The organism is Saccharothrix luteola, from assembly GCF_020859565.1.
GTDB classification, from domain to species: domain Bacteria; phylum Actinomycetota; class Actinomycetes; order Mycobacteriales; family Pseudonocardiaceae; genus Actinosynnema; species Actinosynnema luteola.
The window spans coordinates 1-57671 of record NZ_JAJHUO010000017.1 but is presented as its reverse complement, the minus strand read 5'-3'; the positions used below and the strand labels follow the sequence as shown (position 1 = coordinate 57671).

Annotated in this window: 52 protein-coding genes (1 of these 52 running past the window's edge); 27 read left to right on the top strand and 25 right to left on the bottom strand. The window is 71.4% G+C overall.

Features of this window, described 5'->3' with window-relative positions; genetic code table 11:
* From gap to LNK82_RS23515, 5 genes are all read left to right on the top strand, one after another.
* On the top strand, positions 1-389 hold the end of the coding sequence (gene gap, locus LNK82_RS23535) for a type I glyceraldehyde-3-phosphate dehydrogenase (RefSeq protein WP_230569162.1). The gene continues 616 nt to the left of window position 1, outside the view; 389 of the gene's 1005 nt are visible here — the last part of the coding sequence; the start codon falls outside the window, past its left edge; its stop codon occupies positions 387-389.
* Between the two features lie 22 nt (positions 390-411).
* Positions 412-1575 (top strand): phosphoglycerate kinase, encoded by a 1164-nt coding sequence (locus LNK82_RS23530; RefSeq protein WP_230569161.1) that lies wholly within the window; start codon positions 412-414, stop codon positions 1573-1575.
* On the top strand, positions 1575-2363 hold the full coding sequence (gene tpiA, locus LNK82_RS23525) for a triose-phosphate isomerase (protein WP_230569160.1): 789 nt from the start codon (positions 1575-1577) through the stop codon (positions 2361-2363). Before LNK82_RS23530 ends, tpiA begins: the two co-directional genes overlap by 1 nt.
* A 90-nt stretch (positions 2364-2453) precedes the next feature.
* On the top strand, positions 2454-2687 hold the full coding sequence (secG, locus tag LNK82_RS23520) for a preprotein translocase subunit SecG (protein WP_230569159.1): 234 nt from the start codon (positions 2454-2456) through the stop codon (positions 2685-2687).
* 74 nt (positions 2688-2761) lie between these two features.
* On the top strand, positions 2762-3106 hold the full coding sequence (locus tag LNK82_RS23515; RefSeq protein WP_015103628.1) for an RNA polymerase-binding protein RbpA: 345 nt from the start codon (positions 2762-2764) through the stop codon (positions 3104-3106).
* 108 nt (positions 3107-3214) lie between these two features.
* Here LNK82_RS23515 and LNK82_RS23510 read toward each other — a convergent pair whose 3' ends face one another.
* On the bottom strand, positions 3215-4093 hold the full coding sequence (locus LNK82_RS23510) for a hypothetical protein (RefSeq protein ID WP_230569158.1): 879 nt from the start codon (positions 4091-4093) through the stop codon (positions 3215-3217).
* Positions 4094-4173: 80 nt separating this feature from the next.
* Here LNK82_RS23510 and LNK82_RS23505 point away from each other — a divergent pair, with 80 nt between their 5' ends.
* Together LNK82_RS23505 and LNK82_RS23500 are read left to right on the top strand one after the other, a co-directional pair.
* Positions 4174-4971, top strand: a complete 798-nt coding sequence (locus LNK82_RS23505) for a hypothetical protein (RefSeq protein ID WP_230569157.1) — start codon at positions 4174-4176, stop codon at positions 4969-4971.
* The gene (locus LNK82_RS23500) at positions 4968-6647 is read left to right on the top strand and encodes a serine/threonine-protein kinase (protein WP_230569156.1); all 1680 of its coding nucleotides are present in this window, start codon (positions 4968-4970) and stop codon (positions 6645-6647) included. The genes LNK82_RS23505 and LNK82_RS23500 overlap by 4 nt, the downstream gene beginning before the upstream one ends.
* A 221-nt stretch (positions 6648-6868) precedes the next feature.
* Here LNK82_RS23500 and LNK82_RS23495 read toward each other — a convergent pair whose 3' ends face one another.
* From LNK82_RS23495 to tkt, 7 genes are all read right to left on the bottom strand, one after another.
* The gene (locus LNK82_RS23495; protein WP_443706262.1) at positions 6869-8038 is read right to left on the bottom strand and encodes a sensor histidine kinase; all 1170 of its coding nucleotides are present in this window, start codon (positions 8036-8038) and stop codon (positions 6869-6871) included.
* 350 nt (positions 8039-8388) lie between these two features.
* Positions 8389-9156: a 6-phosphogluconolactonase gene (gene pgl / locus LNK82_RS23490; RefSeq protein WP_230569154.1), complete on the bottom strand. Its 768-nt coding sequence runs from the start codon at positions 9154-9156 to the stop codon at positions 8389-8391.
* Positions 9153-10370, bottom strand: a complete 1218-nt coding sequence (opcA, locus tag LNK82_RS23485; RefSeq protein WP_230569153.1) for a glucose-6-phosphate dehydrogenase assembly protein OpcA — start codon at positions 10368-10370, stop codon at positions 9153-9155. Before opcA ends, pgl begins: the two co-directional genes overlap by 4 nt.
* Entirely contained in the window at positions 10367-11908 is a 1542-nt protein-coding gene (gene zwf, locus LNK82_RS23480) for a glucose-6-phosphate dehydrogenase (protein ID WP_230569152.1), read from the bottom strand. The genes opcA and zwf overlap by 4 nt, the downstream gene beginning before the upstream one ends.
* Positions 11905-13521 (bottom strand): phosphoglucose isomerase-related protein, encoded by a 1617-nt coding sequence (locus LNK82_RS23475; RefSeq protein WP_230569151.1) that lies wholly within the window; start codon positions 13519-13521, stop codon positions 11905-11907. The genes zwf and LNK82_RS23475 overlap by 4 nt, the downstream gene beginning before the upstream one ends.
* A 41-nt stretch (positions 13522-13562) precedes the next feature.
* Positions 13563-14675: a transaldolase gene (gene tal, locus LNK82_RS23470; RefSeq protein WP_230569150.1), complete on the bottom strand. Its 1113-nt coding sequence runs from the start codon at positions 14673-14675 to the stop codon at positions 13563-13565.
* A gap of 23 nt (positions 14676-14698) precedes the next feature.
* Complete coding sequence (tkt, locus tag LNK82_RS23465; protein WP_230569149.1) at positions 14699-16792, bottom strand: transketolase; 2094 nt, start codon at positions 16790-16792, stop codon at positions 14699-14701.
* Positions 16793-17047: 255 nt separating this feature from the next.
* Here tkt and LNK82_RS23460 point away from each other — a divergent pair, with 255 nt between their 5' ends.
* Together LNK82_RS23460 and LNK82_RS23455 are read left to right on the top strand one after the other, a co-directional pair.
* Complete coding sequence (locus LNK82_RS23460; protein WP_230569148.1) at positions 17048-17971, top strand: heme o synthase; 924 nt, start codon at positions 17048-17050, stop codon at positions 17969-17971.
* Positions 17972-18017: 46 nt separating this feature from the next.
* Positions 18018-18713: a hypothetical protein gene (locus LNK82_RS23455; RefSeq protein WP_230569147.1), complete on the top strand. Its 696-nt coding sequence runs from the start codon at positions 18018-18020 to the stop codon at positions 18711-18713.
* Positions 18714-18720: 7 nt separating this feature from the next.
* Here the strand turns inward: LNK82_RS23455 and LNK82_RS23450 are convergent, their stop codons facing one another.
* The 3 genes from LNK82_RS23450 to LNK82_RS23440 are packed head-to-tail and all read right to left on the bottom strand — an operon-like array spanning position 18721 to position 21092.
* Positions 18721-19371, bottom strand: coding sequence for an HD domain-containing protein (locus LNK82_RS23450; RefSeq protein WP_230569146.1), 651 nt, complete (start codon positions 19369-19371; stop codon positions 18721-18723).
* A 59-nt stretch (positions 19372-19430) separates the two neighbouring features.
* Entirely contained in the window at positions 19431-20078 is a 648-nt protein-coding gene (locus LNK82_RS23445) for a hypothetical protein (RefSeq protein ID WP_230569145.1), read from the bottom strand.
* Positions 20079-20084: 6 nt separating this feature from the next.
* Positions 20085-21092 (bottom strand): hypothetical protein, encoded by a 1008-nt coding sequence (locus LNK82_RS23440; protein ID WP_230569144.1) that lies wholly within the window; start codon positions 21090-21092, stop codon positions 20085-20087.
* Between the two features lie 221 nt (positions 21093-21313).
* On the opposite strand from LNK82_RS23440, the gene LNK82_RS23435 reads away from it, so the two are divergent.
* Complete coding sequence (locus LNK82_RS23435) at positions 21314-21901, top strand: FKBP-type peptidyl-prolyl cis-trans isomerase (protein WP_230569143.1); 588 nt, start codon at positions 21314-21316, stop codon at positions 21899-21901.
* Positions 21902-21962: 61 nt separating this feature from the next.
* Here the strand turns inward: LNK82_RS23435 and LNK82_RS23430 are convergent, their stop codons facing one another.
* The gene (locus LNK82_RS23430; protein WP_230569142.1) at positions 21963-22934 is read right to left on the bottom strand and encodes a quinone oxidoreductase family protein; all 972 of its coding nucleotides are present in this window, start codon (positions 22932-22934) and stop codon (positions 21963-21965) included.
* Positions 22935-23030: 96 nt separating this feature from the next.
* Positions 23031-24653: a DUF885 domain-containing protein gene (locus LNK82_RS23425; RefSeq protein WP_230569141.1), complete on the bottom strand. Its 1623-nt coding sequence runs from the start codon at positions 24651-24653 to the stop codon at positions 23031-23033.
* An 89-nt stretch (positions 24654-24742) separates the two neighbouring features.
* Between LNK82_RS23425 and LNK82_RS23420 the strand changes: the two genes are divergently transcribed.
* Genes LNK82_RS23420 through LNK82_RS23410 form a run of 3 tightly spaced genes read left to right on the top strand, consistent with a single transcriptional unit; the run spans position 24743 to position 26820 of the window.
* On the top strand, positions 24743-25636 hold the full coding sequence (locus LNK82_RS23420) for a Hint domain-containing protein (RefSeq protein ID WP_230569140.1): 894 nt from the start codon (positions 24743-24745) through the stop codon (positions 25634-25636).
* Between the two features lie 48 nt (positions 25637-25684).
* Complete coding sequence (locus LNK82_RS23415; RefSeq protein WP_230569139.1) at positions 25685-25972, top strand: hypothetical protein; 288 nt, start codon at positions 25685-25687, stop codon at positions 25970-25972.
* Positions 25969-26820 (top strand): ATP-grasp domain-containing protein, encoded by an 852-nt coding sequence (locus tag LNK82_RS23410; protein WP_230569138.1) that lies wholly within the window; start codon positions 25969-25971, stop codon positions 26818-26820. The genes LNK82_RS23415 and LNK82_RS23410 overlap by 4 nt, the downstream gene beginning before the upstream one ends.
* 72 nt (positions 26821-26892) lie before the next feature.
* Here LNK82_RS23410 and LNK82_RS23405 read toward each other — a convergent pair whose 3' ends face one another.
* Both LNK82_RS23405 and LNK82_RS23400 read right to left on the bottom strand, forming a co-directional pair.
* A complete protein-coding gene (locus LNK82_RS23405) occupies positions 26893-28467 on the bottom strand; it encodes a monocarboxylic acid transporter (protein WP_230569137.1) in 1575 nt (524 codons plus the stop codon).
* Positions 28467-28883, bottom strand: coding sequence for a DUF485 domain-containing protein (locus LNK82_RS23400; RefSeq protein ID WP_230569136.1), 417 nt, complete (start codon positions 28881-28883; stop codon positions 28467-28469). The genes LNK82_RS23405 and LNK82_RS23400 overlap by 1 nt, the downstream gene beginning before the upstream one ends.
* A 330-nt stretch (positions 28884-29213) precedes the next feature.
* Here LNK82_RS23400 and LNK82_RS23395 point away from each other — a divergent pair, with 330 nt between their 5' ends.
* The 4 genes from LNK82_RS23395 (at position 29214) to LNK82_RS23380 (ending at position 33424) form a co-directional block, all read left to right on the top strand.
* Complete coding sequence (locus LNK82_RS23395; protein ID WP_230569135.1) at positions 29214-31826, top strand: sensor histidine kinase; 2613 nt, start codon at positions 29214-29216, stop codon at positions 31824-31826.
* Positions 31823-32266 (top strand): roadblock/LC7 domain-containing protein, encoded by a 444-nt coding sequence (locus LNK82_RS23390; protein WP_230569134.1) that lies wholly within the window; start codon positions 31823-31825, stop codon positions 32264-32266. The genes LNK82_RS23395 and LNK82_RS23390 overlap by 4 nt, the downstream gene beginning before the upstream one ends.
* A 7-nt stretch (positions 32267-32273) precedes the next feature.
* A complete protein-coding gene (locus LNK82_RS23385; protein ID WP_230569133.1) occupies positions 32274-32801 on the top strand; it encodes a DUF742 domain-containing protein in 528 nt (175 codons plus the stop codon).
* Between the two features lie 158 nt (positions 32802-32959).
* On the top strand, positions 32960-33424 hold the full coding sequence (locus tag LNK82_RS23380) for a GbsR/MarR family transcriptional regulator (RefSeq protein ID WP_230569132.1): 465 nt from the start codon (positions 32960-32962) through the stop codon (positions 33422-33424).
* On the opposite strand, the gene LNK82_RS23375 is transcribed toward LNK82_RS23380, so the two are convergent.
* From LNK82_RS23375 to LNK82_RS23365, 3 genes are read right to left on the bottom strand one after another with little or no spacing between them, the layout of a single operon-like run.
* Positions 33361-34314: a COX15/CtaA family protein gene (locus LNK82_RS23375; protein WP_230569131.1), complete on the bottom strand. Its 954-nt coding sequence runs from the start codon at positions 34312-34314 to the stop codon at positions 33361-33363. The two genes, LNK82_RS23380 and LNK82_RS23375, sit on opposite strands and share 64 nt — an antisense overlap.
* 46 nt (positions 34315-34360) lie before the next feature.
* Positions 34361-35158: an ABC transporter permease gene (locus tag LNK82_RS23370; protein WP_372470601.1), complete on the bottom strand. Its 798-nt coding sequence runs from the start codon at positions 35156-35158 to the stop codon at positions 34361-34363.
* Positions 35155-36093, bottom strand: coding sequence for an ABC transporter ATP-binding protein (locus tag LNK82_RS23365; RefSeq protein WP_230569130.1), 939 nt, complete (start codon positions 36091-36093; stop codon positions 35155-35157). Before LNK82_RS23365 ends, LNK82_RS23370 begins: the two co-directional genes overlap by 4 nt.
* A gap of 91 nt (positions 36094-36184) precedes the next feature.
* Here LNK82_RS23365 and LNK82_RS23360 point away from each other — a divergent pair, with 91 nt between their 5' ends.
* Both LNK82_RS23360 and LNK82_RS23355 read left to right on the top strand, forming a co-directional pair.
* A complete protein-coding gene (locus tag LNK82_RS23360; RefSeq protein WP_230569129.1) occupies positions 36185-36856 on the top strand; it encodes a DUF998 domain-containing protein in 672 nt (223 codons plus the stop codon).
* Positions 36853-38880: a glycosyltransferase gene (locus tag LNK82_RS23355; RefSeq protein ID WP_230569128.1), complete on the top strand. Its 2028-nt coding sequence runs from the start codon at positions 36853-36855 to the stop codon at positions 38878-38880. The genes LNK82_RS23360 and LNK82_RS23355 overlap by 4 nt, the downstream gene beginning before the upstream one ends.
* Before the next feature lie 173 nt (positions 38881-39053).
* On the opposite strand, the gene LNK82_RS23350 is transcribed toward LNK82_RS23355, so the two are convergent.
* On the bottom strand, positions 39054-42698 hold the full coding sequence (locus LNK82_RS23350; protein ID WP_230569127.1) for a patatin-like protein: 3645 nt from the start codon (positions 42696-42698) through the stop codon (positions 39054-39056).
* A 269-nt stretch (positions 42699-42967) separates the two neighbouring features.
* On the bottom strand, positions 42968-44536 hold the full coding sequence (gene mptB, locus LNK82_RS23345) for a polyprenol phosphomannose-dependent alpha 1,6 mannosyltransferase MptB (protein ID WP_372470620.1): 1569 nt from the start codon (positions 44534-44536) through the stop codon (positions 42968-42970).
* Between the two features lie 110 nt (positions 44537-44646).
* Here mptB and LNK82_RS23340 point away from each other — a divergent pair, with 110 nt between their 5' ends.
* The 8 genes from LNK82_RS23340 to LNK82_RS23305 are packed head-to-tail and all read left to right on the top strand — an operon-like array spanning position 44647 to position 51273.
* Positions 44647-45348: a helix-turn-helix transcriptional regulator gene (locus tag LNK82_RS23340; RefSeq protein WP_230569125.1), complete on the top strand. Its 702-nt coding sequence runs from the start codon at positions 44647-44649 to the stop codon at positions 45346-45348.
* The gene (gene sufB / locus LNK82_RS23335) at positions 45345-46790 is read left to right on the top strand and encodes a Fe-S cluster assembly protein SufB (protein WP_230569124.1); all 1446 of its coding nucleotides are present in this window, start codon (positions 45345-45347) and stop codon (positions 46788-46790) included. Before LNK82_RS23340 ends, sufB begins: the two co-directional genes overlap by 4 nt.
* A gap of 1 nt (position 46791) precedes the next feature.
* Complete coding sequence (sufD, locus tag LNK82_RS23330) at positions 46792-47967, top strand: Fe-S cluster assembly protein SufD (protein ID WP_230569123.1); 1176 nt, start codon at positions 46792-46794, stop codon at positions 47965-47967.
* Entirely contained in the window at positions 47964-48284 is a 321-nt protein-coding gene (locus tag LNK82_RS23325; RefSeq protein WP_230569122.1) for a non-heme iron oxygenase ferredoxin subunit, read from the top strand. The genes sufD and LNK82_RS23325 overlap by 4 nt, the downstream gene beginning before the upstream one ends.
* A 51-nt stretch (positions 48285-48335) precedes the next feature.
* Complete coding sequence (sufC, locus tag LNK82_RS23320; RefSeq protein ID WP_230569121.1) at positions 48336-49109, top strand: Fe-S cluster assembly ATPase SufC; 774 nt, start codon at positions 48336-48338, stop codon at positions 49107-49109.
* Positions 49110-49154: 45 nt separating this feature from the next.
* Complete coding sequence (locus LNK82_RS23315; RefSeq protein ID WP_230569120.1) at positions 49155-50432, top strand: cysteine desulfurase; 1278 nt, start codon at positions 49155-49157, stop codon at positions 50430-50432.
* Positions 50433-50434: 2 nt separating this feature from the next.
* Positions 50435-50878 (top strand): Fe-S cluster assembly sulfur transfer protein SufU, encoded by a 444-nt coding sequence (gene sufU, locus LNK82_RS23310; RefSeq protein WP_230569119.1) that lies wholly within the window; start codon positions 50435-50437, stop codon positions 50876-50878.
* Entirely contained in the window at positions 50875-51273 is a 399-nt protein-coding gene (locus LNK82_RS23305) for a metal-sulfur cluster assembly factor (protein ID WP_230569118.1), read from the top strand. Before sufU ends, LNK82_RS23305 begins: the two co-directional genes overlap by 4 nt.
* A 403-nt stretch (positions 51274-51676) precedes the next feature.
* On the opposite strand, the gene LNK82_RS23300 is transcribed toward LNK82_RS23305, so the two are convergent.
* From LNK82_RS23300 to LNK82_RS23280, 5 genes are all read right to left on the bottom strand, one after another.
* Positions 51677-52090 carry a CBS domain-containing protein gene (locus LNK82_RS23300; RefSeq protein WP_230569117.1) on the bottom strand — a complete coding sequence of 138 codons (414 nt, stop codon included), beginning with the start codon at positions 52088-52090 and terminating at the stop codon, positions 51677-51679.
* A 93-nt stretch (positions 52091-52183) separates the two neighbouring features.
* Positions 52184-53299 (bottom strand): carboxylate-amine ligase, encoded by a 1116-nt coding sequence (locus LNK82_RS23295; protein WP_230569116.1) that lies wholly within the window; start codon positions 53297-53299, stop codon positions 52184-52186.
* 82 nt (positions 53300-53381) lie between these two features.
* The gene (locus LNK82_RS23290) at positions 53382-55085 is read right to left on the bottom strand and encodes a GGDEF domain-containing protein (RefSeq protein WP_230569115.1); all 1704 of its coding nucleotides are present in this window, start codon (positions 55083-55085) and stop codon (positions 53382-53384) included.
* A 41-nt stretch (positions 55086-55126) separates the two neighbouring features.
* Complete coding sequence (locus LNK82_RS23285) at positions 55127-56200, bottom strand: lycopene cyclase family protein (protein WP_230569114.1); 1074 nt, start codon at positions 56198-56200, stop codon at positions 55127-55129.
* Positions 56200-57168: an MASE1 domain-containing protein gene (locus LNK82_RS23280; RefSeq protein ID WP_230569113.1), complete on the bottom strand. Its 969-nt coding sequence runs from the start codon at positions 57166-57168 to the stop codon at positions 56200-56202. The genes LNK82_RS23285 and LNK82_RS23280 overlap by 1 nt, the downstream gene beginning before the upstream one ends.
* Positions 57169-57671: the final 503 nt, after the last annotated feature.

Here is a 57671-nt window from a genome sequence, read left to right as displayed (position 1 = left end):
TCGTGCCCACCAGCACCGGTGCCGCGAAGGCGATCGGCCTGGTCCTGCCGGAGCTGAAGGGCAAGCTCGACGGCTACGCCCTGCGCGTGCCCGTGCCCACCGGCTCGGCCACCGACCTGACCGTCACCGTCGGCCGCGACGTCACCGTGGACGAGGTCAACGCCGCCTACAAGGCCGCCGCGGACGGTGCGCTCAAGGGCTACCTGCGCTACAACACCGACCCGATCGTGTCGGCCGACATCGTCACCGACCCGGCGTCGTGCATCTACGACGCGCCGCTGACCAAGGTCATCGGCAACCAGGTCAAGGTCGTCGGCTGGTACGACAACGAGTGGGGCTACTCCAACCGCCTCGCCGACCTGGTCAACCTCGTCGCCAGCAAGCTCTGAGCGAAGAGACGGATCACTCGCTGTGAAGACTCTCGACGATCTGCTCAGCGAGGGTGTCTCGGGTCGGCGCGTCCTCGTGCGCGCCGACCTGAACGTCCCCCTCGACGGCGACCGGATCACCGACGACGGCCGCGTCCGCGCGTCGGTGCCCACCATCAAGGCGCTCGTGGACGCGGGCGCCCGCGTGCTGGTCGCCGCGCACCTGGGCCGCCCCAAGGGCGAGCCCGACCCCAAGTTCTCCCTCGCGCCCGTCGCCGTCCGGCTCGGCGAGCTGCTCGGCCAGGCGGTCGAGATCGGCACCGAGGCCGCCGGTGACGGCACCGTGGTGCTCCTGGAGAACATCCGCTTCGACGCCCGCGAGACCAGCAAGGACGACGCCGAGCGCGCCGCCCTCGCCGACGAGCTGGCCGCCAAGGCCGACGCGTTCGTCTCCGACGGCTTCGGCGTCGTGCACCGCAAGCAGGCGTCGGTCTACGACGTGGCCAAGAAGCTCCCGCACTACGCGGGCGGCCTCGTGCTGGCCGAGGTCGAGGTGCTGCGCAAGCTCACCGACGACCTCCAGCGCCCCTACGTCGTCGTGCTCGGCGGCGCGAAGGTGTCCGACAAGCTCGGCGTCATCGCGAACCTGCTCACCAAGGTCGACCGGCTCCTCGTGGGCGGCGGCATGGCCTACACCTTCCTCAAGGCCCAGGGCCACGAGGTCGGCGGCTCGCTGCTCCAGGAAGACCAGCTCGACCAGGTCCGCGGCTTCCTCGCGGAGGCCGAGAAGCGCGGCGTGGAGCTCGTGCTCCCGGTCGACGTGCTGGCCGCCGTCGACTTCGCGCCCGACGCGCAGTTCGAGGTCGTCGCCACCGACGCCATCCCCGCCGACCGGCAGGGCCTGGACATCGGCCCGGCCACCCGCGAGCTGTTCGCCTCGAAGCTCGCCGACGCGCAGACCGTGTTCTGGAACGGCCCGATGGGCGTGTTCGAGTTCGAGGCCTTCTCCGGCGGCACCCGCGCGGTGGCCGAGGCGCTGGTCAAGAGCGACGCGTTCACCGTGGTCGGCGGCGGCGACTCGGCCGCGGCCGTGCGCGCGCTCGGCCTGCCCGAGGACGGGTTCTCGCACATCTCCACCGGTGGTGGGGCGTCCCTGGAGTACCTGGAGGGCAAGGAACTGCCCGGCGTGTCTGTGTTGGAGGCGTGATGGCTCAGCGTCAGCCCCTCATCGCGGGCAACTGGAAGATGAACCTCAACCACCTCGAGGCCATCGCCCTGGTTCAGAAGATCGCCTTCTCGCTCCCGGAGAAGTACTTCGCCAAGGTCGAGGTCGCGGTGCTGCCCCCGTTCGTCGACATCCGGTCGATCCAGACCCTCGTCGACGGCGACAAGCTGCTGCTCAAGTACGGCGCGCAGGACCTGTCGCCGCACGACTCGGGCGCCTACACCGGCGACGTGTCCGGCCCGATGCTGGCCAAGCTCGGCTGCTCCTTCGTCACCGTGGGCCACTCCGAGCGGCGTGAGTACCACAACGAGGACGACGTCACCGTCAACAAGAAGGTCAAGGCGGCGCTCAAGCACGGCGTCACGCCCATCTTCTGCCTCGGTGAGCAGCTGGACGTCCGCGAGGCCGGCGGGCACGTCGAGCACTGCACCGAGCAGCTCGTCGCGGGCCTGAAGGGCCTCACCGCCGAGCAGGTGCGCGACGTCGTCGTCGCCTACGAGCCGGTGTGGGCCATCGGCACCGGCAAGGTCGCCTCGTCGGCCGACGCGCAGGAGGTGTGCGCCGCCATTCGGGTCAAGCTCGCCGAGCTCTACGGCGAGGACGTCGCTTCGGCCGTTCGAGTGCTTTACGGCGGCTCGGTCAAGTCCGGCAACATCGCCGAGTTGATCGCTCAGAAGGACGTCGACGGCGCCCTTGTCGGTGGTGCGAGCCTGGATGCGGACGAGTTCGCGAAGCTGTGCGCACTCGCCGCGGGCGGCCCTCTACCCTGATGTGATTGACACACTCTCCACCCGCGGTGGTCCACGGTCGGCAGTCGACCGGGTACTCTGTGGCGTCACCTGCCTGACAGCGAGGAAGAAATGATCCTGTTCCTGCAGATCCTGCTGCTCGTCTCCAGCCTGCTGCTGATCCTGCTCGTGCTGCTGCACCGCGGGCGTGGTGGCGGTCTGTCCTCGTTGTTCGGCGGCGGCATGCAGTCGAGCCTGTCCGGTTCCAGCGTGGTGGAGAAGAACCTCGACCGCCTGACGTTGTTCGTCGGCGCGATCTGGGTCATCGCCATCGTGGGCATCGGGCTGCTGATGAAGGTCAACTGACACAGGTCGGTGGACGCCGACGACGTCGGCCGACGCGGACACAGGGAAACCACGTGGTGGGGGTGTGAGGGTCGATGGCTGGTGGTAACGCGATTCGCGGTACCCGCGTCGGCGCAGGCCCGATGGGCGAATCGGAGCGCGGCGAGTCCGCGCCCCGACGTCGGGTGTCGTACTGGTGCGCGAACGCGCACGAGTCTCGGCCGTCGTTCGCGGTCGAAGCCGAGATCCCGGAGAACTGGGACTGCCCCCGGTGCGGTCTGCCGGCCGGGCGTGACGAGCAGGCGCCACCTGCTCCGCCGCGCAACGAGCCGTACAAGACGCACCTGGCGTACGTGAAGGAGCGCCGCTCCGACGCGGACGGTGAGGCGATCCTCGAAGAGGCGCTCACCAAGCTGCGCAAGCAGCGCGAAGAGCCCTAGCCAGGCTCAGGCGAGAACGGCACGACGGCCCCGGTGGGACTTCCCGCCGGGGCCGTCGTCGTCTTCGGGCTCGCTCGCTTCGGGCCCGGTCGCGTCAGCCCGGTCGCTTCAGGTCCGCTTGGTGAACAGGCCGGCGAACTGGCGTCGGACCATGATCGCGCCCACCAGCAGGAAGAACACCAGGATCACCAGGGTGGACGTCGTGCCGCCGGTCGAGCTGGTCAGCGCCACGTCCACGCTCCCGACCAGCACCACACCGCAGTCGGCGCGGATCACGTGGCGACCAGGCTGGATCGTGGTGAACTCGACCCTGGTGCTGAACGTGCCCGAGCCGTCCGCCTTCGCCGCGCCGACGGCCTCGCCCAGCGAACTGAGCCGCACCGGCGAACCCGGGTCACACCCCGTGCCGGTAGCGGTCAACGGGTCACCCGGCTGGATGTTGTCCTTGTCCAACGTCAGCGCGCCGTCACCGTCGAACGGTGTCGTGGTGCCGGTCGTGGTCGGCGCGGAGCTGTCCGTCGTCGTCGTGGTAGTCGTCGTGGTAGTGGTCGTCGTCGGCCGGGTGGTCGTGGTCGTCGGACGCGTGGCGGTCGTCGTGGTCACCGGGGGAGCGGTCGTCGTCGTGACCGGCGGTGGGGTGGTGGTCGTGGTCGGTCGCGCGGTCACGGTGAAGTTGTCCGTCGGGTTCGACGTCGCCGCGCACTGCGGGCGTGCGGTGACCCGGTGCACCCCGACGCCCGCGTCCGACGGCACGGTCGCCGTGCCCGAACCCGTGCCGCGCCCCGCGTGCTTGCCGCTGCCGATCACCCTCCCGCCGTCCCACAGGATCTGCACGGTGGAGTTCGAGCAGTCCGGATCGAGGTACACGCCGGTCCAGCTGACCGTGAACGTGCTGCCCGCCGGACCGGAGTCCGGGCTCGCGGTCGCGACGCCCTGCGGCTGCGCCGATACCGGTGCCGCTACGAGCGCCGTAACGCCATATGCCAAGGCACCGAGTAGAGCTAGTGTTCCTGCCGATCGCATGCCGACTCCCGGACCAGTCCGCTACCCCCCGATGAGGTGCCCTTGTGAGACGCATTATGAGCAGCGTCGGTTTACTGCTCCTGTGCGGGATCTTCCTCGGCGTCGCCCCGGCCCACGCCGCCGGGGACGCGGTCACCATCGACGCCACGGTGGACGGCTCCCCGGTCGGCGAGGACGAGCTGCTGCTCGACCCGTCCCGCGCCTCCCTCATCTCCGTGACCGTCCACAACGCGACGGACACGGTGCGGCACGTCAAGACGATCCGGCTGTCCGGCACGGCGTTGGCGTTGACGTTCTTCTCCTACGACACGACCGTGCCGTTCGACGTGCCCGCCAGGGAGAGCGTCACGCGCGGGTTCGTGCTCGACCTCGGGCAGCTCGGCGCCCAGGCGACCGGCCTGCTGCCGACCGAGCTGGAAGTGCTCGACACCAACCGCGACGTGCTCGCGTCGATCGGCATGACCGGTGACGTGCGCGGGTCGATGTGGTCGGTGTACGGGGTGTTCGGGTTGGCGGTGTTCGGGTTGACCTCGCTGGCGTGGGTGGGCGCGTTGGTCGCGCTGGCCCGTCGGCGGCTGCCCGCGAACCGGTGGCAGCGGGCGATGCGGTTCCTGCCCGCCGGCGTCGGCACCGGGCTGGTGGCGGTGATCTCGCTGTCCGTGCTGCGGGTCATGGCGCCGTCGCCGGCGGCGGAGATCCCGTTCGTGCTGGGCGCGGCGGCGGTCGCGTTCGCCTTGGGCTACCTGACACCGCACCCGGACGCGGACGACCTCCGCCCGCCCCCGACCGACCCGGAGAGCACGCAGCGCATCACGCGGCCGTTGCCGGGCGGTGTGGCGTGACGGTGTCGGCGAACGTCGTCGCGGCGCTGCCGCAGTACGAGCTCGGCGCGGAGGTCGGGCGCGGCGGGATGGGGGTCGTGTACGCGGCCGTGCACCGGCCGTTGGGGCGGGCGGTGGCGGTGAAGCGGCTGCCCGGCGTGCTCGCGTCGGATGAGCGGATGAGCGCGCGGTTCGCGCACGAGGCGCGGCTGCTGGCGCGGCTCGACCACCCGCACATCGTGCCCGTGTACGACTACGTCCAGGACCGCGGCGAGCACCTGCTGGTGATGGAGAAGCTCGACGGTGGCACGGTGTGGTCGAAGTTCACCGGTTCGGGTGTCACGCCCGCCTCGTCGTGTGCCATCGGTCTGGCGATGCTGTCCGGTCTGCACGCGGCGCACGGGGCCGGGGTGCTGCACCTGGACGTGAAGCCGAAGAACCTGCTGTTCACCGCCGGTGGGGTGCTCAAGGTCGCCGATTTCGGGATCTCCCAGGTGGTGAGTGAGGGCGCGACGCTCGTGACGCACGGTGGGCAGGTGCTCGGCACGCCCGCGTACCTGTCACCCGAGCAGGCGCTGGGCAACCCGCTCACCCCGGCGGCCGACGTCTACGGCGCGGCGACGGTGCTGTACGAGCTGCTGAGCGGTCGGCTGCCGTTCGACAGCGGCGGTGGGGCATTGGCGATGATCCAGCGTCACGTCTACCAGCAGCCCCGCCCCCTGATCGAGGTACCTGATCCACTCGCCCGGGTGATCATGCGGGGGATCGAACGCGACCCCCAGGCCCGGTACCGCAACGCGGAGACGTTCGCGGTGGACCTGGCGGCCGCGGCGGCGGAGGTCTTCGGCCGGGACTGGCTGCTGCGCCTCGGCGCCCCGGTCCACCTGAGCCCGCACGTCGCCGCCGCCGGTACTCGCCCCGCGTCCGGCCCCTCCGTGCCGCGGGAAACCCTCGACATCCCCGTTCGGGCGACGCTCGTGGACGCTCCGCCGACGCCCGTGCGGCTGGGCGCGGAGACCCTCGTGCCGGCGGCGCAGCTGCTGGCCGCCGCCGCCCCGAAACCGGCCCGGTGGTTCGCGCTGGCCGCGGCCCTCGCCGCGGTCGTGATGATCACCATCCCGTTCACCGTGCCGGGCCGCGACCTGCCGACCCTCGACGTCGACCTGAGCAAGCCGGTCTCCGTGGGCCAGGGCGACCCGGCGACCGCACGCCTCGCCGTGACGGCGGCCGGCATCACCCTGGCCGACGTCCCCGCCTCTCCCGCCTCTCCCGCCGCTTCCCGGCTCACCTCCACCGCCCCGCCGCTGGCGTTCGAGCTGCCGGGCGCGAGCCGGTGGATCGTGGGCGGCGCGGCGGTGGCGACGGTGACGGCCGACGGCCGGTCCACCGACTACTCCCTCCGACCGGTCACGCACCCGATGATCAGCATCATGGGCGCGGGGAGCGCGGTGCTGCTGCTGTTCGCGCTCGCGTACCTGGAGTCGATCCTGCGGTCCCTGCGGCGGCGTCGGGCGGGGACGGCGGCGGTGGTCGCGGCGGCTCCGTTGGGCTTCGCGCTCGGCGTGGCCGTGTGGCTCCTGCCGTCCGTGCTGCTGCGTCACACGCCCGACTTGTGGCCGGCGCTGGTGTGCGGCGGGCTGGGCGTGGCGGCGGCGGTCTGCACGGCCGTGGCCACCCGGCGGTCAGCTCTCCGCTGACGGTGGGCGCGTTCCGTTCTGCACGCTCCTTCCAGTGCTCCCCCCTGTGCTCTCGCTTCCCGTGGGTCCTCCCTGCCCGCTCCTCACCTGCACCCCGTGAGGTCCGGACAGGCCGGGGTCGGTCGGCGGTCCTCGTTGTTTCAACCGACGTTCGAGATCGACGATAACAGCGTTTCGGTTGATGATTCCGCAATGATCACCCATTAGTGTGACCGAGTGAATCAGGGCTTCAGGGTCCTGAACAGGGGAAACGTCACCCTCACCGCGAAGCCGCCGCTGTCCGTCGGGCCCGCTTCCAGCTCACCGTCCAACAACGCCGCACGCTCCCGCAGCCCCACCAGCCCATGACCACCGCTGGGCAACGCCGCCCCGTCCACCGACCCGATCGCACCCTCCGGCGCCTCGTTGCGCACCTCCACGCGCAGCTGATCGGCATCGGCGACCACCACCACGGCCGTCGCCGCACCGCACGCGTGCTTCCGCACGTTGGTCAACGCCTCCTGCACCGTCCGGTACGCCGCGCCCGACACCGGAGCCGGCAGGTCGGCCACCGGCCCCTGCACGGTCAGCGTCGCCGGGATCCCCGCCGTGGCCACGAGCTGCGCCAGGTCCTCGACCCGGGGTTGCGGCGAGTCGTCGCCGCTCGTCGTCCGCAGCACGCTCACCAGCTGCCGCAGCTCGTCCAACGTCCTCGTGCTCAACATCCGGATCGTCCCGGCGACCTGCTTCGCGTTCGGATCGGCCGCCGCCACCCGCAGGGCACCCGCCTGCATCGCGATCAAGCTCACCTGGTGCGACACGACGTCGTGCATCTCCCGCGCCAACCTGGCCCGCTCGTCCGCCCGCACCGCGTGCGCGTGCAGCATCCGCTCCCGCTCCCGGCTCGCGGCCAGCTCGCCGATCCGCGCCGACAACTCCTCCCGCGCGTGCGCCAGCAACCCGATCGCGATCGGCATCCCCGCGACGATGCACCCGTAGATGGCGTTGTGGACGTGCGTCTTCCAGTCCAACGCCGCGAACTCCGCCGGCGGCCACACGAAGAACCGGCTCAGCCACACCAACGCCGCGCCGATGTAGGTCTGCGTCGACAGCAACTGCTCCCGCGCCAACGTCCCCAGCGCGATCATCGCCGCCAACTGCGCCCACCCCGCCAGGAACCCGGGCACGGTGATCAGCACCACCAGGAACGGGAACCGCCGGCGCAGCGCCACCGCCGCCACCGACACGACCGACAGCACGTAGTTGTACGGCTCGGCCTCGGGCACGACCCGCAGCCACACGTCCAGCGCCGCGATGCCGACGGCCGCCGCGTCGAACGCCACCTGCCGGTGCCGGCCGAGCACGCGACCGAGGAACCGCCCCAGCGCCCCGAGGAAGGCAGCACGCCGCACCCGCTCGGTCGCGACGCCGTTGACCCGACCGCTCGGCAGCCTTTCGACAGCGTTGCCGGCCAGGGTTCGACCTCCTGTGTCAGCTGTCCGCCGGTCCTCACCGTACTGCGCTGTCATCACGCTTGGCATGACCCGCCTTTCCGCCCCCGACCCGCTCGAACGACCCGCTCACCCTTCGAGATGCTGTGATTACCCGAACGGGACGCCGTGCGCCGCACAAAATTGCGAGCGCGAACGTCCGGTGAGCGGACAACGTGCGTGAAAGCGGCCTGCGAGTGCGCCAAATCACCCCCGGGAACGCCGCTGCCGCCGTGCCCGGAACGGACGACGGCGGCAGCGGAACGGCGGGTTCAGGTCGACGGCGGGGTGACCGGCGCCTTCGCGGCGGCGGCCGTGTCGAGCAGCCACAGCGTGCGCTCCCGGCCACGGGCGCCCGCGGCCGGCAGCTGGACCTCGTCCGCGTCGGTCAGGCCCAGCGCCACGGCCTCGCCCTTCGCCGCACCCGTCGTCATCAGCCACACCTCGCGCGCCGCGCGGATGGCGGGCAGGGTGAGGCTCACGCGGGTCGGCGGCGGCTTGGGGCAGTCGCGCACCGCGACGACAGCGCGCTCCCGCTCCGCCACGGCGGGCGACTCCGGGAAGATCGAGGCCACGTGCCCCTCCTCGCCGACGCCGAGCAGGCACACGTCGAACGACGGCACGGCACCGTCCGGGCCCGCGGCGGCGGCGAGCACGGCGGCGTACGCCTCGGCGGCGGCCTCCGGGTCGTCGCCGAACCGCCCGTCGGACGGCTCCATCACGTGCACGCGCGAAGCCGGCACCGGCACGTGGTCCAGCAACGCCTCCCGCGCCTGCGTCTCGTTGCGGTCGGGGTGCCCGGCGGGCAGGAACCGCTCGTCGCCCCAGTACAGGTCGACCCGGGTCCAGTCCACCGCGTCGCGGGCGGGCGTGGCGCGCAGCTGCTCCAGCACCGCGATGCCCGTCCGGCCGCCGGTCAGCACCAACGACACCGACCCGCGCGCGGTCTGCGCGTCCACCAGGCTGGTGACCAGGCGGGCGGCGACGGCGGCGGCCAGCAGCTCGCCGTCGCGGTGCACCACCACCTCCGGCCGGCTCACGAGCCCGCCTTCGCCTTCGCCGCCTTGGGCGCGGCCTTCCCGGCAGCCTTGGGCGCGGCCTTGGCGCCGGAGGACTTCGGCGCGGCGGTCTTGGCGGCGGCGGTCTTCGCCGACGCCTTCGCGGGCCTGCCGTCCACCTTGCCGTCCACCTTCGAGTCCGCCGAAGCCGTGACCTCCGCCGAAGCGTTCGCCGGCTTGCTGTCCGCGCCCGGACCGCCGTCCGACTTCGCCTTGGCGGCCCCGGACGCGGCCCGCGCGGGCTTGCGCGTCACGGCGGCGGCCTTGGGCGCGGTCCGGCCGCGCACGACCTTGCCCAGCGACCGCAACGCCGCCTCGTACACCTCGTCCGGGTCGAGCCGGCGCAGCTCCTCGGCCAGGCAGTCCCGCACCTGGCGGCGCTGCAACGCGACCCGCCGCTCCGGCTGGCCGGGCTGGGTCAGCGTGCCGACCTTGCCGTCCGGGCGCGACAGCTCGACCAGCCCGGACCGGCGCTCCAGCCGCACGTCGACGATGCCCTCGCCCCGGCTGGCCTTCGCGCGCCGCACCGGCACCTTCAGGCACCCGGCGAGCCACGCGGCCAGCAGGTCGGTCGACGGCGAGTCGCTCTCGCCGCTCACCTCGGCCTCGGTGACCTTCTCGTACGGCGGCAGGTCGAACGCCGAGGCGAGCATCGCCCGCCACAGCGTCAGCCGCGTCCACGCCAGGTCCGTGTCGCCGGGCCGGTAGCCCGACTTGCGCTGCTCCAACGCCCGGATCGGGTTCTTCTCCGCCGCCGCGTCGGTGATCCGGCGCTGCGCGAGCTGCCCGATGGGGTCCTCGGCGGGCACGGCGGGCGCCTCGTTGGGCCACCACGCCACCACCGGGGTGTCCGGCAGCAGCAGTGGCACGACGCACGAAGCGCCCTCGTTGGCCAGCTCGCCGTACAGGCGCAGCACGATGACCTCGGACGCGCCCGCGTCGCCGCCGACGCGGATCTGCGCGTCGAGCCGGGGCGCGGCCTTGCGCGCGCCGCGCGCCACCACGATCACCCGGCAGGGGTGCTCGCGGCTGGCGTCGTTGGCCGCGTCGATGGCGTCCTCGGTCTTGGTGCCGTCGTCGGTCACGATGACCAGCGTCAGGACGCGCCCGAGGGTGACCGCGCCGCCTTCCTCGCGCAGCCGCACGAGCTTGCTGTTGACCTGCGACGTGGTGGTCGAGGGCAGGTCGATGATCACGGACGCCTCCAGTGCCTGCCGGTGCGGGCCAGCATCTCGTCCGCCGACGCCGGCCCCCAGGTGCCTGCCTTGTACTTCTCCGGCGCGCCGGTGGCGCTCCAGTGCCTCAGGACGGGGTCCAGGATCTCCCAGGACAGCTCGACCTCGTCGTTCTTCGGGAACAGCGACGGCTCGCCGAGCAGCACGTCCAGCAGCAGCCGCTCGTAGGCCTCGGGCGAGGACTCGGTGAACGCGTGGCCGTAGCCGAAGTCCATCGTGACGTCGCGGACCTCCATCGAGTTGCCCGGCACCTTGGACCCGAACCGGATGGTCACGCCCTCGTCCGGCTGCACGCGCACCACCAGGGCGTTCTGCCCCAGCTCCTCGGTGGCGGTGTCGTCGAACGGCAGGTGCGGCGCGCGCTTGAACACCACGGCCACCTCGGTGACGCGGCGGCCGAGGCGCTTGCCGGTGCGCAGGTAGAACGGCACGCCCGCCCAGCGGCGGGTGTTCACCTCGCAGGTGATGGCCGCGTAGGTCTCGGTGACCGAGTCCTTCGCGAACCCGCCCTCCTCCAGCAGCCCGAGCACCTTCTGCCCGCCCTGCCAGCCGCCGGTGTACTGGCCGCGGGCGGTGGTCTCGTCGTACGGCCCGATCGACCGGGTCGCCGAGAGCACCTTGACCTTCTCCGCGCGCAGGTCGCTCGGCCGGAACGAGACCGGCTCCTCCATCGCGGTCAGCGCGAGCAGCTGGAGCAGGTGGTTCTGGATCACGTCACGGGCCGCGCCGATGCCGTCGTAGTAGCCCGCGCGCCCGCCGAGGCCGATGTCCTCGGCCATGGTGATCTGCACGTGGTCGACGTAGTTGGCGTTCCAGATGGGCTCGTAGAGCTGGTTGGCGAAGCGCAGCGCCAGGATGTTCTGCACCGTCTCCTTGCCGAGGTAGTGGTCGATGCGGAACACCGACTCCTCGGGGAAGACGTCGTTGACGGTCTTGTTGAGCTGCCTGGCGCTGGCCAGGTCGTGGCCGAACGGCTTCTCGATGACCACCCGGCGCCACTGGTCGGGGCTGTCGGTCGGCGGCGTGGCGAGCCCGGCGCGCTTGAGCTGGTTGACCACCGTGGTGAACGCGCTGGGCGGCACCGACAGGTAGAACGCGTGGTTGCCGCCGGTGCCGCGCTCGCGGTCCAGGTCGGCGAGCGTCGCGGCGAGCGAGTCGAACGCGGCGTCGTCGTCGAAGGTGCCCTGCACGAACCGGATGCCCTCGGCGAGCTGGTTCCAGACCTCCTGCCGGAACGGCGTGCGCGCGTGCTCCTTGACGGCGTCGTGCACGACCTGCATGAAGTCCTGGTCGGCCCAGTCGCGGCGGGCGAAGCCGACGAGCGCGAAGCCCGGCGGCAGCAGGCCGCGGTTGGCCAGGTCGTAGATGGCGGGCATGAGCTTCTTGCGCGACAGGTCGCCCGTCACGCCGAAGATCACCAGGCCGGACGGCCCGGCGATGCGCGGGAGCCGCTTGTCCCGCGGGTCGCGCAGGGGATTGCGCTTGGTGGGGGCCGTCACGAACCGTCCTCCTGGATGGCCTCGACGAGCTGCGCGAGCCCGGCGACGCGGTCGGTCAGGTGCAGCCGCAGCACCGGGCGACCGCGCTCGGCGAGCACCTGGCCGTCGCCCAGCGCCTGGGCCAGCTGCAACGTGCTGAGGTCGTACGGCCGGTCCGGCACGTCCAGTCGCGTCCCGGACTCGCCGGTCAGCTGCAGGAACACGCCGTTCTGGTGACCGCCCTTGTGGTACTGGCCGGTCGAGTGCAGGAACCGAGGTCCCCACCCGAAGGTGGTCTGCAGGTGTGAACGCTGCGCCAACTCCGGGCGAACGAGGGCGAACGACGCGTCGTCGACCCGGTCGAGGTAGGCCTGCACGGACAGGTAACCGTGCTCGGGCGCGGCGGCGACCAGTGCCTTCAGGGCCTCGGCGACCGTCTTCACGTCCGCCGGCAGCCAGCCCTCGCTGGGGTAGGCCTCGATCGGACCGTCCACGAAGGCCGGTTCGGCCGACGACGCGGCGGGGGAGTCCAACAGGGACCGGGCCGCCTTCTTCGCGGCCTCCACGTCGGGCTGGTCGAACGGGTTGATCTCCAGCACCCGGCCCACCAGCGCGGTCGCGTACTCCCACACCAGGAACTGCGCGCCGAGAGAGCCCTCGACCGAGAGCGTGGACGAGCCGGTGGCCGGTCCGATCGCGACGGTCGTGGCGTCGGAGCGGGCGTCCACGAAACCGGGCGCGCCCGGACCCTCGACCACCACGGGCAGCAGGCCGGTGCCGTTCTTGCCGGTCGACTCGGCGATCAGCTGCTCCGCCCAGTCGCCGAACCCGGCGATGCCCGAGCCGGTGTCGGCGAGCACCACCTTCTCCGCGCCGTGCGCGTGCGCCACCGCGAACGTCGCCGCCAGCACCACCGCCGGGTTGTCCGGCGAGTCGGCCGACACCAGCGGCGCGGCCGACGCGGCCTCGTCGAGCAGCTTGCCGACGTCCGCGCCCGCCAGCCCGGACGGCACCAGGCCGAACGCGGTCAGCGCCGAGTACCGGCCGCCGACGTGCGGGTCGGCCAGGAACACCTTGCGGTAGCCCGCTTCCCGCGACGCCGCCTCCAGCGGCGAGCCCGGGTCGGTCACCACGACGATGCGCGACGCCGCGTCGATGCCCGCCGCGGTGAACGCGGCCTCGAAGATCCGCCGGTGGCTGTCGGTCTCGACGGTCCCGCCCGACTTGGACGACACCACCACGACCGTGCGCTCCAGGTCGCCCGCCAGCGCCTCGGCCACCTGGCCGGGGTCGGTGGTGTCGAGCACCACCAGCGGCACGCCTGCCGTGCCCGTGATCACCTCGGGCGCGAGCGACGAGCCACCCATGCCGGCGAGGACCACGCGGTCCACGCCGTCGGCGAGCAGCTCGTCGCGCAGCGCGGTGATCTCCGCGACCAGCGGGCGGGACGTCTCGTGCAGCGTCGTCCACGCCAGGCGGATCGACGCCTCGGGCTCCGCGTCGGCGCCCCACAGGGTGGCGTCCCCCGCGGTGAGCCTGCTCGGAGCCGAATCCCGGACCAGGTCGCCCACGACGGTGTCGACCTGGTTCTGGTTCGGCGTGCGGACGATCTCCACGGAGATCACCTCGGTCATGTCAGTCCTGTCCCATTCTCGGCTCTGTCCGTTCTCGGCTCTCAGGCCTTGGCCTGGTCCAGCTGTCCGGTCACCGTGTCGAGCAGTTCGGCCCACGACTTCTCGAACTTGTCGACGCCCTCGGTCTCCAGCACGACGAACACGTCGTCCAGGTCGATGCCGACCTCGACCAGCCCGTCGAAGACCTCCTGCGCCTCGGCCGCGCGGCCGGTGACCGCGTCGCCCTCGATCTTGCCGTGATCGGCGACCGCGTGCAGGGTCTTCTCCGGCATCGTGTTGACCGTGTCGGCCACCACGAGCTGGTCCACGTACCGGGTGTCGGAGTACTGCGGGTCCTTCACGCCGGTGGACGCCCACAGTGGACGCTGCGCGCGGGCGCCCTCGGCGGCCAGCGCCTCCCAGCGCTCGCCGGCGAACGTCTCCTGGTACGCCGCGTAGGCCAGCACCGCGTTCGCGATGGCCGCCTTGCCGCGCAGCGCGGTCGCCGCCGGGGTGTCCAGCGCGTCGAGCCGCTTGTCGATCTCGCTGTCCACCCGGGACACGAAGAACGACGCCACGGAGTGGATGCCGCGCAGGTCGTGCCCGTTGGCCTTGGCCTGCTCCAGGCCCGCGACGAACGCCTCCATCACGTGCCGGTAGCGCTCGACGGAGAAGATCAGCGTCACGTTCACGCTGATGCCCTCGGCGAGCACCCGGGTGATCGCGGGCAGGCCCTCGACCGTGGCCGGGATCTTCACCAGCAGGTTCGGCCGGTCGACGGCCTTGGCCAGGTCGAGCGCCTCGGCGACGGTGGCCTCGGTGTCGTTGGCCAGCCGCGGGTCGACCTCGATCGACACCCGGCCGTCCACGCCGTCGGTGGCGGTGTAGATGTCGCGGAACAGGTCGCACGCGTTGCGCACGTCCGTGGTGGTGATCTCGCGGACGGCGGCGTCGGTGTCGGCGCCGCGCGCGGCCAGCTCGCGCACCTGCTCGTCGTAGGCCGAGCCCTTGGCGAGGGCCGCGGCGAAGATCGTCGGGTTCGTGGTCACGCCCACCACGTGCTGGTCGGCGATCAGGCCGGCCAGGTTGCCGGTGTTCAGCCGCTCGCGGGACAGGTCGTCCAGCCAGATCGACACGCCCGCGTCGCTGAGCGCGGCCAGCGGATTGGTGCTCATCTCGTCAACTCCCCTGAAGTCTCTTACTTGGTCCGGGCCAGCGAGCGGCGGGCCGCCGCGACGACGTTCTCCGTCGTGAACCCGAACTCGCGGAACAGCGTCTGGTAGTCCGCCGAGGCGCCGAAGTGCTCGATGGACACGATCTCGCCGGTGTCGCCCGCGAACCGGTGCCACGGCTGGGCGATGCCCGCCTCGACCACCACGCGCGCCTTCACCGACGACGGCAGCACCTGCTCCTGGTAGCTCTTGTCCTGCGCGTCGAACCACTCGACGCTCGGCATGGACACCACCCGGGCGGCGACGCCCTCGGCCTCGAAGACCTTGCGGGCCTCGACCGCGATCTGCAGCTCCGAGCCGGTCGCGATGAGGATCAGCTCCGGCTCGCCCTCGCCCTCCAGCACGTAGCCGCCGCGCGCGACGCCCTCGGCGGCCTTCTCCTTGGTGCCGACGAGCACCGGCAGGTTCTGCCTGGTCAGCGCGATGCCAGCGGGACCGGTCGGGTTCTCGACCACGGCACGCCACGCGGCAGCGGTCTCGTTCGCGTCACCGGGGCGCAGCACGGTCAGGCCCGGGATGGCGCGCAGCGCGGCCAGGTGCTCGATCGGCTGGTGCGTCGGGCCGTCCTCGCCGAGGCCGATGGAGTCGTGCGTCCACACGTAGGTGACCGCGGACTTCATCAGCGCCGCCAGCCGGACCGCCGGGCGCATGTAGTCGCTGAACACGAGGAACGTGCCGCCGTACGGGCGGGTGGGGCCGTGCAGCGCGATGCCGTTGAGGATCGAGCCCATGGCGTGCTCGCGGACGCCGAAGTGCAGCGTGCGGCCGTACGGGTTGGCGTTCCACATCTTCGTGGAGATCGACTCGGGGCCGAACGAGTCCGCGCCCTTCATCGTGGTGTTGTTGCTCTCCGCGAGGTCGGCCGAGCCGCCCCACAGCTCCGGCAGCACGTCGCGCAGCGCGTTGAGCACCTCGCCGGACGCCTTGCGGGTGGCCACGCCCTTCGGGTCCGGCTCCCACGACGGCAGCGCGTCGGTCCAGCCCTCGGGCAGGCCGCGCACGAGCAGGCGGTCCAGCAGCGCCTTGCGCTCCGGGTTCGCCTGGGCCCACGCGTCGAACGACTTCTGCCACTCGGACTTGGCCGCCTCGCCGCGCTTGATCACCGAACGCGCGTGCTCCAGCACCTCGTCGGAGACCTCGAACGTCTGCTCCGGGTCGAAGCCCAGGATGCGCTTGACCTCGGCGACCTCGTCCGCGCCCAGCGCCGCGCCGTGCGCCGCGCCGGTGTTCTGCTTGTTCGGCGCGGGGAAGCCGATGATCGTGCGCAGCAGGATGAACGACGGCCGCTCGGTCTCCGCCTTGGCGTTCTCCAGGGCCTCGAGGATGCCCGCGACGTTCTCGCCGCCCTCGACGACCTGCACGTGCCAGCCGTAGGCCTCGTAGCGCTTCGCGGTGTCCTCGGACAGCGCGATCGTCGTGTCGTCCTCGATGGAGATCTTGTTGTCGTCGTAGATCACGGTCAGGTTGCCCAGCTTCTGGGTGCCCGCCAGCGACGACGCCTCGGACGTCACGCCCTCCTCGATGTCGCCGTCGGAGGCGATCACGAAGATGTGGTGGTCGAACGGGCTCTGCCCGACCGGCGCGTCCGGGTCGAACAGGCCGCGCTCGCGGCGCGCGCCCATCGCCATGCCGACGGCGGAGGCCAGGCCCTGGCCCAGCGGGCCCGTGGTGATCTCCACGCCGTTGGTGTGCCGGTGCTCGGGGTGGCCGGGGGTCTTGGAACCCCACGTGCGCAGCGCCTTGAGGTCGTCCAGCTCCAGGCCGTAGCCGTTGAGGAACAGCTGGACGTACAGCGTCAGGCTGGAGTGGCCCGCGCTGAGCACGAACCGGTCGCGGCCGATCCAGTCGGCGTCGGCCGGGTCGTGCCGCATGACCCGCTGGAACAGCGTGTACGCGAGCGGCGCGAGGCTCATGGCGGTGCCGGGGTGGCCGTTGCCGACCTTCTGCACGGCGTCCGCGGCCAGGATGCGGGCGGTGTCCACCGCGCGCTTGTCGAGGTCGGTCCAATCTTCGGGCAGGTGGGCTTCGGTCAACCGGGCGATGTCATCGGTGACGGACACTGACTTCCAGCTCCAAACTCACTAGGCGGCGGTTGTGACGGCCGGCGTGAACTTAATCGATCCCGTCAGGCCCGATCCGCGGCTACCAAGGTCCGCCGGCCAGCCTAGTCCGACGAGCGGACGCCCGTGGCACTCACGCTCTGTGGGTGTACGCACAGGCAGGGCTGGTGCGTTCAGGGAGTACCCGAAGGGGCTGCTCGGGCAACACGCGGTTACCATCGGTCCACCCCCTGACCTGACGAGGAGCGCGACGCCATGAGTGCCGTCACCGAGGCTCCGGCGCGGTCGCCCCGGCAGGTCGTCGGCGCGTACGTCGCGCTGACCAAGCCACGGGTGATCGAGCTGCTGCTGATCACCACCATCCCGGCGATGCTCCTGGCCGCCCGCGGTCTGCCGCCGCTGTGGCTGATCGCGTGCACCCTGGCGGGCGGCACCCTGGCCGCGGGCTCGGCGAACGCGCTGAACTGCTACATCGACGCCGACATCGACTCGGTGATGAAGCGCACCAGCACCCGGCCGTTGGCGAAGGACAGCATCCCGCCGCGCAACGCGCTGATCTTCGGCATCGTGCTCGGCGTCGTGTCGTTCGGGTTCCTGTGGCTGACCACCAACCTCATGTCGGCCGTGTTCGCGGTGGCCACGATCCTGTTCTACATCTTCGTCTACACCCTCGTGCTCAAGCGCCGGACCTCGCAGAACGTCATCTGGGGCGGCATGGCCGGCTGCATGCCGGTGATCATCGGCTGGTCCGCGGTGACCGGCACGGTGGCGTGGCCCGCGGTGGTGATGTTCGGCGTGATCTTCTTCTGGACGCCGCCGCACACGTGGGCGCTCGCGATGAAGTTCAAGGAGGACTACGCGCGTGCCGGCGTGCCGATGCTGCCGGTGGTGGCGACGGCGCAGCAGGTCACGCGGCAGATCGTCATCTACTCCTGGATCACGGTCGCGTGCACGTTGCTGCTGGCCCCGGTGACGTCGTGGATCTACGTCGCTATCGCGGCCGCCTCGGGCATCTGGTTCGCCGTGTTCGCCCACCGGCTGCACGGCGTCGTGCGGCGCGGCGGGTCGACGAACACCATGAAGTTCTTCCACCTGTCGAACCTGTACCTGATGCTCGTGTTCTGCGGCCTGGCCGTGGACGCGGTGATCGGGCTGCCGGTCCTGGGCTGGCCGTTCTGAGCTTGATGCACTTTCCGCATATTTGCGGATAGCTAGCCTGATCCCCATGTCCGTGCAGGGGGATGGGACACCGCCCGACCGGGGGTCCTTCGACAAGGCGACCGTGGACCGCTGGCAGGTGTTCGGCGGCGTCGCGAGCGTGGCCGCCCTGCTCCTGTCGCTGGTCGGTGGCCTCCGGAACCTCGCTCCGCTGGGGCTGATCGCGGCCGGTGTCGTCGCGCTGCTGGGTGTCGGGCTGCTCTACCGGTGGAGCCGCCGCCCGCGGCGCACGGCCAAGGGGCTCGTGCCGGCCGTCGTGGTCACGGTGGCGGGCGTCGTCATGGCCGGTGTGCTCGGCTGGCTGGAACTCCGTCCCGCCGCACCGCGGGACGGGGCGGCCCAGGACGGGGCGACCCCGGCCGCGTTCCGCACGGAGTCGATCAGGCTGACCGCGGGCACCTCGATCGACTTCGACCTCACCACCGAGAACGGCGGCCTGTCCGACTACCGGACGCCGCAGACCGACCTCACCTTCGACAAAGGACTCCAGGCGGGGCACCTCGTCGTCCTCGAAGAGCCGCCGTCGTACCGGAGCTGCACGACCGCCGCGAAATCGGTCACCACCGTCGGACTGGACGACGTCGCGCACGGCTCCGCCTTGTGCGTGGAGACGTCGGAGGGGCGGTGGGCCCGACTGGTGGTGGTCATGATCGACGGGGCCGTGTTCGAGTTCGACCTGGTGGTCTGGGACAAGGCGGCCTAGGGCAGCCCTAGGACACCGCCGACAGCAGTTCGTTCACGGTGGGGTCGTCCAGTGACTCCACGATGCACGACCACAGCTCCAGGTTGGCCGTGGCCCACCGCGAGTAGGTGGCCGCCGCCTCCGGGTCGTAGAAGTAGTACCCCTCGTCGTGCTTGCCCTGCTGCTCGCCGACGATCTTGTGCGCCAGCTCCTTGAGTGTGATCCCGTTCTCTTCGAGGTACTTGGGCGCGAGCACCACCGGAGTCACCGGCAGCGCTTTGAACAGCGTGTCCGCGTCGGACAGCGCCTGCGCCTCGAGCGAGATGTCGCGGTGGCGGGTGCGCATCTCGGCCTCCTCGACCACCGCGTCGACCCGCGCCGCGACCTCGTCCGGCACGCCCGCGCGCGCCAGGATGTCCAGCCGCAGCTTCCGGCCGTCCACCGGCAGCGAGTTGCGCCGGACCATGTAGTTCACGTCGTGGACCAGGGCGGCCACCTCGACCAGCGACACGTCCGAACCGTTGCGCCGGGCGAAGTGGACGGCCTTGTCCCGCACGAAGCTGACGTGGTGCCAGCCGTGGAACTGCAGTTTCGCGGCGAGGTCGCGGCACAGTCGCCACACCTCGCCCTCCACCTCGGAGATCGCCCGCGCCGTGACTGCCTTCGTGACCGTACTCATTGGACCCTCCCGTGCCGGGTGGGCCGATGGTAGGGGCGCGCGAAGATCCTTGGCGCGGGTTAGAGGTTGTTCGTCAGGTCCTCCAACCTCGCCTCGACCGGCACGTGCCGGTGGCTGGTCCGGGTGTCGGGGTCGTAGCTGAGGCTCCACGGGCTGACCGCGCGCGACTTGACCAGGAACGTCATGGTGTCGTCGGCGGCCTTCGGGATGCGGTGGAACTCGTGCGCGAGCATCGTGCCCGAGGAGCCCTCGTGGGCCTCGGCGCTGCGCAGCAGGGTGGTGGACACGATCTGCCGGCCGTCGTCGGCCACGTCCGCGGTGAAGCGCTCGTGCAGGTAGGAGCCCGACACGATGGTGGTGCAGAAGTGGTAGCGGTGGTTGTGGATCGAGTCGGCGTAGCCCGGTCGCCAGTCCTGCTGCGGCTTGTACTCGTGCAGCCAGAACGTGAACGGCTCGGCCGGCTCGTCCCGCAGGCACCACGCGAAGTGGGTCGTCGTCTCGCGGGATCTGGCCGCCACGCGCATCTCGTCCTGCGGTGAGAGGGCGCGCAGGTGCCCGCGCAGCCTCTCCCGCAGGCCGGGTCGGCCCGCCCACTCCTGGAAACGCCTCTCGACGTGTCCCCAGTGGTCGACGACAGGGGGGTCGGCCACGGCGATGAGCGTGGCGAGCTCCGCGAGGGCGGAGAACCCGGTGAACTCGGTGAGCACGACTTATCAGCTCCCCAGCTGAGCGGAGGCGGAGAATTCTTTGCGGAATCGGTGGAACTTCTCCTCGAGCGATCGGAACCCGTCCTCGGTGAGCGGGTTGCCGGTGATCTTCTCGAACAGGGCGAGGAAGTCCGCCCGACTGGTGCCCGGTGTGATGACGATGTGGAGCCCTGCCTTGGAATTGCTGATGCGCAGGAACTCGGCGCGTTCCATCCCGTAGATGAACGAGCCCTCCGAGAACCGCACCGTGCGCGGGTAGAGCCGGATCACGCCCGCGCTGGTGTTGCTGTAGAGGGTGAGCCAGACGCTGTCGTCGAAGAGCTCCAATCGGTCCAACGGCGGGTCGGACACGATCGTCAGGTCGATCCGCGAGCACCGGCCGCGGGCCAGGAACAGGCCCACCAGGCCGATGGAGATCTGCTCGCGCAACCGCGCCGCGATCGCGTCGTAGTCGCCGTCCACGCCCTCGTTGCGCAGCAGGTACCGGGCCCGCCCGCTGATCGCGTCGTCGTCCCGTGGATCGGCCAGGACGGCTCTGAGCTCGCACTCCGTCTGCGACAGCAGCAGTCGGCCCGCCGCGTAACGACCCGCGAAGCCGCGGAACACGTACAGCCGGGTGCGTTCGAGGTCCTGCATCATGACCTGGTTGAAGGCCGGGTCGGGCCGTGCGGTCGGCTCGAACACGTGAGTGGGGAAGAACTCGCGGTCCAGGGCCCGGTACTCGGTGGTGAGGTCGCGCAGCGCCCGGCGGCTCTCCTCCACGACCGGCGTGATCAGCGCCCGTTGCGCGGCCGAACTGGTGATCAACGTCTGCCCGAAACCGACCACGGCGGAGATCAACGTGCCGGTGCCGACCGACGTGAGGAACGTGCGCAGCGCTCCTTGATCCATTCCGCTGGAAATGGCCAGAGCGCTGCCGGAAGTGACGACTAGGCTGAGCAGGAGCAGCCCTGTTCTGGTCCAGAACAATTCCTGTAACAGGTTGCTGCGGATGCCCTTCGGCTCCGCGGACACGGTGTCACCTCCTTGGTGGGCACTCGAACGGCCGAATGCTCTCGGTATGCGATCAAGTGCGCGGAGTTACTGTACGCGCGAGTACGCAACTGCGGAAGCGGTAATTAGTGGCACATTTGCGGATTGTTTCGAAGATCGACGACAGCGCACCGTGATCGGCGTTGGGCCTGCCGGTGGGGCCCCGGCGCGCCCAGCGGGCGTGAACCCTAAGCTCGGCAACCATGCGTACTGTCGGCCGTACGGCCCTGGCTCTCGTCTCCTTGTTGTCCGCCGGTCTGGCGCTGACCGCGTGCACCGCTAGCGACCGGCCGTCCACCCTCACCAACACCCCGTCCGCGACCGCCGCGCAGCCCGAGGCGCAGCCCACCGAGGCCGACCTGCCCGAGCCGAGCGGCCCGCCGTGCGAGGTGGCGCAGTACCAGGTGACCGGCGCGGCGGGGGAGAAGCCGACGATCACCGTCCCGACCGGCTGCACGCCGCAGGACGGCCTGCTGGTCGAGGACCTGACGGAGGGCACCGGCGCGGAGATCAAGCCCGGCTCCACCGCCGAGCTGCACTACGTGCTGGCGACGTTCCGCGACCAGCGGACCCGTGAGTCGTCGTGGGACAACGGCGAGCCGTTCCAGCTGGCGAACATCGGCCAGGCCAACGTGATCCAGGGCTGGAACGAGGGCCTGATCGGGCTCAAGGAGGGCGGTCGCCGGCTGCTCGTCGTGCCGTCGGACAAGGGTTACCCGGAGGGCAAGGACGACATCCAGCCCGGCGAGACGCTGATCTTCGTGGTCGACGCGGTCAAGGTCGCGGGCTGAGCCGCGCCCGGACGTGACGAAGGGCGGTCCCGCACCGGGACCGCCCTTCCGCGTGTCGGGCTCAGGGCACGAGCAGCAGCTTGCCGGTGGTCCGGCGGGCTTCCAGGTCCTCGTGCGCCCGCCGTGCCTCGGCCAGCGGGTAGCGCCCGCCGATCCGCACGGTCAGCGAACCGTCCACGACGGCGGCGAACAGCTCACCGGCCCGCCACTCCAACTCCTCGCGGGTGGCCACGTGCGCGCCCAGCGACGGCCGGGTCAGGAACACCGAGCCCGCCTGGTTGAGCCGCTGGGGGTCGAACGGCGGCACCGCGCCGCTGGACGCGCCGAACAGCGCCAGCATGCCCCGCGGCTTCAGGCTCGCCAGGCTCCCGTCGAACGTGGTCTTGCCGACGCCGTCGTACACCGCCTCGACGCCCACGCCGTCGGTCAGCGCCCGCACCTCGGGCGCGAAGTCCACCTGGTCGTACCTGATCACCTCGTCGGCGCCGGCCTCGCGCGCCAACGCCTCCTTGGCCTCGGTGGACACCGTGCCGATCACGCGCGCGCCCCGCGCCTTGGCCAACTGCACCAGCAGCAGCCCCACACCACCCGCGGCGGCGTGCACGAGCACCGTGTCGCCCTTCTGCACGGGGTACGTGGACGCGATGAGGTAGTGCGCGGTCAAGCCCTGGAGCAGCAGCGCGCCCGCCGTGTCGTCGTCCACGCCCTCGGGCACCGGCACCGCGTCCTTGACCGGCACCACGGCCTGCTCCGCGTAGCTGCCGAGGGCCTGCGCCCAGGCCACGCGGTCTCCCACCGCGAACCCGGCGACGTCCGGGCCGACCGCGCTCACCCGGCCCGCGCCCTCCAGCCCCGGCGCGAACGGCAGCGACAGCGGGTAGCGGCCCTCGCGGTGGTAGCAGTCGATGAAGTTCACCCCGGCGGCGGCCACGTCCACGAGCAGCTCGCCCGGGCCGGGCGAGGGCGCCTCCACGTCGGCGATCTCCAGCGCTTCCGGCCCACCGGTCGCGCGCACCACCACTGCCTTGGGCATCGTGCGTCCTCCTGATTGCTCTGTTCGTACGTCAGTACGCCAACCGCCGCGGCGGCCGGTCTGTTCCACGACCGATCGCCGTCCCCCGCGTCCGTCTCACCTGCCGAGAGCGACCTTGCGCGCCAGGCCGAGCGGCAACGCGCCCGCGCCCGCGATGGTGTCGTGGAACTCGCGCAACGAGCCGGTGAACTCCGACCGGATGCGCTCGATCTCCAACGCGCCGGTCAGGTACGACGGGGCCTGCGTCGGCCACGCGCAGTACCGGCTGACCTCGCCGGTGGCCGTGCCGGGCGTCAGCGACGCCTTCGTGGTCATGAACTCCTCGGCCTCCTCGACGGTCATGTCGCCGCAGTGCAGCGCGGTGTCCACGATCATCCGCGCGGCGCGGAACAGCCGCGCCTCGACGTGCGCCAACTCCTGCGCCCGCGCCTTGGCCGCGTCGCCGACCACCTCGGCGGTGAAGTAGCCGTGCTCGCGCAGCAGCTTCTCCGCGTACAGCGCCCAGCCCTCGGAGAAGTACGGCGTGCGGAACACCTTGCGCACCGGCCGGTCCTGCGCGGCCAGCCACGACAGGTGCCAGTGGTGACCGGGGTACGCCTCGTGCACCGCGATGGTGGCCAGCTGGGCGCGGGAGTTGGTGCGCAGCCGCTGGGTGGTCTGCTCGGCGGTGAACCCGTCCGGCGGGAACGGCACGAAGAAGTGGCCCGTCCGCTGGTCGGTCAGCGGCGGCGGCGACATGTAGGACGCCACGGACAGGACCGGGCGCTGGAACGTGGGCGACGGCACCACCCGGCACTCCTCGCCCTCGGCGAACGTCACCAGGCCGTGCTCGACCAGGAACGCCCGCGCCCGCCGCGTCTCCGCCTCGTACTCCGCGCGCATCGCCTCCGGCGTCGGCGGGTGGTCGTCCTGGAACGACGCCATCACCGCGTGCCAGTCGTCCGACCCGGCCAGCTCGCGCATCTCGGCGTCCAGCTCGGCGTAGGCGGCCCGGCCCCGCTCGTGCAGCTCCGCCGCGCCGTAGCCCAGCACCTCCTGCTCGCGCAGCAGCGTCGAGTAGAGCCCCTCGCCCATCCGCCAGTCGCCCTCGGTGCGGTCGGCGAACCCGGTCAGGAACTCCGCCAGCTCGTCGAACGCCCGCGCGGCCGGTTCGGCGGCCTCCGCCAGCTCCGCGCGCAGCGCCGGGTCGGAGACCTCGGCGGGCAGCGTGGCGGTGAGGAACGCCCGGCCGGTGCGCGCCTGGTCGGCGGCGCGCTTGACGATCTTCGGCGAGGCCAGCCCCGGGTCCAGGTTCGCCCGGCACGCGGCCAGCACGGCGGGCACCTCGGCCAGCCGCTTCACCACGCTCGTCACCAGCTCCGGCTCCGGTCGCAGCCGGTTGAGGAACGCGCTGAACAACGGGTACAGCACCGCGCTGGTGTAGACGGACGGGTCGCGCCGCCACGAGGGCCACGTCGCCTTCGCCCGCACGCCGCGCAGCACGGAGATGACGAGGTCGCGGTCCACCGAGCCCTGGAGGTCGTCGGTGCGGACCGCGGCGAACCGGTCGAGCCACGCGTCCGCGCCGCGTTCGTATTCGGCGAACGCGCTCGCGCTGAAATCGCCGAGGGTGTGGTCGTGGGCGAGTGAGCCGAACATCGCGGCGGTGCCCGGGTTGCGGTCGAAGTGCCACGCGAGGAACTGTTCGACCAGGTGGGTGAGGTTCGGGGTATCGGTCACGACCCGCAAGCTACCCCGCGAGCGAGCGGTCCGGGAGGCGGTGGAAATGCCGTGGGGAATTGCCCGTTGACGCTTGGAGTCACCCGAAGGTGATCTTGCGTGCGCTCGAACGGCAGTTCGATGATTCACCCATGTCGGAAACGTCGGACATGCGCTCGTCACGATCGAGCGGTGCGCCGGCCGGCCGCGTGCTCACCGCGGAGCTGGAATGGCTCCCGGTGCAGGGGATCACGCCCGGCGCGCGTTTGGTCACATTCGACGAGGGTGCCCCTTCTCGCGCACGTCACCGCCACTTCTCGACGGGTGTCGTCGCCGCGACGCACGAGCGCACCACGGACCGGGTGCGGGTCGAGACGTCACGCGGATCGACCGTTGTCCCACCCGACCACGGGTTCCTGGTGCGCTCTGCCGTCAAGCCTCGGACGAGGTGGGTCGCCGCCGCAGACCTCCGGCCTGGCCACGAGGTCTACTTCCTCGCTACCTGGGAACCGGATCGGACCTGGGAGGCGGGCTATCTCGCCGGTCAGTTCGACGGCGACGGCAGCCTGCACTTCACGGCGTCCACCGGCAGCAGCGGGGCGTCGCAACTCAGTTGGGCGCAGAAAGCGGGCCGCGCCTGTGTCCCGTACGTCGAAAGCGTGTTGATCGCGCGGGGGTTCGAGTCACGGACGCACCGGCATCCGGTCGGAGTGTGCGATCACGTTCACATCGCGGGTAGCTGGACGAATCAGATGCGATTCCTCGGCTCGGTCCGACCACAGCGCCTGCTCCGTCATCCGGAACTGTCGCGGCTTTGGCGGGCGAGGAGCTTGCAGGCCTGTGAACGCGCGACCGTGAGCCGGGTCGTCCCGTTGGAGCCCGGCTCGGTGATCGTGATGGAGGTCGACACGCGCACGTGCGTCACGGATGGCTTCCTGATCGGCAGCGGGGCCCGGGAAGTGCTTGCGAGGCGACCCGGTGACGCTGTTTCGCCGATGTCGTGAGTGCGGTCACGTGCGCGGAAGTTACCGGCTGGTTCTAGTCTGGGCGACGTGGCAGAGGACAAGAAGATCGGGCGCGCGGTGCGGACGGCGACGGCGTTCGTGGCCGCGCACGGGAAGCCCGCCCGCGCGGTCGTGCAGAACGTCGGGCGGGCGGGCGCGCGGGTCGTGCTGGTCGGTGACGACGGCGCCATGGGCGACGTGGTGCTACCGGACGTGGCGTCGGCGGAGGCGCTGGTCGAGGCCGTCGCCGACCTGGAGCGGCACGAGTGGGACCGCGAGACGACGGCCGCGGTGAAGATCGGGGCGGCGCACCGGCGCAAGATGGCCGGCCGGTGAAGGTCCTCTTCGCGACCTGCGACACGTTGCCCTCCGGCGACGGCGACGACGACGCCCTGGTGGACGCCCTCGCCGACGTCGGCGTGCAGGCGTCGTGGACGGCGTGGGGCACGCCGACGTCGGCCGACCTGGTCGTGCTGCGGTCCACCTGGGACTACACCGAGCGGCTGCCGGAGTTCCTGGCCTGGTGCGACGCCGAGCCCGCGCTGGTGAACCCGGCGTCGGTGGTGCGGTGGAACACCGACAAGACCTACCTGGTCGAGCTCGCGCGCCACGGCGTGCCGGTCGTGCCGACGGCGGTGGCCGGGCCGGGCTTCACCGACTGGCCGGACGGCGAGTTCGTGGTGAAGCCGACCGTCGGCGCCGGTTCGCGCGGCGCGCTGCGCGTCGCGGCCGGCGACCACGAGACCGCCGCCGCGCACCTGGACGCCCTGGGCGCGCCCGCGCTCGTGCAGCCGTACCAGTCGCACGTGGACTCGGTCGGCGAGACCGCGATGGTGTTCCTGGGCGGCCAGTACTCGCACGCGTTCACCAAGGGCGCCATGCTCACGCCGGACGCGGAGTTCGACGAGTCCGGGCTGTACATCGTGGAACGCCTGTCCGGCGCGGCGCCCTCACCCGCGCAACGCCGGGTCGCCGAGGACGTCATGGACGCCGCCGCCGCGCTGACCGGCCTGCGCCGCGACGACCTGCTCTACTCGCGGGTGGACCTGATCCCGGGCGCCGACGGCGCGCCGCTGCTGCTGGAGCTGGAACTGGTCGAGCCCTCGCTCGGCTTCCGCCAGACCCACGCCACCGCGCCGCTCCGGTTCGCCTCGGCGGTCCGGGCGGCCCTCGCCCGGCGGTAGTCCCGACCAGACCCCGTGAAACGCCGAACGCCGGAGCCCAGGGCCCCGGCGTTCGGCGTCACCGCGAAGGTCTCACTTCAGGCCGGAGCCGATGCCGGTCAGCGACCGGACCTCCATCTCGGCCTGTTTGGCCGAATCGGCCTTCTCCTTGCTCAGGACCGTGCCGAGGTAGCCGCACAGGAACGAGAACGGGATCGACACCAGGCCCGGGTTGCTCAGCGGGAACCAGGCGAAGTCGACGTCCGGGAAGATCGACGACTTCGCGCCGGACACGGCGGGGGAGAAGGCGAGCAGGAAGATGCACGACCCGAGCCCGCCGTACACCGCCCACAGCGTCCCCGGCGTGTTGAACCGCTTCCAGAACATCGAGTAGATGATCGTCGACAGGTTCGCCGACGCCGCCAGCGCGAACGCCAGCGCCACCAGGAACGCCACGTTCTGCCCGTTCGCCGCGATGCCGCCGACGATCGCCAGCAGGCCGACCACGACCGCCGTCAACCGGGCGACCCGCACCTCCGACCGCGGGTCGGCCTGGCCGTGCTTGATCACGTTCGCGTACACGTCGTGCGCGAACGACGCCGACGCCGTCAACGTCAGACCGGCCACCACCGCCAGGATCGTCGCGAACGCCACCGCGCTCACCACGCCGAGCAGCACCGCGCCGCCCACCTCGTAGGCCAGCAGCGGCGCGGCCGAGTTCTCGCCGCCGGGCGCCGCCGCGATCTCCTTCGAACCGACCAGCGCCAGCGCGCCGAAGCCGATCACCAGCGTGCACAGGTAGAACGTGGCCATCATCCACGTCGCCCACACCACCGAGCGGCGCGCCTCACGGGCGTTCGGCACGGTGTAGAACCGCATCAGCACGTGCGGCAGCGACGCGGTGCCGAGCACCAGGGCCAGCGCCAGCGAGATGAAGTCGAGCCGGCTGGTCGGCGTGCCGCCGTAGCGCACGCCCGGCTCCAGCACCTCCGGCCCGAGCGGCGTGTTCCGCGACGCCGCCTCCAGGATCGCCGACAGGCTGAAGCCGAACTTGCCCAGCAGGAACACCGTCAGCAGGGTCACGCACATGATCAGGAAGACGGCCTTGATGATCTGCACCCACGTGGTGCCCTTCATGCCGCCCAGCAACACGTACAGCACCATGACGATGCCCACCACGGCGATGATCACCGACTGGCCGACCTTGCTGTGCACGTCCAGCAGCAGCGCCATCAGCGCGCCCGCGCCCGCCATCTGCGCGATCATGTAGAACAGCGAGATCACCAGGGTCACGTTGGCCGCCGCGGCGCGCACCGGGCGCTGCCGCATCCGGAACGCCAGCACGTCGCCCAGCGTGAACCGGCCGGTGTTGCGCAACCGCTCGGCGATGATCATCAGGCCGAGCAGCCACGACACGACCCAGCCGATCGAGTAGAGGAACCCGTCGTAGCCGTTGACCGCGATGCTGCCGGAGATGCCGAGGAACGACGCGGCGGACAGGAAGTCGCCCGAGAGCGCGATGCCGTTCTGCGGCCCGGTGAAGCTGCTGCCCGCGGCGTAGTAGTCCGACGCGGTGGCGTTGCGGCTGCCCGCCCGGTACACGACGTAGAGGGTGATCAGCACGAAGACGCCGAAGACGCCGAGGTTGATCGCGGTGTTGCCGCCCATCAGGCCTGGTCCTCCGCGGTGAGCGAGCGGACCGCGTCGACCTGCGGGTCGAGCTTGCGCCGCGCGTAGCGGGCGTAGCCCAGCGTCAGCGCGATGGTGGAGACGAACTGGAGCAGCCCGAACAGCAGTCCGACGTTGATCACGCCCCACACCGGCGTGCCCATGAAGTCCGGCGCGTACGCCGACAGCGCGACGTATCCGAGGTACCACAGCAGGAACCCGCACGTCGCCGGCACCACGAAGATCGCCGTCCGCCGGCGGAGCTCGCGGAAATCAGCGCTCGCCTGTAGCGCGACGAAGTCCGGGTCGCCCGCTTCGTCGACCAACAGGGATGACCCCGGGTCGTCGAAAGTGGCGAAGCCGCGCCCGCCGCGAGCGGGTCTGGAATCCGTCGGAGGCAGGATCGCCTTCGTCATCAATCCTCCACGGGGATTTGCCTCGCCGCGCACGCGGATGCGGGGGCCGCCGGCGAGCGCTCAGCGTAACCGCGTTGGGCCGCCAGTCAACGACGTGCCGCCAACGGTCGTGTCACCGCTGCTCAGTCGATGCCGGACCGTTGTCTCGACTGGCGTCCGTGTCGCCCGGTGTCGTCACGCTGCGCCGATCGGATGAGGACCGACCGCAAGGTCGTTGTCCCACGCCTGTTCACCACCTACTATCCGCCCAGCAACATCACGGTCGTCGATCATCAATACGTCGACGTCCTTCAACCGCGAAACAACTACGGACTTTCCGGGGCTTGTCTGGTGACTGGCGACAACATCGCGCGCGGGCAGTGGTGGAGCGCCGTCGCGGACTGGCGGAATTGGCGTCTGCCGGTCAAGCTCGCCGCCGTGCTGGCGGTGCCCGTGCTCGTCGCCGTCGGCGCGGGCGTGGTGCAGATCCGCGGGTACGTCAAGAGCGCCGACACCTACGCCTCGATGCAGCGCGTCGTCACGCTCCGCGCCGGCATGGACCCGCTGATCGCGGGCGTGCAGGCGGAACGCGCGCGGTCGGCGCAGCGGGCCGAGGGCGCCGGCGTGCCCGAGGCCGACTTCCGGGAGCTGACGCGCGTCACCGACAACGCCGCCGCGGGCGTGCGGAACCTGATGGAGCGCACCACGACCCTCGGCGAGGTCGCCAACGCCCGGTTCCGCGACGTGACCGTCCAGCTCGACGGCCTGCCGCAGCTGCGCGAGCGCGTGGTATCGGGCAGCGTCGACCTGGAAGGCGCCATCGGCGGCTACACGGTGGTGCTGCGCGCCCTGCTCGACTTCGACCAGGCCATGGTCGGCGACTTCGGCGACCCGGCGCTGTCCGGCACCGCGACCGCGCTGCACAACCTCGCCATGGCGGGCGAGCAGGTGTCCTGGCAGCACGCGACCGTGCAGGCGGGCATCAGCCGCGTCCGGCTGCTCGACTCCGAGGACGTCGCGCTGGAGCAGTCCTACACCCGCCAGCAGGACAAGCTGGCCGACTTCTCCGCCGTCGCCACGCCGCAGCAGCAGGCCGACTTCCGCAGCACCGTGTCCGGCCAGGAGGTCGACCTCCGCAACAGCCTGTTCCAGCAGGTCCGCACCAACTCGACCGCGGTGGAGCTGTTCGTCAAGGCCGAGGACTGGAACCGCGGCTCGGAGGCCACGCTCCGGCAGATCGGCGTCGTGCTGCACTCGCTGGAGGGTCAGCTGACCGCCGCCGCGGGCCGGTTGCAGGACTCCACCAGCGACCGGGCCGGCGCGGCGTCGGTGATCCTGCTGGCCTCGATGTTCGCCGCCGCCGCGGTCGGCTACGTCGTCGGCAGCTACCTGCTGCGCTCCCTGCGCGCGCTGCGCACCGCCGCGCTGGACGTCGCCGAGCACCGCCTGCCCACCCTGGTGGCGCAGCTGCGGGAGAACGCCGCGCACGACGTGAGCGTGGTGCCGGTGCCCGTGCACACCAGGGAGGAGTTCGGCCAGCTGGCGCGCGCGTTCGACGCGGTGCACCGGCAGGCGGTCAGCTCCGCGGCCGAGCAGGCCGACCTGCGCACCGGCATGCGCAACGCGTTCATCAACCTGTCCCGCCGCAGCCAGGGCCTGGTGGAGCGGCAGCTCAAGCTCATGGAGGAGCTGGAGCGGCAGGAGGAGAACCCCGAGCAGCTGGCGAACCTGTTCAAGCTGGACAACCTCGCCACCCGGATGCGCCGCAACAACGAGAACTTGATGGTGCTGTCGGGCAGCGACGTGGCCCGCCGCTTCACCCGCCCGGTGCCGCTGGGCGACGTGCTGCGCGCCGCCGCGTCCGAGATCGAGCAGTACCAGCGGGTCGTCGTGCAGACCACGCCGTCGGTCGAGGTCGTCGGCTACGCCGCGGGCGACCTGGTCCGGCTGGTCGCCGAGCTGCTGGACAACGCGACCACGTTCTCGCCGCCGCGCACCCAGGTGATCGTCGGCGGCCGGCCGCGGCCCGGCGGCGGCGTGCTCGTCGACGTGATCGACCTCGGCGTCGGCATGTCGGAGGAGGACCTGGCGCAGGCCAACCGCCGGATCGCGCTGGCCGCGTCGGAGGACTCCGGCGAACTGCCCGTGTCGCGCCAGCTCGGCCTGTACGTGGTCGGCAGGCTCGCCGGGCGGCACGGCATCGAGGTGTCGCTGCGCGAGCAGGGCGACGGGCTGCGCGCGGTCGTGGCGCTGCCCGCCGAGCTGGTGCGCCCGACCGGGTCGACGCCGTCCCGCGTGCCGGCCGCGCAGCCGTCCATCCCGGCGCCGTCCCCGTCCACCGGCCCGCAGCCGGCGCTGCCGCGCCCCGCCGGTGCGCAGCCCGCCCGGCCGTACTCCACCGGGCCGCAGCCCGCCCTGCCGCGCTCCACCGGCCCGCAGCCGGTGCTGCCGCCGTCGACCGGCCCGCAGCCGGTCCTGCCGCGGGCCGCCGTGCCGCCGCCGTCCGGTCTGCCGTACCCCTCTGTGCCGTCCACCTCTGGGCAGCAGCCGGTGCTGCCGCCCGTCGTGCCGCTGAAGGACGACGGGTGGACGCCGTTCAGGGGACGCACCGTCGACACCCCGGCCGACCCGCCGCCCACCACGCGGCGGACTGCCTCGACCTGGTTCGGCGGCGCGGCGGCGCCCTCCGGACCGGCGGAACCGGCGCGGCACCGCGCCGGGGACACCCACGCGCGCGGGGAGGCGCCCGTGAACGACAAGCCCGTGAACGACAATCCGGCGGAACTGCCCAAGAGGCAGCCGCGGAGCAATCTGGTGGCCGAACGGCCGAGTGCGCCCGACGCGGTGGCACCCGTACGGAGGGATCCGCAGGCGACACGCGGCTTCCTCGCCAGCTACCAGACCGGTATCCGGCAAGGTGTGCGGGGTTCCGGTGAGAATCGAGCTGGGCAGGAGAGCGGATGAGCGCGCAGAAGTCGCGACAGGTCGACCAGTTCGGCTGGCTGGTGAGCAACTTCGCCGATCGCGTGCCCGGGGTGGCCCACGCCGTGGTGATCTCGGTGGACGGTCTGCTGCTGACCGCGTCCACCGGGCTGCCCGACGACCGGGCCGACCAGTTGGCCGCGATCGCGGCGGGCGTGGCGAGCCTGACCGAGTCGGCGGCGAGGTGCTTCGACGGCGGCGGCGTGTTGCGCTCGGTGATCGAGATGCAGTACGGGATCATGCTGCTGATGTCCATCAGGGACGGCTCGTGCCTCGCGGTGCTGGCCGCACCGGACGCCGATGTCGGCCAGGTCGCCTATGAGATGACCGTGGTCGTGGACCAGGTCGGCCAGCTCCTGACCCCCGAGCTGCGCGCCCAGCTCCACGGTGCGAAGCGGATGATGGCCCGCCCGTCTGCGTGAGGTGGTCATGGACCGGAACGAGGACACCGGGTCGTCGGACGAGACGTTCGCCGCCCTGCTCAACGGGTTCAGCCTCGACTCCTCCCGCCGCCGCAAGCAGGAGCAGCCGAAGCCCGAGCCTCGCCAGACCGGGACCGGGGACACCAAGCCCCACCGCCCGGTCTTCGACGACGAGGACGACTTCGAGTACCCGCGCGAGGAGGCGGCGTCGATCGTCCGCGCCTACTCGTGGACCGGCGGCCGGACCACGTCGTCGATCCAGCTGGAGATCGAGACGCTGGTGTCGGCGGTGGACTGGGACTACCCGGGAGCCATGAAGGCCGAGTACCACGAGGTGATCGCCCTGGTGGCCAGGCCGCGGTCGGTGGCGGAGGTCGCCGCCCTGCTGCGCCTGCCCCTCGGCGTGGCCAAGGTGCTGCTCGGCGACATGGCCGAACGCGGCCTGATCGACGTGCACCGCACCGCGTCCACCGACGGCGAGTCACCGGACCTGGGCCTGATGGAACGGGTCCTGGCGGGCCTGCGCCGCCTCTGACCCGCGCGTGTCGAACCTCCAGGTCCCGCGTGTCCTACGTTCAGGACCCCCGAATTCAACGCTCAGCACGGCGCGCCGCCTTTGCGTGATGATCAGCACACGACCTATCGTGGCTTCAGTGTCGACCGAAGTACCGGTCGTCGAGCCGAGGGGGTCGGATGAGCGTCGGACGGGAAACGCGGCTGTCGGCGTGGATCGAGCGGTTCGCGGCGCACTTCGCCGAGGAGGGCATCCCGCTGATCGGCGGGCGCATCCTCGGCTACCTGCTGGTGTGCCAACCCACGGAACGGACCGCCGCCGAGCTGTCTCAGGAGCTGGAGGCCAGCAGCGGCTCGATCAGCACGAACCTGAAGTTCCTGGTCAACGCCGGTCTCGTGACGAAGCGGACGCGGCGCGGCAGGCAGGCGGCGCAGTACCGGATCAACGAGAAGCGGTGGGTCGACCTGATCCAGCGCAAGCTGGACGCCCTGGTGAGCGTGCGCGAGCTGACCGAGGCCGGGATGCGGCTGATGAGCGGTGACCCGGAGCGCGCCGTGCGGCTGCGGACCGTGGACGACCTCTACACGTGGCTGGCGACGGAGCTGCCCGCGGTCTGGGAGCGCAGGCCCTCGTCCTCGCGCTGAGGCCGTTCGCGGGTCGACACCCACAGGGCGGCGGTGGCGACGACGACCGCGCCGGCGCCCAGCACGTGCAGCGAGACCAGCACCTCGGGCACGCCGGTCCAGTACTGGACCATGCCCAGCGCGCCCTGCGCGAGCACGACGGCCACGAGCACGTAGTACGGCCGCCGCGGCACGGGGTGACCGCGCAGCGCGAAGCCCACCGCGATGAGCATCCCGAGGAACAGGAACAGCAGGTCGGCGTGCACCTGCGACAACGTGTCCACCGACACGTCCAGCCGCGGGGTGGCCGCGTCGCCCGCGTGCGGCCCGGCGGCGGTGACGAACGTCCCCGCCAGCAGCAGCAGCCCCAGCGTCACGGCCTGCACGACCTGCAGCTTCAGCAACGCCCGCGGCACGCGCGGCCGGGCGGGCTCGTCGCCCTCACCCAGCGCCGCGACCAGCAGCACGGCGAACCAGACCAGCAGCATCGACACCAGGAAGTGCACGCTCACCGTCCACCACAGCAGGCCGGTGAGCACGGTGAACCCGCCGATCACGGCCTGCAGCACGACGCCGCCGAACTGCACCAGCGCCAGCACCACGACCCGCTTGCGCCGCGGCCGGTTGAACCACGCCGCCAGCACGCACAGCCCGGCGATGACCCCGACCACGCCGGTCAACGTGCGGTTCCCGAACTCGACCCACTGGTGCAGCGACGCCACCTCGGGGTGCTCGACCGGCACGAGGCTGCCTTCGAAGCACTGCGGCCAGGTGGGGCAGCCGAGGCCCGACCCGGTCACCCGCACGATCGACCCGGTGACCGCGATACCGCCTTGGGCGATCACGACGGCGATGGCGAACGCGCGCTGGAACGTGCTCAGGAAGGTGGTGAACCAGGATGGGGCGGACACGACCCGATGGTAGGTACCACTGGCTGAGAACCGCCGCCCGGGGGTGTCACCCGAGCTTCGTGGTCTTCACCGCCAGCGCGCCCGCGGCCACGCCCCAGACCACCAGCACGGCGACGTGACCCGGGCTCGGCGCCGTCCCCTCGACCACGGCGTCGTGCAGCGCGAGCGCGAGCGCGGCGGACGGCAGCGCGTCGACGACGGTCGCGAGCCATGTCGGCAGGCTGTCCACGCCGAGCGCGACGCCGCCGATGAGCAGCAGCACGAACCACACGATGTTGGCCAGCGCGAGCACGATCTCCGCCCGCAGCGCGCCGCCGAGCAGCACGCCGAGCGCGCCGAACGACAGCGTGCCGAGCACGATCAGCCCGACCGCCCACAGCAGGCCGGTCGCGGACGGCAGCCGCCAGCCCAGCAGCAGCGCGATCACGGCGATGATCAAGACCTGCACGGCGACCACGGCCAGGGCCGCGACGACCCGTCCGGCGACCAGCAGCCAGCGGGGGAGCGCGGTCGCGGCGAGCCGCTTGAGCACGCCGTAGCGCCGGTCGAAGCCCAGCGCGATCGCCTGCCCGGTGAACGCGGACGAGATCACGGCCAGCGCGAGGATGCGCGCGGTGGCCGAGCCGACCCGCGGTTCGGGCACCGGGATGACGTCCATGAGGCTCATCGCGACCAGCAGCGCCGCCGGGATGAGCACGGTGAGCAGGATCTGCTCGCCGTTGCGCAGGGTGAGCACGGTCTCGGTGCGGGCCTGGGAGAGCAGCATCCGGCCGAGCTTCCCGCGGCCGGGCGCGGGCGTGAACGTGCCCGGCTTGAAGGTCGGGGCACCGGAGGATTCGGTCACGAGCGCAGCTCCCTGCCGGTCAGCTCGAGGAACACGTCCTCCAGGCTGCGCCTGGCCACGGTGAGCTCCTCGGCCAGCACGCCCTGCTGCGCGCACCACGAGGTGACCGTGGAGAGGACCTGCGGGTCGATGGTGCCGTGCACCAGGTAGGTGCCCCGGCTGGCTTCACGCACCTCGAGGCCTTCCGGCAGGGCGTCGCGCAGCAGCGTCAGCTCCAGCCCGGGTCGGGCGCGGAAGCGGAGCTGCCGGTCGTCGGCGTGGTGCTCGGTGAGCTCGGCCGGGCTGCCCTGCGCCACGACGCGGCCGGCGTCGACGATGACGACGTGGTCGGCGAGGGCTTCGGCCTCGTCCATGAGGTGGGTGGTGAGCAGCACGCTCACGCCGTCCGCGCGCAGCGCCGACACGAGCTCCCACACCAGGCGGCGGGCCTGGGGGTCCATGCCGGCGGTCGGCTCGTCCAGGAACACCAGTTCGGGCCGTCCGACCAGGGCGCACGCCAGCGACAGGCGTTGCTGCTGCCCACCGGACAGCCGCTTGTACGGGGTGCGCACCGCGGACGACAGCCCGAGCACGTCGAGCAGCCACGCCGGGTCGAGGGGGTTGGCGGCGCAGGCGGCCACGAGGCGCAGCATCTCGTCGGCCCGCACGCCGGGGTAACCGCCGCCGCCCTGCGGCATCACGCCGATGCGGGGGCGCAGCCGGTCGCCGTCGCGCTTCGGGTCGAGCCCGAGGACGCGGACCTCGCCGCCGTCGGCCCCCCGGAATCCCTCGCACACCTCGACGGTCGTCGTCTTCCCGGCGCCGTTGGGGCCGAGGAGCGCGAGGACCGTGCCGGTGTCCAGGGTGAGGTCGAGTCCGTTCACCGCGACGGTGGAGCCGTAGCGCTTGACCAGCCCCGACACTTCCACGGCAGGGTGCGGGGGGTGCGGGCTCACGACGCGGAAGCCTAGGGCGTCGCCCGCCCCGGCCCGGTGGTGGGGTCAGCCCCACCAGGGTTCTCCGGGTGGCATCAGGGTCGTCTCGGGGGTGTTCCCGATATCTTCCGTCACCATTCCGGGCGAAGATTTTCCCGTGGTGGAGATCCGGGGGAAAAGACGGGCGGCGGTGTTGCCGCTGGCTGTTGTGGGGCTTGTCCTGTCGCTGTTCCCGATTGTTTACCTGCACGTGGCGTCGGTCGGCGAACTTAGCCCCATCGCCCACACGATCAGCGACTACATCTTCGTGGACAACGGCAGCGGGCTGCTCGCCGTCACCTCGCTGACGCTGGCGGCGGCGTCGATCGGCCTCCTCCTCGCCCTGGTCCGGTCCGGTTTGCCCAGGCGGGGACCGGTGGCGCTGCTGATGGGGCTGTGGTCGGCGGGGTTGGCGGTGGCGACGGTGTTCCCCACCGACCCGACCGGCACGCCCACGTCGTTCTCCGGCGCGGTGCACCGGTACGCGGGCGCGGTGATGTTCGCGAGCCTGCCGCTGGCCGGGTGGCTGATTTCCCGCACGTTCATCTCCAGTACCACGCTTCGCCGGTTTTCCGTTGCCGCGGGTATCACCTCGGTGGCATTCATGCTCAGCCACGTCTCGGTGGTCTACCCGGGCAACGGCGCGGTCATGCTCGGGCTTTTCGAGCGCGTTTTGTTCGCGTTGCTCTACGGGCTGTTGTTCGCGTTGGCCTCCGCCGTCCTGCGCCGCGAGGAGGCGTCATGACGTGGCTCGCCGTCCTGCTCGCGGTGCTCGGCGCCGTGTTCTTCGCCTACGCCGCACGCCTGCAGCACGACGCCGTGCGGGCGAGCGAGGGCGCCGCGTTGCGGGTCCTGGACCTGCTGCGCAGGCCGCGCTGGCTGCTGGGCCTGGTGCTGCTCGTCCTGGGCGCCGGTGTGCACGCGGCGGCGTTGGGCATGGCGCCGTTGAGCGTGGTGCAGCCGGTCGGCGTGGTCGCGATCGGCATCACCGCGGTGCTCGACGGTCGTCGGCGCGAGCTGCCCGCGGTCGCGTGGACCACGTTCGGCGTCGGGGCGTTCGTGCTCCTGGCCGCGGGCAGCGCCACGTCCACCGCGGTCGTGCCGGAGGCCGAGGTGAAGGCCGCGCTGCTGGCGCTCGGCCTGATCGCGGTCCCGGGCCTGGTCGGCGTGCTGTCGACCCGCCCGGCGGTGCGCGCCCTCGGTTTCGGCGCGGCGGGCGGTGTCGCCTACGGCTTCGTCTCCGTGCTCATGCGGTCGGTGTCCCAGGACGTCCAGCAGGGCGGCCTGGCGTGGACGACCGCGTTCTCGGCGGCGGGCATCGTCGCCGCCCTCGTCGTCGGCGGCTGGTTCATCCAGCACGCCTACGCCAGCGGACCGCCGCACGTGGCGGTCGCCTGCCTCACCGTGGTGGACCCGCTCGTGGCCGTCGGCATCGGCGCGGGGCTGCTCGGCGAGGCGACCCGGACCAGCCCGCTCGTCGGCGCCGCCCAGGTGGTGTGCGCCGCGGTCGCCGTCGGCGGTGTCGTCGCGCTGGCCCGCACTCGAACCACTTCCGCAGTTCCCACCAGATCGGAGACGACAGTGACCAACGGACGCGCCATGCGGATCGTGATCGCCGCGGAGACGTTCCCGCCGGACGTCAACGGCGCGGCCCGGTTCGCCCACCGCCTCGCCATCGGCCTGGCCGGCCGCGGCCACGACGTGCACGTGATCTGCGTGTCGGCGGACGGCGCGGCCCGCACCGAGCGCGCCGACGGGATCACCGTGCACCGGGTCCGCTCGCACCGCACGCCGTTCCACCGCACGTTCCGCATCGGGCTGCCGTGGCAGGTGCGCGAGGACGTCGGGGTGCTGCTGGAGGAGCTGCGACCGGACCTGGTGCACGTGCAGGCGCACTTCGTGGTGGGTCGGTACGTGCTGCGGCAGGCGGCGGCGCGGGGGATCCCGACGGTGGCGACGAACCACTTCATGCCGGAGAACCTGTTCGGGCACGCCCACGTGCCGGCGTGGTTGCAGGGCATGGCGTCGAGGTGGGCGTGGCGCGACCTGGGGCGGGTGTTCGGTCTCGCCGACGTGGTGACCGCGCCGACGCCGCGGGCCGTGCAGCTGCTGCACGACAACGGTTTCCCCGAGCGGGCGGTGCCGGTGTCGTGCGGGATCGACATCGACCGGTACCGGGGGCGTCAGCCCGTGCGGCACACCGACGCGCCGACCGTGCTGTTCGTCGGTCGGCTGGACGAGGAGAAGCGGGTCGACGAGCTGCTGCGGGCGCTGGCGCTGGTGCCGCGGTTGCACGCGGAGATCGTCGGTGACGGCTCGTGCCGGGCCGAGTGGGAGCTGCTGGCGCGTGACCTGGGGATTTCCGACCGCGTCCGGTTCCGCGGCTTCGTGAGCGAGTCCGAGCTGCTGGACGCCTACGCCGCGGCCGACGTGTTCTGCATGCCGGGCATCGCGGAACTGCAGAGCCTGGCGACGATGGAGGCGATGGCCGCGGGCAAGCCGGTCGTGGTGGCGGACGCGATGGCGTTGCCGCACCTGTGCAAGCCGGGCCGCAACGGCTGGCTGTTCACGCCGGGTGACGTGCGGGGCCTGGCGGACCGCCTGCACGCCGTCACCGTCGACCCGACCGTGACCGCCCGGATGGGTGCGGCGAGCAGCGAGATGATCGCCGCGCACGCCATCGACACCACCCTGGAGACCTTCGAGTCCCTCTACGCCCGCGCCCTGGGCCTCCCCACCATCCACCGCACCCCCGCCCTGGCCGCCTAACCCGGCCCGCGAGAGTCCTACGTTCAGGCCTCGAGAGTCCTACGTTCAGAACGCATGAATTCAACGCTCAGAACGGGTCGGTGCTTGGAACCCGCCGTCTGACCGTTGAATTCACGGGTCCTGAACGTAGGACTCTCGGCCCGCGAACGTAGGACTCTCGCGCGCGTGAGGGGTTAGTCGAGGTCGGAGCCGGTGGCGGAGCGGTGGGCGGCGCGGTTGGCCACGCGGTGGCCGTTGGCGGTCAGGCAGGGCTTGCCGGTCGCGTCCAGCCCGGTCAGGAACTTGAACAGCATCCCGTGACCTTCCAGCCGCTTCAGCAGCGCCTCGGCCACCTCGTCCGGCTCGAAGTCCACAATGGACATCTGTTCCACCAGGGACGTGGCGATGGTCCGCCTGGCCCGCAACGGCACCCACCACGTCGTCACCAACAGCAGCACCAAGCCGAACGCCAACGCCGTGCCGAGCACCGCCTCCCACCCGGTGAACCGCAGCGAGAACGCCTGCACGACCGCCGCGATGACCAGCAGCACGCTCCCGTACACCGCGGCCCACCCGGCGGTCGCGGACGCGGGCGGCTCGGCGGCCTCCGTGTCCCACACCCCGTCCACCTGCCGCCACCGGCGCAGCGAACTGCCCAGCACGTACGACGTGACCCCGCCGAACACGATCGCCACGACCGTGCCGACCACCACGAGCGCCGGGCTCAGGTCGTACAGCCGGTACCGCACCACGGCCCAGACGCCGACCACGATCGCCGCCGCCACGAGCACCCGCACCAGCAGCCGGGGCTTGAGCCGGATCTTGCCCAGCACGGCCAGCGGCGTGCCCACCGGCGCGGGCAGGCTGCCGATGATCAGCAACCCCACCACGACCAGCAGCACGCCACCCACCGCCACCATGCCCGTCACGGCCTGGTCGCCGGTCTCGCCGGACGCCATCGCGTCCCTGGTCCGGTCGATCGCCACCGTCACCAGCGGGATCACCGGCGACAGCAGCACCAGACCGTGCAGCAGCGTTCCCGACCGCAGCGCCGCGTACCCGAACGCGGCCAGCAGCGTGCCACCGCCGAACGCCGCCGCCGGACCGACCGCCCACGGCGGCAGCAGGTCGAACAACGACAGCACCAGCAGCGCCCCGCCCAGCGCGAACCCGAGCAGCCCCAGGAACTGCGCCAACCGCCCGCCCCTGGTCAGGCCGGTGATCGTCCAGTACGGCAGCAGCGCCGCCCCGCGCAACGTCCTGGTCAGCGGTTTCGCCGTGCCCAGACCCGAGTTGTCGCTGTCGGCCACGGTGATCGCCACCGCCGCGGCCGTCGCCGCCGTCCGGATCACCTGGTCGCTGCTCGCCTCCTGCACCAGCGGCTCACGCCCGATGCCCGCCCGGTCGAACGCGCTCAGCCCCCGCACGCCCACCTCGATCCGCTCCGCGTCCGTGCGCACGGGCAGCCGGGCCAGCAGCGCGGCCTGCTCCTCCAGGAACAGCTCGCCGCGCGACCGCCGGTCCGCGCCCTCGTGCCGGTCGGCCAGGATCGCCGCGCGCAGCGCGGGCAGCTCCTCGCAGATGATCCGGACGTGCAGCCCCCACGCGGCCAGCTCCGCCAGCGCCGCGCACGTCGGCGGGTGGTCGCCGTCCGGGCTCGCGTAGACCTTTCCCAGTTCGGCCTTCGCCCGCTCGACGTACGGCCCGAGCTCGTCCGGCACGCCGTCGCCGAACAGCTTCACCACCAGCTCGTCGACCTGCGCCGCGGCCCGTTCGACCGGGTCGCCGCCCGCGCCGGTGAGCCGGTCGACGCGCAGCAGCCGCTTCGGGTCGAACACCACCTTGCACAGCATGGTCGCGCCGTCGAGCCGGCCCCAGATCCAGTCGTTGACCCGCCAGGACCGCTTGAGGAACCCGGAGAACCGGTGCAGTGACGCGCCGCCCGCCTTGTCCTCGGCGGTGATGCTGTACTCGGCGAACGCGTTGCGCGTCTGCAGGCTGATCTGCACCAGCTCGACGGCCTGGTCGAGGCCGCCGCGGGTGTCGTCGGCCAGGCACGTCGTCGCGACCTCCAGCGCCAGCACCCGGGACAGCCACAGCTCGCCCGCCACCAGGCCCGCCTCGGCCTCGGCGTCGGTGCGCGGCTCGGTCAGCAGCCGGTGCCACGACCGCAGCTCGCCGACCCGCAGCTGCTCGGGCTCCAGCTGGTCGAGGATGTCGTGCGCGTCGCCGAGGACGCCCGCGATCCGCTCCACCTGCTCGCGCACCCGCTGCCCGACGCCGTCCGGCTCGTCCAGCATCTTCTCGGCGAACCGGTGGACCCGCCGTTCCCAGTACGCCTGGTCGAGCTCCTCGGTCCCGTCGGTGGTCCAGTGCTCGTCCAGCTCGATCCGGGCGGCGCGCAGCCTCGCCCGCACGTCGAACAGGTTCGTGCGGGCCATCGCCAGCCGCTGGGCGTCCGGCATCACCCACACCAGCCGTTTGAGCACGTCCATCGCGGCGGACGCGAGCCGTTCGGCCATCGTGATGCCCCACGGCCAGCCGTGGTCGGGCAGCGCGACGGGCTGTGGCCGGGTCGGCACGTACGGCAGCTTGCTGTGGTCCGCGCGGTACTCGCGCTGCGCCGCCTCGGCCGCGGCGCGGACCCGTTCGAACGTCCAGCCGGCGGCGTTCGTGCCCGGCACCTCGAACTGGCGGGTCGTGACGTCGCGGGCGGCGTGCCGGATGCGCACGTCCTCGTAGTGCTCGTGCAGGGTCTCGGCCAGCGCGTACACCTTGTCGGTGACCGAGCCGCCGGACGCGAGCCGGTCCAGCAGGGCGTTGCGCCCGCCGCGGCGGGAGGCGGCGTTGCGGTTGTGCTCCTCGATGCGGTCGACGTAGGTCCGCCCGCTCTGGCTGGTCAGCGCGCCGAGCAGCTTGCCACCGGTGGCGATGGTGCTGGGCAGCGCGCCGTCCACGGGCGCCACCGGCTCCACCACCGCCTCGGGCGCGTGCGGGAACACCAGCAGCATCACCCGTCGGACCGGGCCCTCGGCGGGCATCCGGTCGATGGCCTCCAACGCCTCCTTGGTGGGCGTGTTGACCAGGACGCCGCCGTCGACGGCGTAGCGGGACCGGTTGTCGGTGTCGTTGGCCCAGGACGCGACCTCGGCCATGTTGGGCTTGTCGCCGTCGGGCGCGCCCGGCGCGACCGGGATGAAGGAGGGCTCGAACGCGAACGGGAACGACGCGGACGAGCGCGCGGCCAGCGCCATGCGGCTGACCAGCGTCGGGAGCTTGTCGGCGGTGAAGTCGTCCCGGCCGCCGGGGTCGCGGCGGAACGAGAAGCTGCCCTGGTGGGTGGCCTGCACGAGGGTCTGGCCGAGGTCGTCGTGGGTGACCGTGGGCACGCCCGCGAGCAGCGTGGTCGTGATGCGCAGGTCGACCGGCCGGTCCTCCTGCGGGGTGAAGTCGGTGGTCAGGCGTTCGAGTGCTTCCTGGAGCCTCGGGAGGAAGAACTCGTCGCCGCGCAGCAGCGACGCCGGTTGGCCGCGGAACGGCGTGCGGAGCAGCTGCTCCATCCGGCCTTGCTCGGCCCACAGGTCACGCAGCCGTTCCAGCCGGGCACTGGCGTTGACCTGCGACAACGCCAGCGCGGCGCCGTTGATGCCGCCTGCCGACGTGCCCGTGATGACGTCGGCGCGCGCCGTGCTGCCGACCATGTCCAGCAGGTCGGCGTACGGGCCGTCACCCCTGGTCAGCCGGTCGAGCTCGAGGACCACCCCGCCCATCCACACGGCGAGGCTCACACCCCCGTTCAGCACGACGGCGAACCGGATCTGCTCCCTGGGCACGTCCACCACCACGCCACCTCCCCTTGCCCCGATCCTCCCGCACCCCCTACCTCGCCCACCGCCCCCACCCGTTACACCCTCGCGTGTCGAACGCTCAGGTCCCGCGTGTCGAACCTTCAGGACCCCCGAGTTCTACGTTCGCGTCCGGACGCCTCGACGCGAGCGTTGAATTCACGGGTCCTGAGCGTTCGACACGCGGGACGCGAGTGTTCGACACGCGGGACCTGGAGGTTCGACACGCGGGACCTGGAGGTTCGACACGCGCGGGGGGTGGGTTAGGCGTAGCCCGGGAGGGGGTCGCGTTTGATCAGCGGCATGACCTGTTTGCGGGCGACGAACAGGCACACGGCGAACGCGATCAGAGCGCCCGCCACGGCCTGCGGCACGATGTAGGCACGGCCGTCGAACGCCGAGCCCGTCGGCGGCAGGATCACCGCGATCACGGCGCTGGCGGTGGTGGCGAACACCCGGAACCGACGCGCCAGCACGGCCGTGGCCAGCGGCAACGCCGCCCACAGCACGTACCACGGCTGCAGCACGGGCCCGAGCACGAGCACCGCGCCCAATCCGGCCCCCAGCCCGTTGACGGCCTTGATCCGACCCCGGAACGCCTTCCACAGCAGCGTCGCCACGATCACCACCGACACGGCCTGCGTCACGATCCGCATCAGCACGATCACCGACTCGGTGTGGTTGCCCAGCCCGAGCATCAGCCCGAGCCCCCCGCCCATGAACCCCATCGCGGTCGGCGGCGACATCCAGCTCTTCACGGTGCCCGCCACGTTCAGCGTCTCCACCCACCCGAACCCGAGCCCGGTGCCGACGCACGTCCCGACCATCACCACACCCGAGATGACCAGCAGCAACAGCGCCGCCCGCACCAGGTCGGAGAACCGCCCGCCCCACCGCCGCGCGATCAGCACGCCCAAAAAGCCGAGCGCCAGCGCGGCCGGGATCTTCACCGCCGCGCCGAACGTGATCATGGTCGCGCCGAGCACTATCCACAGCAGCTCTTCACGCGTCATCGGCGCGCCCGGGACCAGGGGCATCTTCCGCAGCGCCAACTCCAGCCCCACCAGCATCAAGCCGATCGCCAGGCCCTCGTTGTGCACGCCCACGACCAGGTGGAACAGCACCAGCGGGTTCGCCGCGCCCAACCACAGCGCGCTCACCGGCGGCACGCCGAAGCGCCGGGCCAACCGCGGCAGCGCCCACACGATCATCGCCAGCCCCAGCAGCCCCAGCAGCCGGTGCAGGAAGATGCCGGGCAGCACGCCGTCACCGGTCACCATCGAGATGACCCGCCCGGCGGCCAGGAACAGCGGCCCGTACGGCGCGGGCGTCTCGCGCCAGATGTTCGGCACGTTCTTCGTCAGGTCGTGCTCGACGCCCAGCGCCGTGGCCGGGCCGAGCTCGTACGGGTCCTGCCCGTTGGCCGCGATCTGCGACTGCGCCAGGTAGCTGTAGACGTCACGGCTGAACATGGGCAGCACGAACACCAGCGGCGTGATCCACATCAGCAGCGTGCGGTCGAGCTGGCTGCGCGACATCAGGCGGGGACGGCCCGGCCGGGCGAACCGGCCCAGCCACAGCCACGCCGACACGATGAGGAAGATGCCGGTCCACGCGACGGCCATCGACGCGCTGGGCATCCGCGGGAACAGCCCGAGCAGCGGCGTGCCCGGCAGCGGGCTGAAGATCGGCGCGGCGCCCGACCCGAGCGAGCCGACGGCCAGCAGCAGCGCGCCCACCGTGCCCCACCGGCGGATCACGTCGAGCTGTCGCCGTTCGGGCGCGTCGAGGGGTGCTGCCTCGCCGATCTCGCTCCGGTTCGCCATCACCATTCCGCCCGCCGCCACGTCCGAAGGGTAGCGACAGGCCGGGACGCGTGACTCGGGTCACCCGACGAGGGTCGATCTTTGCGGCCGCCCGCGAAATACGCAACACTGGTGTTGTGAAAAACGCCGGGACCGATTCGACCGCTGTGCCGTCCGGGCACGACGGCCGGACCCGGCACGCCGTCGCACGGCTCCTCCTGGAGCAGGGCCCGGTGACCGCGGCCTCGGTCGCGGAGCAGCTGGGCCTGAGCCCCACGGCGGTGCGCCGGCACATCGACGCGCTGGTGGCCGACGGCGAGGCGGCCAGCAGGGAGGCCCCGCGCCGGGGCCAGCGCGGCCGGGGTCGCCCGGCCAAGCTCTTCCTGCTGACCGAGCAGGGGCGGGCCCGCTTCGGGCACGCCTACGACGACCTCGCCGCCGCCGCGCTGCGGTTCCTCGCCGAACAGGGCGGGGAGGAGGCGGTACGAACCTTCGCCGAACGACGGGTGTCCGCATTCGTCGACCGGCACCGCGCGGCCATCGTGGCCCAGCCCGACGCCGCGGAGCGGGCCAAGGCCCTCGCCGTGGCGCTGACCAGGGAGGGCTACGCTGCCTCGGCGCGCCACGTGGGGGCGGGCGAGCAGCTCTGCCAGCACCTGTGCCCGGTGGCGCACGTCGCGGCGGAGTTCCCGCAGTTGTGCGAGACCGAGACGGCGGCGTTCGCCGACCTGCTCGGCACGCACGTCCAGCGCCTGGCCACCATCGCCCGCGGCGATGCCGTGTGCACGACGCACATCCCGAACACACCCCGGATCCCAGATGGAGGGGAGCCCGCATGACTGCCGCTGCCGAGCAGCGCACCACCACAGCCCCGCTCACCCAGGAAGAAACCCTGGCGAGCATCGGCAACTACGAGTTCGGCTGGTCCGACTCGGACGTGGCAGGCGCGAGCGCTCGCCGGGGCCTGAACGAGGACGTCGTTCGGGACATCTCGGCGAAGAAGAACGAGCCCGAGTGGATGCTGGAGTTCCGGCTCAAGGCGCTGCGGTTGTTCGACCGCAAGCCCATGCCGACCTGGGGCTCCGACCTGTCGGGCATCGACTTCGACAACATCAAGTACTTCGTCCGGTCGACCGAGAAGCAGGCGGCGACCTGGGACGACCTGCCCGACGAGATCAAGAACACCTACGACCGCCTCGGCATCCCGGAGGCGGAGAAGCAGCGCCTGGTCTCCGGCGTCGCGGCCCAGTACGAGTCCGAGGTCGTCTACCACAAGATCCGCGAGGACCTCGAGGAGCAGGGTGTCATCTTCCTCGACACCGACACCGCCCTCAAGGAGCACCCGGAGCTGTTCAAGGAGTACTTCGGCTCCGTCATCCCCTCGGGTGACAACAAGTTCTCCGCGCTGAACTCCGCGGTGTGGTCGGGCGGCTCGTTCATCTACGTGCCCAAGGGCGTCCACGTCGACATCCCGCTCCAGGCCTACTTCCGGATCAACACCGAGAACATGGGCCAGTTCGAGCGCACGCTGATCATCGTCGACGAGGGCGCGTACGTGCACTACGTCGAGGGCTGCACCGCGCCGATCTACTCGTCGGACTCGCTGCACTCCGCCGTCGTGGAGATCATCGTCAAGAAGGGTGGTCGCTGCCGCTACACGACCATCCAGAACTGGTCGAACAACGTCTACAACCTGGTCACCAAGCGCGCCAAGGCCGAAGAGGGCGCGACCATGGAGTGGATCGACGGCAACATCGGCTCCAAGGTCACCATGAAGTACCCGGCCGTGTTCCTGATGGGCGAGCACGCCAAGGGCGAGGTCCTCTCGATCGCGTTCGCGGGCGAGGGCCAGCACCAGGACGCCGGCGCGAAGATGGTCCACATGGCGCCGCACACGTCGTCCACGATCGTGTCGAAGTCGGTGGCGCGCGGCGGTGGCCGCACCTCGTACCGCGGCCTCGTGCAGGTCAACAAGCGGGCGCACCACTCGAAGTCCACGGTCAAGTGCGACGCGCTGCTGGTGGACAACATCAGCCGCTCGGACACCTACCCGTACGTCGACGTCCGCGAGGACGACGTGTCGATGGGCCACGAGGCCACGGTCTCGAAGGTCTCCGAGGACCAGCTGTTCTACCTGATGTCCCGCGGCCTCAACGAGGACGAGGCCATGGCGATGATCGTGCGCGGGTTCGTCGAGCCCATCGCGCGCGAGCTGCCCATGGAGTACGCCCTCGAGCTGAACCGCCTGATCGAGCTGCAGATGGAAGGGGCCGTCGGCTGACATGGCCGTCACCACCGAAGACCAGCAACACGGCCTGACGGCCCACTCGCACGGTGCGGGTGCCCCGATCTCCTCGCGCGCGGACCACTTCACGTCGTTCGACGTGAACGCGTTCGAGGTGCCCGGCGGTCGCGAGGAGATCTGGCGCTTCACCCCCATGAAGCGCCTGGCGAACCTGCACAACGGCGCCGAGGCGACCGGCACGGCGAACGTCGAGGTCAACGCACCCGAGGGCGTCACGGTCGAGACCGTGGCGCGCGGTGACGAGCGGCTCGGCGTCGCCGGCACGCCCGGTGACCGCGTCGCCGCCCAGGCCTGGTCGGCGTTCACCGAGGCCACCGTCGTGACCCTCCCCGGTGACGCGAAGTCCGAGCCGACCACCATCACGGTGACCGGCGCGGGCGAGGGCCAGGTCGCGTACGGCCACCTGCACGTGCACGCCAAGCAGTTCGCCGAGGCCGTCGTGGTCATCGACCACCGCGGCTCCGGCGCGTACGCCGACAACATCGAGTTCGTGGTCGGCGACGGCGCGCACCTCACCGTGGTCGCCATCCAGGACTGGGCCGACGACGCGGTGCACGTGTCGTCGCACCACGCCAAGCTGGGCCGCGACGCCTCGTTCAAGCACACCGTCATCACCCTCGGCGGCAACGTCGTGCGCCTCACGCCGGTGGTCACCTACACCGGCCGCGGCGGCGACGCCGAGCTGCTCGGTCTGTACTTCGCCGACGCGGGCCAGCACCTGGAGCACCGCACCTTCATCGACCACTCGGCGTCCAACTGCCGCAGCAACGTGGTCTACAAGGGCGCGTTGCAGGGCGAGGACGCGCACACGGTGTGGATCGGCGACGTGCTGATCCGCGCCGCGGCCGAGGGCACCGAGACCTTCGAGCTCAACCGGAACCTGGTGCTCACCGACGGCGCGCGCGCCGACTCGGTGCCCAACCTGGAGATCGAGACCGGCGAGATCGAGGGCGCGGGCCACGCCAGCGCCACCGGCCGGTTCGACGACGAGCAGCTGTTCTACCTGCAGGCCCGCGGCATCCCGGAGGACCAGGCACGACGGCTCGTCGTGCGCGGGTTCTTCCACGAGATCCTGCTCAAGATCGCCGTTCCCGAGGTGCGCGAGCGCCTGGAAGCCGCGATCGAGGCGGAGCTCGAAGCGGTGGGCGTGTGATCAGGGTGTGCTCGCTGACCGACCTCGACGACGGCAAGCCCGCCGCGTTCGAGGTCGGCGACGAGTACACCCCGGTCCTGCTCGTCCGCGACGGCGGGACCGTGCACGCGCTGCGCGACCTGTGCTCGCACGCCGAAGTGGCGCTCAGCGAGGGCGAGGTGACGCGCAAGGGCGTGGAGTGCTGGCTGCACGGGTCGTGCTTCGACCTGCGCACCGGCCGCCCGTCCTCGCCGCCCGCCACCGAGCCGGTCGACGTGTTCGCCGTCGAGCTGCGCGGGGACGACGTCTACGTGGACGTCACCGCAGCGGTGAACTGACCTTGGCTACGAACTGACTTTCGCTCGCAACACCAGGAGAACGAAGCACCAATGGCCACTCTGGAGATCAAGGACCTGCACGTCTCGGTCAACACCGACGACGGCGCCAAGGAGATCCTCAAGGGCGTCGACCTGACCATCAAGGCAGGCGAGACCCACGCGATCATGGGCCCCAACGGCTCGGGCAAGTCCACCCTGTCCTACGCCATCGCCGGGCACCCCAAGTACGAGATCACCTCCGGCAGCGTGCTGCTGGACGGCGAGGACGTGCTGGGGATGACGGTGGACGAGCGCGCCCGCGCGGGCCTGTTCCTCGCCATGCAGTACCCGGTCGAGGTGCCCGGCGTCTCGATGTCGAACTTCCTGCGCACCGCCGCCACCGCCGTGCGCGGCGAGGCCCCGAAGCTGCGCCACTGGGTCAAGGAGGTCAAGGAGGCGATGTCCGAGCTGGACATCGACCCGACCTTCGCGGAGCGCTCGGTGAACGAGGGCTTCTCGGGCGGCGAGAAGAAGCGCCACGAGATCCTGCAGCTCGGGCTGCTCCAGCCGAAGATCGCGATCCTCGACGAGACCGACTCCGGCCTGGACGTCGACGCGCTGCGCGTCGTGTCCGAGGGCGTGAACCGGTACAAGCGCTCCGGTGAGGTCGGCGTCATGCTGATCACGCACTACACCCGGATCCTCAAGTACATCTCGCCCGACTTCGTGCACGTCTTCGCCGGTGGCCGCATCGCCGAGTCCGGCGGTCCGGAGCTGGCCGACAAGCTCGAGGCCGAGGGTTACGTGAAGTACATCGGGAAGCCGGAAGCAGCGGGCATCGCCTGACGTTGCACCGTTCGTGAACACGTACCGAGAGGAGGCGTCGGAGCAGTGACCACGACCGTCACCCCGCTGGACGTCGCTACCGTCCGAGCGGACTTCCCGATCCTGGGACGCACCGTGCGGGAGGGCAAGCGGCTGGTCTACCTGGACTCCGGCGCCACCTCGCAACGCCCGAGGCAGGTCCTCGACGCCGAGCGCGCCTTCCTGGAGACCGCCAACGCCGCGGTGCACCGCGGGGCGCACCAGCTGGCCGAGGAAGCCACCGACGCCTACGAAGGCGCACGGCAGAAGATCGCCGACTTCGTCGGTGTCGATCACGGCGAAATCGTGTTCACCAAGAACGCGACCGAAGGCGTGAACCTCGTCGCGTACGCGATGGGCAACGCGGCCACCGCCGGTCCCGAGGCCGAGCGGTTCCGCGTCGGCCCCGGCGACGAGATCGTCGTGACCGAGATGGAGCACCACGCGAACCTCGTGCCGTGGCAGCAGCTGGCCGCGCGCACGGGCGCGACGCTGCGCTGGTTCGGCGTGACGGACGAGGGCAGGCTCGACCTGTCCGCGATCGACTCGTTGGTCAACTCGAAGACGAAGGTCGTCGCGTTCACCCACCAGTCGAACGTGCTCGGCACCGTCAACCCGGTGCGGGTGCTGGCGGACGCGGCCCGTGCGGTGGGCGCTCTGACCGTGCTGGACGCGTGTCAGTCGGTGCCGCACGGCCCGGTGGACTTCAAGGCCCTGGGCGTGGACTTCGCGGTGTTCAGCGGCCACAAGATGCTCGGCCCGTCCGGCATCGGGGTCCTGTACGGGCGCCGTGAGCTGCTGGAGGCCCTGCCGCCGTTCCTCACCGGCGGGTCCATGATCGAGATGGTGCACATGGCGCAGTCGACGTTCGCGCCGCCGCCCGCACGGTTCGAGGCGGGCGTGCCCATGACGTCGCAGGCCGTGGCGCTCGGCGCCGCGGTGGACTACCTCAACGCCGTCGGCATGGACCGGATCGCCGCGCACGAGCACCAGCTCACCGAGCTGGCGCTGCGCGGCCTGGCCGAGGTGCCCGGTGTGCGGGTCGTGGGGCCGACGGACGTGGTGGACCGCGGCGGCGCGGTGTCGTTCGTCGTCGACGGCATCCACGCGCACGACGCCGGCCAGGTGCTCGACAGCCTGGGCGTCGCGGTGCGCGTCGGCCACCACTGCGCGTGGCCCCTGCACCGGCGGATGGACGCCGCCGCCACCGTGCGGGCCAGCTTCTACCTGTACAACACGCCGGACGAGGTGACCGCCCTGGTCGACGCCGTCCGGGAGGCGCAGAAGTTCTTCGGGGTGGTCTAGGGATGCAGCTGCAGCAGATGTACCAGGAGATCATCCTGGACCACTACAAGAACCCGCACGGGCGCGGTTTGCGCGACCCGTTCGACGCCGAGTCGCACCAGATCAACCCCACGTGCGGCGACGAGGTGACGTTGCGGGTGTCGCTGGACGGCGACACCGTGCGCGACGTGTCGTACGACGGGCAGGGCTGTTCCATCAGCCAGGCGTCCACCTCGGTGCTGACCGACCTGGTGGTCGGCAAGCCGTTGAGCACGGCGTTCGAGAAGATGGACGCGTTCGTCGAGCTCATGCAGGGCCGCGGCCAGGTGGAGCCCGACGAGGACGTCCTGGAGGACGGCATCGCGTTCGCGGGAGTGGCGAAGTACCCGGCGCGCGTGAAGTGCGCGCTGCTGGGCTGGATGGCTTTCAAGGACGCGGTGGCACGCAGCGAGGGAGCAAAGGCATGACCGCCGAAGAAGACGTGGTGCGCGGCATCGAGGGCATGCCCGAGCCGCCCGCGCCGAAGGCAGACGTGGCCGCGGTGGATGACGTCGAGGAGGCCATGCGCGACGTCGTCGACCCCGAGTTGGGGATCAACGTCGTGGACCTGGGCCTCGTCTACGACATCCGCGTGGACGAGGAGAACGTGGCGCTCATCGACATGACGCTGACGTCCGCGGCGTGTCCGTTGACGGATGTCATCGAGGACCAGACGCGGTCGGCGCTGGTGGGTGGCGGTGGCGGTGCCAGTGGGATCGTCAACGACTTCCGCATCAACTGGGTGTGGATGCCGCCGTGGGGGCCGGAGAAGATCACGGATGACGGGCGTGAACAGCTGCGCGCCCTCGGGTTCACGGTCTGACCGGTTCACCGTCTGGTCCGCGCACTGCTTGATGCTTCGCAGGGGTCCCCGCCGAGGGGACCCCTGTTTTTAGTTTACCGGCGTGGTCTGACAATTCCGGAGGTCTGGCCGGGGTTCACATAAGGATCAAAAGAGTCCTCGCCGGACCGGCAGATCAGCAGGATGACGGCCGGTGGGTGGGGATGTGCCGGGTCCGTTGTTGGTCTGTCATCCCACCGACCTCCCTACGGGCTACCCCACGTATCAAGGGGGCGCGCGACATCAGTGCAGGCCGTGGGCAGAGGTGAACCCGCGCCCCCTTGACACGCGCGGTAGGGCGGAGCCAGGTCGGCGGGATGACCCGAAGCCCTCCTTTTGAGGTGAGGGCGTGCAGTGGGCGGTGAGGGCGTGTAGTGGGGGGCGGTTAGCGGGCGTACACGCGTTCCACGAATTCCGCGATCTGCGACTCGTCCAGGTGCCTGGCCAGGTCCGCCTCCGACACCATGCCGACCAGTCGGTGCGCCTCGATCACCGGGAGCCGGCGGATCTGGTTGTCCTCCATCGTCCGCAGCACGTGCGACAGGTCGTCGTCCGCCTCGACCCAGTGCAGGTGACCGGACATGTCACCGGCCCTCATGGACGCGGGGTCGCGGCCCTCGGCCACGCAGCGCAGCACGATGTCGCGATCGGTGATGATGCCGTGCAGCTTGTCGTCCTTGCCGCAGATCGGCAACGAGCCGACGTCCAGGTCGCGCATCATCCGTGCCGCGTCGAGCAGGCTCTGGTCCTCCTTGACGCACTGGACACCGGCGTTCATGATCTCCCGTGCGGTGGTCATGCCGAACCTCCTTGTTCGCGTACGACCAAGCATGCGCCGGTCGGGCGCGACCAGCACCTCGGCAGCGGCCCGCACGGGCGAGCGGGTGTGTACTCACACCGTCTGCGCGGCCAGCATGTCGACCACGTCCGCGAGCGAACCGCGCCGGCGGAACGCCCGCCGCTGCCGCACCGCACCCGTGCCGTCCAACAGCAACCGGTCGATGCCGTCGACCACCAGGTCCTCGTCCCCGGCGCCGCGCAGAGCCGGCCGCGTCCAGTCCACGAGCGCCCGCACGAGGTCCGCCGCCGGCACCAGCCGGCCGCTCATCGGCTCGATCCCCGCGCCGTCCAACCCGTCCCGGGCCGAACGCCACAACGCCGTCCGCAACTCCAAGTCCGGCACGCGCTGGGCAGGCACGCCGGCCAACGCCATCACGGCAATCGCCCGCACCAGGGCCGCGAGCACGACGGCCTCGTCCACGGTGGCCGCCACGTCGCACACCCGCAGTTCCACCGTCGGGTGCCGGTGCGACAGCCGCACGTCCCAGTAGACCATCGCCGGGTCCAACGCCGCCCCGCCCGACCGCAGCACCCGCGTGCCCCGGTAGTAGTCCTCCGCCGACTCGAACCACGGCGGCGCGCCCGCCGACGGCCACGGGCTCCACGACAGGTAGCGCCAGCTCGCGTACCCCGTGTCACGCCCGTCCCCGAACGGCGAGTTCGCGCTGATCGCCAACAGCGCCGGCAGCCACGGCCGCAGGTGGTTGCTGATCAGGACCCCGGTGTCCTCGTCCGGTATCCCGATGTGCACGTGGCACCCGCAGATGGTCAGCCCGTCGACCAACGACCCGTACTCGGCGGCGATGGTCCGATACCGGTCGGACTCGGTCAGCGGAGGCGGGCGCAAGCCGCCGAGCACCGGGGTGCCGGTCGCCACGATGCGCGCGCCCCTGGCCTCCGCCAGCGCGGCGAGCGCCACGCGTGCCGCGAGGAGCTGCTCGCGCACCTCGGCCATGCTCCGGCACACCCCGGTGGCGCTCTCCACCTGGTAGAGCGTCATCTCGGTCTGCAGGTCGAGCCCGGGACGGGCGTCGCCCAACACCTCGCCCGCCAACGGCACCAGCACCCCGGTGCTCGCGTCGACCAGCAGGAACTCCTCCTCGACCCCCACCGACAGCGGCAGGTCCGAGACGACTCGCGGGAGCGGTAGGGCGGTGACCTCGGTCACGGGGACCTCCCGAACGCTGGGTAGTCCGCCTGATGCTATGAGTAACCGAACGAGCCGCACATGCGGCTTTGCGGTGAACTTCCTAACTTACCGCGAGATGCGGCCCGCCACGCAGCACGTCGACGTGGTCGCTGCCTGGCCGCCCCAACACCCAACTGGTGCCCCGCAACGACTTCGCGTGCTCCTTCAACGGCGCCAGCAACCGGGAGACCTCCCGGTACGACCCGACCGACCCGGCCGCGCAGATCAACGTCGCCAACGACAACGTCACCCCGCGCCCCTCGGCCTCGAACGGCACGTCCAGCACACCCGCCGAGAACGGCACGATCTCGTCCAACCCGGCCACCACGAGGAAGTCGTCCCCGCCGACGTGCCCTATCTGCACGCCCGGGTACGACGTCGCGCCGTCGGTGAGCGCACGCCCTATGGCCCGGATCAGGTCGTCACCCGCCGCGAACCCCGCCGAGTCGTTCACCCGCTTGAACGCGTCCACGTCCAGCCACCCCACCGCGAACAGCTCGCCACCGAGGATGCGCCGGTCCACCTCGCGCGCGATCGAGTCGCTGCCCGGCAGCCGCGTCAACGGGCTCAACGCCGCCGCCTGCTCCACCTTCATCTCGGCGACACCGCGCACCACGTCCGCGACCCGCACCACCCCGAGGCAGCGGTCGTCGTCGTCCACGACCACCAGGTCGTCGTTGGTGCGCTCACGGTTCGCGTGCGCCACCACGTCCAGCAGCTCCAGCGCGCTCGAGTCCGCCCCGATCAGCTTCGGCCGGTCCGCCAGCCGCGCCGCCTCCCGCTTGGCGTGCAGGGCGTGCCCGAACGGACCCGTCACCGCCAGCAGGAACCGGTTGCGGTCCACCGTCCACCGCGGCCTGCCCTCGTCGTCCACGAGCACCACGCCGCTGACCGTCGGCTGGTTCGCGAGCACGTCGCGTACCTCCTCGGACGTCGCCGAGTCGGGCAGCGTGGTCGCCGGGTGCAGGAAGTCGGTCACCTTCGGCCCGGCCTTGCGCCGCAACGGCGCGGTCATCGTGCTCGTGACCGCCTCCGGGTCGTTGACCTCGCTCAGCACCGCCGCGATCGTCGCGTCCACCTTCGGCCGCCGCTGCGGGCTCGCCAGCAGGTTGCCCTGCGCGAGCCGCACCCCGAGCCGGCGCAGCGCGGCCAGCTGCGCCTCCGTCTCCACGCCCTCCGCGACGACCAGCGACCCGATGTGCTCGCACAGGTGCTGCAACGCCTGGGCCAGCGCGTACCGGGAGGGGTCGGTGGGCAGCGCCACCACCACCTCGCGGTCGAGCTTGATCACGTCGGGCTGCACCTCGGTCAGCAGCGACAACGGCGAGTCGCCCTCGCCAACGCCGTCCAGGCCGATCCGGAACCCGTCCTCGCGCAGCCGTTCGATGCCCTTGACCAGCAGCCGGCGCGGCGCGCGCGAGTACGGCGTGCCGACCTCGACCACCAGGTCGGCCGGCGTGCGCCCCACCTCGCGCAGCGCGCCGTAGAGCGGGGCCATGAGCTCGGGTTTGTCCGCGATCGTCAACGCGAGCAGGTTGACGTGCAGCGGCACGCCGAGGCCGTGGTCGGCCGCGTGCCGGACCGCGCGGCACGCGAGCGCCACGTCGGTGTTGGCCAGGTACCCGGCGCGGAAAGCCATCCGCAGCAGGTCCTGCACGTTGCCGTCGTGCGGTCGGGCCAGCGCTTCTACCGCCACGACCCCTCCGGTGTGGAGGTTGAACAACGGCTGGAAGGCGAAGCGAACGTCATCCAGCAAGGCGGGCACGGCCCCGATCGTGCCCGGTCGATCTTGTTTTGCCGAGAGCGTTAACCAGGTGTTCCCGCACTTTTGGCCGATTGCACAGGAAATACCAGCCGGGCGCGCATACCCCACGACACCGAGTCGAACAGCCGGAGCATCGCCCGGGCGGTCCCGCGCAGGTCATCGTGCCCGCCGAGGTAGTCGCGTTGAAGACTGCCGGACAATTTGAAGAAGCTGTTGAAGAATTCCGGTACGTCGTCGGGCGGCAGCGCCAGCAACGCCTCCATACCTCTCAGTCGCAACGTGCGCACTGTGCGTTCCGCCGCCGAACGCGTCACCTTCCGCCCCTCCGCGATCGCGTCCGCCACCACCGGCGCGCGCCGCAACGCCGCCGCCACGCTGTACCCCGTCGCCGGGTGGACCCACCCCGCCGCCGCGCCGAACGCGCCGTCCCGCGCCCGCCCGTCCAACGTGATGCGCACCCGTTCCTCGTCCCGCGGCACCGGGATGCCGTGCCGGGCCAGGCGCGCGTGCAGCCGCAGCCGCAACTCGCGCAGCGGCAGGCCCGGCCGGCGGGCCAACGACGTCTCCTCCAGCAACACCTCGTCCGCCGACACCGGGATCGCGTAGAGGAACGTCGGATCAGCCGTCGTGGCCGCGGGAGGCTTGCGCCAGTCCATGATCAGCGCCTCGTCGGCACCCACGAACGGCCTCGCCGACCCCGCGGGCACCACCACGCCGACCGCCGTCTGCGCCGCCCGACCACCCGCCGTGCCGGTCGCGTCGACCACCCGTCCGGTCAGCACCCGCCCGTCGGCCAACGTCGCCGTCCCGCCGGTGTGCGCGACCACGCGACCGGCGACCACCCGGACGTCGCCCGGGAGCCGCCGCAACCACTCGTTGTCCAGCACCGCGTAACCCCGCGCGATCACGTGCTCCGCCGTCGTCACCGCACGGGCCCTCGACGTGCTGACCGCCACCGGCGCGTCGGCGGGCAACTCGTCCACCCACGCCGCGTAGGTCGCGCGCCACGGCCGCTCCGGGTTCGGGTCGACCAACGTCGTGTCGAGATTCCTCGCCGCGCACGCCCGCGCCAACGCCCGTCCCGCCGGCCCGCCACCGACGACCACCACGTCCACTAGCGCTTCTCCCGCGGCTTGGGCGGCAGCAGATCACCCAGGGCCGGCGGTTGGTACTGCGCCACCACGTCCGCCAGCTGCGCCACCGTCCGCTCGATCGCCTCCCGCGCGGCGTTGCGCTCCGAGATCACCGCCGCCAGCAGCAACGCGGTCAACACCGCCGTCCCGTTGAACGCCTGGAGCGTCACCATGCGCACCACCAGGTCCAGATCGGCGAACGGACCCGTGCTGCGAGCCGCGCCCCGTGCTGCCAGGGTCGTCGCGATCAGCGCGCACGGGGCCGTGCCCAGGTGCTGGAAGCGCAGCGCCGCCCAGATCAGGAACGGGAACACCAGGTACATCAGCCGCAGGTCGTGCGTGGTCGCCACGGCCATGACCACCGCCGTGCTCGCCAGCAACGCGGAGGCCTCCAGCCACCGGCGCACGGGGTGGTTGCGCAGGCGCAGCGAGCGGAACGCCAGGACGATCGGCACGAGCACCAGCACGCCCAGCGCGTCACCGGTCCACCACACCGTCCACGTCGACCAGAACAGCGCGGTGTCGATCGCACCCGTCACCAGCAACGTGCCCGAGCCGATCGTCGCGCTGACCGCCATGCCCAAGAACCCGCCCAACAGCACGAGGGCGAGCGCGTCACGCGTGCGGTCCATCTCCTGCCGGAAGCCCGCTCTCCTGAGCAGGAGGTAGGCGACCACGGGGCCGACGGTGTTGCCCGCGGTGATGAGGACCGTCGCGCCGAGGTCGCTGAGGGGCGAGTTGGCCGCGAACGCGCCCAGCGCGATGCCAGGCCACATCTTCAGCCCGCCGAGCAGCAGCGCGAGCACGGCGACACCTGTCGGCGGCCACAGCGGCGTCACCTGGTCGTTGACCAACGCTTGGAGAAGACCGACCTCGGCGCCCACGTAGTAGCAAGCCGCGACCACGAGGACGTGGAGCGCGTACCGGCCGAGTCGAGGCGAGAGCTGCACGGGCACAGCATCCACCGTTCCCGGTGGGGGCACCACGCCTAGCTGCGGAGATGCCGCAACCGACCCCCCGATTTGTCTCTGCGTGGGGCGGGGTGTAACTTTCTCTCTGCCAGCGCGGAACGAGCCGGAGAAAGACCGGAGCGGAGCGCGGCGAGCACAAGCCCCCGGGACTGAATCAGCAGCACAGAGTGCTGCCTCGGTTCCGGACGGTAGTACAAATTGAATGCTAAGCGAGTTTGTCGCGGAGCCGAGAAGCCGAAACCGGCCGATTTGACACCGCGAAAACGAACGAGCTAAGGTTCAACCACAGCAAGCGAAACACCGGAAACACAAAGCCCCGGAATGAACCGCGGTAAGACGCGGGACGTGATGGTGAGCGCGTGTTCTTTGAGAACTCAACAGCGTGCCGAATAGCCAGTAAATTTATGAACCTCGTCAAGAGGTTTCCTTTGAGATTGTTACTGGACAACTGACATTACTTGTCAGTGTTGTTCGGAGCGATC

Excerpts from the sequence above, each read along its gene's own strand:
- LNK82_RS23455 (WP_230569147.1), top strand. The coding sequence starts at position 18,018 with ATGTCCGTGCAGGGGGATGGGACACCGCCCGACCGGGGGTCCTTCGAC.
- sufC (WP_230569121.1), top strand. The coding sequence starts at position 48,336 with ATGGCCACTCTGGAGATCAAGGACCTGCACGTCTCGGTCAACACCGAC.
- LNK82_RS23515 (WP_015103628.1), top strand. The coding sequence starts at position 2,762 with ATGGCTGGTGGTAACGCGATTCGCGGTACCCGCGTCGGCGCAGGCCCG.
- LNK82_RS23475 (WP_230569151.1), bottom strand. The coding sequence starts at position 13,521 with ATGACCGAGGTGATCTCCGTGGAGATCGTCCGCACGCCGAACCAGAAC.
- sufD (WP_230569123.1), top strand. The coding sequence starts at position 46,792 with ATGGCCGTCACCACCGAAGACCAGCAACACGGCCTGACGGCCCACTCG.
- sufB (WP_230569124.1), top strand. The coding sequence starts at position 45,345 with ATGACTGCCGCTGCCGAGCAGCGCACCACCACAGCCCCGCTCACCCAG.
- LNK82_RS23305 (WP_230569118.1), top strand. The coding sequence starts at position 50,875 with ATGACCGCCGAAGAAGACGTGGTGCGCGGCATCGAGGGCATGCCCGAG.
- tal (WP_230569150.1), bottom strand. The coding sequence starts at position 14,675 with ATGAGCACCAATCCGCTGGCCGCGCTCAGCGACGCGGGCGTGTCGATC.
- mptB (WP_372470620.1), bottom strand. The coding sequence starts at position 44,536 with ATGGTGATGGCGAACCGGAGCGAGATCGGCGAGGCAGCACCCCTCGAC.
- LNK82_RS23400 (WP_230569136.1), bottom strand. The coding sequence starts at position 28,883 with ATGACGAAGGCGATCCTGCCTCCGACGGATTCCAGACCCGCTCGCGGC.
- LNK82_RS23300 (WP_230569117.1), bottom strand. The coding sequence starts at position 52,090 with ATGACCACCGCACGGGAGATCATGAACGCCGGTGTCCAGTGCGTCAAG.
- LNK82_RS23430 (WP_230569142.1), bottom strand. The coding sequence starts at position 22,934 with ATGCCCAAGGCAGTGGTGGTGCGCGCGACCGGTGGGCCGGAAGCGCTG.
- LNK82_RS23385 (WP_230569133.1), top strand. The coding sequence starts at position 32,274 with ATGGACCGGAACGAGGACACCGGGTCGTCGGACGAGACGTTCGCCGCC.
- secG (WP_230569159.1), top strand. The coding sequence starts at position 2,454 with ATGATCCTGTTCCTGCAGATCCTGCTGCTCGTCTCCAGCCTGCTGCTG.
- LNK82_RS23380 (WP_230569132.1), top strand. The coding sequence starts at position 32,960 with ATGAGCGTCGGACGGGAAACGCGGCTGTCGGCGTGGATCGAGCGGTTC.
- LNK82_RS23355 (WP_230569128.1), top strand. The coding sequence starts at position 36,853 with ATGACGTGGCTCGCCGTCCTGCTCGCGGTGCTCGGCGCCGTGTTCTTC.
- LNK82_RS23390 (WP_230569134.1), top strand. The coding sequence starts at position 31,823 with ATGAGCGCGCAGAAGTCGCGACAGGTCGACCAGTTCGGCTGGCTGGTG.
- LNK82_RS23405 (WP_230569137.1), bottom strand. The coding sequence starts at position 28,467 with ATGGGCGGCAACACCGCGATCAACCTCGGCGTCTTCGGCGTCTTCGTG.
- sufU (WP_230569119.1), top strand. The coding sequence starts at position 50,435 with ATGCAGCTGCAGCAGATGTACCAGGAGATCATCCTGGACCACTACAAG.
- tpiA (WP_230569160.1), top strand. The coding sequence starts at position 1,575 with ATGGCTCAGCGTCAGCCCCTCATCGCGGGCAACTGGAAGATGAACCTC.
- LNK82_RS23435 (WP_230569143.1), top strand. The coding sequence starts at position 21,314 with ATGCGTACTGTCGGCCGTACGGCCCTGGCTCTCGTCTCCTTGTTGTCC.
- LNK82_RS23460 (WP_230569148.1), top strand. The coding sequence starts at position 17,048 with ATGAGTGCCGTCACCGAGGCTCCGGCGCGGTCGCCCCGGCAGGTCGTC.
- LNK82_RS23450 (WP_230569146.1), bottom strand. The coding sequence starts at position 19,371 with ATGAGTACGGTCACGAAGGCAGTCACGGCGCGGGCGATCTCCGAGGTG.